This window comes from Mycobacterium europaeum (assembly GCF_002102155.1).
GTDB classification, from domain to species: domain Bacteria; phylum Actinomycetota; class Actinomycetes; order Mycobacteriales; family Mycobacteriaceae; genus Mycobacterium; species Mycobacterium europaeum.
Window position 1 is genome coordinate 1 of the sequence record NZ_LQOU01000002.1, and the last position, 57671, is coordinate 57671.

Here is a 57671-nt window from a genome sequence, read left to right on the forward strand (position 1 = left end):
CAAGGCCGGGGCGGCCTACCTGCCCATCGACCCCGCACTGCCGCCAACACGCATCGAATTCATGCTCACCGACGCCATACCGGTCGCCGCCGTCACCACCGCGGGCGTGCGGTCGCGGCTGGACGGGTCGGACATCGCCGTCATCGAATTCGACGACCCCGAACTGGCCACCCAATCCCGCTGCGCGCCAACGCTGCCCGACCCCGAGGACATCGCCTACGTCATCTACACCTCCGGAACCACCGGGGTCCCCAAGGGCGTGGCCGTCACCCACCACAACGTCACCCAGTTGCTGCAGTCAGCCGACGACGAATTGAGGCTCGGGCGGGTGTGGTCGCAATCCCACTCGCTGGCCTTCGACTTCTCGGTGTGGGAGATCTTCGGGGCGCTGCTGCGCGGCGCCCGGCTGGTGATCGTGCCCGACACCGTGGTCCGCTCACCAGAAGAACTGCACGCCACGCTGATTCGCGAACAGGTCGACGTCCTCAGCCACACCCCCTCGGCGGTTGCGGCTTTGCCGCCGCACGGCCTGGACTCGATCGCGACACTGGTGATGGGCGGGGAGGCCTGCCCGCACGAGGTGGTCGACCGGTGGGCGCCCGGGCGGGTGATGGTCAACCAGTACGGTCCGACCGAGACCACGATGTACGTGGCCATGACCGCGCCGCTGACCGCGGGAACCGGAGCACCGCCGATCGGGTCACCGGTGCCCGGCGCGGCGTTGTTCGTGCTGGACACCTGGCTGCGGCCGGTCCCGGTCGGTGTGGTCGGTGAGTTGTACGTGGCCGGACGGGGCGTCGCGTGCGGGTATGTCGGCCGGTCGGCGTTGACCTCTTCGCGTTTCGTGGCCTGCCCCTTCGGAGCGGCCGGGCAACGGATGTACCGCACCGGGGACCTGGTGCGCTGGGGAGCCGACGGACAGCTGCAGTACCTGGGGCGGGCCGACGACCAGGTCAAGATCCGCGGCTACCGCATCGAGCTCGGCGAAATCCGCACGGCCCTAGCCGGTTTGGCGGGCGCCGGACAGACGGCGGTGGTCGTCCGCGAGGACCGCCCCGGCGACAAGCGCCTCGTTGCCTACACCACCGGCACCGCCGCACCCGCCGACATCCGAAGCCGGCTCGCCGACCGGCTGCCCGCCTACATGGTCCCCGCCGCCGTCGTCGCGGTGGACGCGATCCCGTTGACGGTCAACGGCAAACTGGACACTCGCGCCCTGCCCGCACCCGACTACCACAGCGCCGAGCAGTACCGCGCCCCCGGCGACGCCGTCGAGGAGATCCTGGCCGGCATCTACGCCCAGGTGCTCGGTGTCGAGCGAGTGGGGATCGACGACTCCTTCTTCGACCTGGGCGGGGACAGCATCTTGTCGATGCAGGTGGTGGCCCGCGCGCGGGCGGCCGGTGTTCTGTTCCGCCCGCGTGACATCTTTGTCGAACAGACGGTGGCGCGGCTGGCCCGGGTGGCCGGCGTGGCCGCCGACGAGGACGTGGCCGACGATGGCACCGGCCCGGTGGTCGCGACACCGATCATGCACTGGCTGCAGCGGATTGACGGTCCGGTCGATCAGTTCAACCAGACGGTGGTGGTGCGGGCGCCCGCGGGCGTCACCCAGGACGACGTGGTGGTGCTGCTGCAGGCCCTGATCGACCGGCACCCCATGCTGCGGCTGTGCGTGGACGACGATGGCGCCGGCGGCTGGTCGCTGCGTGCGCCCGAGCCCGGCGCGGTTGACGCTCGCAGCTGCCTGCACGTCGTCGACGCGTTGTCCGAAGAGGCGGTGGTGGCCGCGCGATCGCGATTGGACCCGGCCGCGGGGGTGATGCTGCGCGCGGTCTGGGCGGAGCCCACCGGGCGGTTGGCGTTGATCGTCCACCACCTGGCCGTCGACGGGGTGTCGTGGCGAATCCTGTTGGAAGACGTCAACATCGCCTGGGCACAGCAGCGCACCGGGCAACCGGTGGCGCTGCCGCCCGGCGGGACGTCGTTCGCCCGCTGGTCGGCGATGCTGGCCGAGTACGCCCGGCGCCCCGAGGTCGTCGACCGGGCCGGCGCCTGGCGCGAAGTGGCGAGCGCCCCGGCCCCGCTGCCGGCGGTACGCCCGGGCGTCGACACGTACGAGACGGCCGAACAGTTGTCGGTGTCGCTGGACGCCGACACCACGCGCATGTTGTTGGGGGCAGTGCCGGCGGCGTTTCACGCCGGTGTCCAGGATATTTTGGTGGTCGCCCTCGGGTTGGCGATCAACGAATTCCTGGGCACCGGCGCGCCGCCTTATATCGACGTCGAGGCCCACGGCCGGCACGAAGACGTCGGCCCGCGCGTCGACCTGTCCCGCACCGTGGGCTGGTTCACCGCCAAATACCCGGTCGCGCTTCGGCTCGGCGCGCCGCACTGGCCGAAGGTCAAAGCGGGCGACCCCGAGCTGGGCGCGCTGATCAAGGACGCCAAGGAGCAGCTGCGTGCCCTGCCGGACGGGCTGACCTACGGGCTCTTGCGTTATCTCAATCCCGACGTCGGCCTGGACGATTCGGACCCGGTGATCGGATTCAACTACCTGGGACGGCTCGCGGGGACGGCCGAGCTGTCCGACGACTTGTGGCGCCTCGATCAGGACAGCCTGTCGTTGACCGCCGCGGCGGCGGCGCTGCCGATGCCGCTGGGGCACCCGCTGGAACTCAACGCCGGCGCCACGGACACGGCGAACGGGCCACGCCTGCAGGCGAATTGGACCTGGGCGCCCTCGGCGCTGACCCGCGAACAGGTCGGCGGGCTCAGCCGGCTGTGGTGCGAAGCGCTGGCCGGCATCTGCGCGCACGTGCGCAACGGCGGGGGCGGCCTGACCCCGTCGGACATCGCCCCCGCCCGGCTGAGCCAGCAGCAGATCGACGCGCTGTGCCGGCAACAGCCTGTCGCCGACGTGTTGCCGCTGACCCCGCTGCAGCGGGGACTGCTCTTCCACGCCGGCACCGGACGAGACCCCGGCGACGACGTGTACGCGGTGCAGCTCGACATCACGGTGTGCGGCCCGCTCGACCCCCAGCGCCTGCGCGAGGCGGTCCGCACCGTGCTCATCCGGCACCCCAACCTGATGGCCCGGTTCTGCGAAGCGTTCGAGGAGCCGGTGCAGATCATCCCCGCCGAGCCCGCCGTGGCGTGGCGCTACCTCCAGCTCGACGCCGACGACCCCGACCCGGACGAGCGGGTCGCGCAGCTGTGCGCAGCCGAACGGGCCGCGGTGTGCGACCTGGCCGCCCGCCGGGCGTTCCGGACCGCGTTGGTCCGCACCGCGAAAGACCGGCACCGCTTCGTGTTGACCGTCCACCACGTCGTGATGGACGGATGGTCGCTGCCGATCGTGCTCCAGGAGATCTTCGCCGGCTATTACCGAGAGCGGTTGCCGGCGGCGGCGCCGTACCGCAGCTACCTCACCTGGCTGGCCGACCGCGACCTGGCGGCCGCGCGAGCGGCGTGGCGCCGGGTGCTCGACGGCTTCGACACCCCGACGTTGGTCCGCCCCTCGGGCCGGGCGGGCCGGCGGGGCGTCGCCACCTTCGCAGTGCCGGCCGAAACCACGCGGGCCCTCGGCGGGCTGGCCCGCGCGTCGCACACCACCGTCAGCACCGTCCTGCAGGCCGCCTGGGCGCAGCTGCTGGCGTGGCTGACCGGCCAGGACGACGTGGTCTTCGGTGCCGTGGTCTCCGGCCGCCCCGCCGAGCTGCCCGGCGCCGAATCGATGGTGGGCTTGCTGATCAACACGGTCCCGGTGCGGGCCACGATCACCGCGGCGCAAACGGCCGCCGGTCTCCTCGACCAGTTGCGCCGCGCCCACAACCAGACGCTCGACCACGAGCACCTGGCGCTGCCCGAAATCCACCGCGCCACCGGCCACGACCAGTTGTTCGACACCCTGTTCGTGTACGAGAACTACCCGATCGACACCGCCGCGCTGGCCGGCGCCCACGAACTCACCGTCACCGAATTCACCAGCCGCGAGTTCAACCACTATCCGCTCTCGGTGCAGGCCGTGCCGGGCGACGAGCTGGGCCTGCGCGTCGAATTCGACACCGACGTCTTCGACGCGGCCGGCATCGAGACCCTGATCGCACGGTTCCGCCGGGTGTTGGTCGCGATGACCGCCGACCCCGACCGCCCGTTGTCGGCGATCGACGGCCTCGATGAGGCGGAGCACTCTCGCCTGGTCGCATGGGGCAACCGGGCGGCGCTCGCCGAGCCGGTGACCGGGCCGTCGATTCCGGAGCTGTTCGCCGCGCAGGTGGCCCGCGCCCCGGAGGCGGTGGCGCTGAGCTTCGAAGGCCGTTCCATGACGTATCGGGAGCTGGACGAGGCCGCGAACCGCGTGGCCCGCCTGCTCGCTGCCCACGGTGCCGCACCCGGAACCTTTGTGGCGCTGCTCTTTTCGCGGTCCGCCGATGCCGTCGTCGCGATCCTGGCGGCACTCAAGACGGGGGCCGCCTACCTGCCGATCGATCCCGGCCTGCCGGCGGCGCGGATCGGGTTCATGATCGCCGACGCCGCGCCGATCGTCGCCGTCACCACCGCCGACCTGCGTGGGCGGCTCGACGGCTCCGGCGTGCCGGTCATCGACGTGCACCACCTACCGGTGGACACCGGCCCCGCCGCGGACTTGACCGCGCCGGCCCCCGACGACATCGCCTACCTCATCTACACATCCGGCACCACGGGCGTCCCCAAGGGCGTCGCGGTCACGCACCACAACGTCACCCAGCTGATGACGTCGCTGCATGCGCCGCTGCCGGCCCCGGGCGTCTGGTCGCACTCGCATTCACTGGCCTTCGACGTCTCCGTCCAGGAGATCTTCGGCGCGCTGCTGGGCGGCGGGCGCCTCGTCGTGGTGCCCGAATCGGTGGTCCGCGCACCGGAAGAACTGCGCGCCTTGCTGATTCGTGAACGCGTCAGCGTCCTGAGTCAGACCCCGTCCGAGGCCGGCACCCTGTCGACCGAGGGCCTGGATGCCGTGGCCCTGGTGATCGGCGGTGAACCGTGCCCGCCCGAGCTGGTCGATCGGTGGGCGCCGGGCCGGGTGATGGTCAACGCCTACGGCCCCACCGAAACCACCGTGGACGCGGCGCTCAGCGCGCCGCTGACCGCGGGGGCCGGAGCGCCCATCGGATCGCCGGTGTCCGGCGCCGCGTTCGTGGTGTTGGACCGGTCGCTGCGGCCGGTGCCGGCCGGGGTGGTCGGGGAGTTGTATGTGGCCGGCCGCGGTGTGGCGTGCGGTTATCTGGGCCGGTCCGGCTTGACGGCGTCGCGGTTCGTGGCCTGCCCGTTCGGTGGGACAGGGACCCGCATGTACCGCACCGGCGACCTGGTGCGCTGGGGCGCCGACGGGCGGCTGCGGTACCTGCGGCGCGCCGACGATCAGGTCAAGATCCGCGGGCATCGCATCGAACTCGGCGAGATACGCGCCGCGCTGACCGCTTTCGAGGGCGTGCAGCAGGCGGCGGTGATCGCCCGCGAGGGCAGGCTGGTCGGCTACGTCACCGGAACCGTCGACCCGGCCGCGATCCGTACCGCGCTCGCCGAACGGTTGCCGGCCTACATGGTGCCCGCCGCGGTCGTCGTCTTGGACGCAATCCCGTTGACGCTCAACGGCAAACTCGACAAACGGGCGCTGCCGGCCCCGGAGTACCACGACGCCGAGTCCTACCGCGCCCCGGCGACGCCGATCGAGGGGATCCTCGCCGAGATCTACGCGCGCGTGCTGGGCTTGGCCCGGGTGGGGGTCGAGGAGTCGTTCTTCGACCTGGGCGGTGATTCGCTGGCGGCCATGCGCCTGATCGCCGCCGCCAACGCGGCCTTGGACACCCACCTGTCGGTGCGTGCGGTGTTCGAGGCGCCCACCGTTCGCCGACTGGCGCCGCTGGTGGGACCGGGCGGAGACGGACCGGCGCGCGTGGTGGCCGGCGCGCGGCCCGCGGTGCTGCCCCTGTCCTTCGCGCAATCCCGGCTGTGGTTCATCGAACAGCTGCACGGGCCGTCGCCGCTCTACAACATGGCGGCGGCACTGCGGCTGCGCGGCCAACTGGACCGCGCCGCGTTGGGCGCGGCGCTGGCCGATGTGCTGGCCCGCCACGAAAGCCTGCGCACGGTGTTCGTCGCGGCCGAGGGCACGCCGCACCAGGTGGTGCTGCCGCCGGAGCGCGCCGACGCCGACTGGGACGTGGTCGACGCCACCGAATGGTCCGCGGCGCGGCTGGCGGAGGCCGTCCAGGCGAGCGCGGGGCGCCCATTCGACCTGGCCACCGAGATTCCCTTGCGGGCAACGCTGTTCACGATCGCCGAGGACGAACACGTCCTGGTGGCCGTCGTGCACCACATCGCCGCCGATGGCTGGTCGCTCACCCCGCTGGTGCGCGACCTCGGCGGGGCCTACGCCGGCCGGTGCGCGGGCCGGGCGCCGGGGTGGGCGCCGCTGGCGGTGCAATACGCCGACTACACCCTGTGGCAGCGCGGCCGGCTCGGCGATCTGGACGACCCGGACAGCCCGATCGCCGGGCAGCTGCGCTACTGGCAGGACGCGTTGGCCGGGATGCCCGAGCGCCTCGAGTTGCCCACCGACCGGCCGTATCCGGTGGTCGCCGATCACCGCGGCGCCAGGGTGGACGTCGAGTGGCCCGCCGAGCTGCAGGACCGGGTGCGCGAGCTGGCGCGGGCGCACAACGCGACCAGTTTCATGGTGATCCAGGCCGCCCTGGCCGTGTTGCTCGCCAAGCTCACCGCGAGTTCCGATGTGGCCGTGGGCTTTCCGATCGCCGGGCGTCGCGATCCCGCGCTCGATGACGTGGTCGGCTTCTTCGTCAACACCGTGGTGTTGCGGGTCGAACTGGCCGGGGACCCGTGTATCGCCGAACTTCTGGCCCAGGTGCGCCGGCGCAGCCTGGCCGCCTACGAGCATCAGGACGTGCCCTTCGAGGTCCTCGTCGAACGGCTCAACCCCACCCGCAGCCTCGGGTACCACCCGCTGGTTCAGGTGATGCTGGCCTGGCAGAACACCGAGCCCGCCGACCTGGCGTTGGGCGATCTGCAGGTCACCGCGCTGCCGGTGGACACCCGCACGGCCCGCACCGATCTGTTGTTCTCGCTGGCCGAGCGCTGGACCGGTGACGGACGGCCCGCCGGGATCGGCGGGGCGGTGGAGTTCCGCACCGACGTCTTCGACACCGCCACCGTCGCAACGCTTGTCGCGCGGCTCCAGCGGGTGGTGGCGGCCATGACCGCCGACCCCGCCCGCCGGTTGTCGTCCATCGATGTGCTCGACGAGGCGGAGCACGCCCGCCTCGAGGTCATCGGCAACCACGCCGCGCTGAGCCGGCCCGAGCCGGCGGGCAGGTCGATCCCGGAAACGTTCGCCACCCAGGTGGAGCGCGCGCCGGACGCGGTGGCCATCACCTGCGGTGGCCGTTGCCTGACCTACCGGGAGGTCGACGACAAGGCGAATCGCCTGGCGCACCGGCTCCTCCAGCTCGGCGCGGGTCCGGGGGAGCGGGTCGCGCTGCTGATGCCCCGCTCGGCCGAGGCCGTCGTGGCGATCCTGGCGGTGCTGAAGACCGGGGCGGCGTACGTGCCGGTCGATCCGGGGCTGCCGGCCGCGCGGGTCGGCTTCGTCCTCGACGACGCCGCACCCGCCGCCGTGCTCACCACGGCCGGACTGCGGCCGCGCCTCGACGGCTGCGGCCTGCCCGTCGTCGACGCCCACGACGACGACGCCGCCCACCCCGCCGCGGCGCCACCGGCCCCGGCGCCCGACGACATCGCCTACGTCATCTACACGTCCGGCACCACCGGGACCCCCAAAGGCGTGGCGGTCACCCACCGCAACGTCATCCGGCTGCTGGAGTCCCTGGACGCCGAGTTGGAGCTGGGAACGGTGTGGACGCTGTGCCACTCCCTGGCCTTCGACTTCTCCGTGTGGGAGATGTTCGGCGCGCTGCTGCACGGGGGCCGCCTGGTGGTGGTGCCAGACTCCGTGGTCCGCTCACCGGACGACCTGCACGCCTTGCTGGTTCACGAACAGGTCAGCGTCCTCAGCCAGACGCCGTCGGCGTTCTACGCGCTGCAAACCGCCGATGCGCTGACGCCAGACCTCGGCCAACAACTCAAGCTGCAGACGCTGGTGTTCGGCGGCGAGGCGCTCGAAGCCGCGCGGCTGGCCACGTGGCTGGACAGCCATCCGGGACGGCCACGCATCATCAACATGTACGGAACCACCGAGACCACGGTGCACGCCTCGCTCCGCGAGATCGTCGTCGGTGACGTCGACGGCGACGCCAGCCCGATCGGAATTCCCCTGGCGCACCTCGCCTTCTTCGTGCTGGACGCCTGGTTGCGGCCGGTGCCGGCGGGGGTGGTCGGCGAGCTGTACGTGGCCGGCCGGGGGTTGGCGTGTGGCTACCTCGGACGGCCGGGCCTGACGGCGTCGCGGTTCGTGCCGTGCCCCTCGGGCGCGCCCGGGCTGCGCATGTACCGCACCGGCGACGTGGTGCGGTGGGGCGCCGACGGGCAGCTGCAATACCTCGGCCGCGCCGACGATCAGGTCAAGATCCGCGGCTATCGCATCGAGCTCGGCGAAATCCGTTCGGCGCTAACCGGTTTGGACGGGGTGCGGCAGGCCACGGTGATCGCCCGCGAGGACCGTCCCGGAGACAGGCGGCTGGTGGGGTATGTGACCGGGCGGGCTGACCCGGCCGGCATCCGTGCTGCGCTCGCCGAGCGACTGCCCGCCTACATGGTGCCCGCCGCCATCGTCGTCGTGGACGCGATCCCGTTGACCGTCAACGGCAAACTCGACACCCGGGCCCTGCCGGCGCCCGACTACGGCGACACCGGCCGCTACCGCGCCCCCGCCACCCCCACCGAGGAGATCCTGGCCGGCATCTACGCCCAGATCCTGGGCCTCGACCGGGTCGGCGTCGACGACTCGTTCTTCGATCTGGGCGGCGATTCGCTGGCGGCGATGCGCCTGATCGCGGCCGTCAACACCGGCCTCAACGCCCACCTGGGGGTGCGGTCGCTGTTCGAGGCGCCCACCATTCACCGGTTGGCATCGCGCCTCGGCAAGGACGGCACGGGCCGCACCCCGTTGGTGGCGATCGAGCGGCCCGCGGTGATCCCGTTGTCCTTCGCCCAATCCCGATTGTGGTTCCTCGACCAGTTGCAGGGGCCCTCGGCGGTGTACAACATGGCGGCGGCGCTGCGGCTGGACGGGCGCCTGGATGCGGACGCGTTCCGAGCCGCACTGGACGACGTGGTGGCCCGCCACGAAAGCCTGCGCACGGTCTTCGTCGCCGCCGAGGGGACACCGCTACAGGTCGTGAAGACACCAGAGGAGGCCGACGTCGGATGCGATGTGGTCGACGCCACCGGCTGGCCGCAGGACCGGTTGGCCGAGGCCGTCGAGGCGGTCGCCCACTACGCGTTCGACCTGAGAACTGAAATCCCTTTGCGGGCCTGGCTTTTCCGCACCGACGCGGAAGAGCACGTGCTGGTGACGGTGTTGCACCACATCGCCGCCGACGGCCTGTCGCTCACGCCGCTGGTGCGCGATCTCGGCGTGGCCTACGCCGGCCGGTGCGCGGGCAAAGCACCGAACTGGGCGCCGCCGGCCGTGCAGTACGCCGACTACGCGCTGTGGCAACGTTCCCATCTCGGCGACCCGGCCGACCCGGACAGTCCCATCGCCGGGCAGTTGCGGTTCTGGGAGCACACGCTGGCCGGGATGCCGGAGAGGCTGGCGCTGCCCACCGAGCGGCCCTATCCGCTGGTGGCCGATCACCGCGGGTCGACCGTGGGGGTGCGATGGTCGGCCGAGTTGCAGCAACGGGTGCGCGAGGCGGCGCGGGCGCACAACGCGACCAGTTTCATGGTCATCCAGGCGGCGCTGGCGGTGCTGTTGTCGACGCTGAGCGGAAGCAGCGAGGTCGCCGTCGGCTTCCCGATCGCCGGGCGCCGCGACCCGTGCCTCGACGACGTGGTGGGTTTCTTCGTCAACACCCTCGTGCTGCGGACGGATCTCGGCGGGGACCCGACCGTCGCGCAACTGCTGGCACAGGTCCGCGGGCGCAGCCTGGCCGCCTACGAACACCAGGACGTCCCCTTCGAGGTGCTGGTCGAGCGGCTGCACCCGACCCGCAGCCTGAGCCATCACCCGCTGGTGCAGGTGATGCTGGCCTGGCAGAACAACGACCAGACCGAGCTGAGTCTGGGTGACCTGCACGTCGCCCCGCTCCCGGTGGACAGCCACACCGCCCGCATGGACCTGACGTTCTCACTGGCCGAGCACTTCGACGGCACCGGTGAGCCCGCCGGGATCGGTGGGCAGGTCGAGTTCCGCACCGACGTGTTCGACGCGGGCACCATCGAAAAGCTGGTCCAACGCCTGCACCAGGTGGTGCTGGCCATCACCGCCGACCCCGGACGTCCGTTGTCGTCGATCGACGTGCTCGATGACGACGAGCGCGCCCGCCTCGACGAGTGGGGCAACCGCGCGGTCTCCAGCCGCCCGGTGACCTGGCCGTCGATCCTGGAGGTGTTCGCCACGCACGTCGCCCGCGCCCCGGAGGCGGTGGCCGTCAGCTGCGGGGACCGCTCGATGACCTACCGGGAGCTCGACCTGGCCGCAAACCGGTTGGCGCACTTGCTCGTTGACCGCGGGGCCGGACCGGGCGAATGCGTGGCACTGCTCGCGGACCGCTCGGCCGAGGCCGTAGTGGCGATCCTGGCGGTGCTCAAGACCGGGGCGGCCTACCTGCCGATCGACCCGGGGCTGCCCGAGGCGCGGATCGACTTCCTGCTCGCCGACGCCGCACCGGTCGCCGCGCTGACGACCGCCGGTCTGCGGGCGCGGCTGGACGGTTTCGAACGCCCGGTCGTCGACGTCGACGATCCCGCCCTGCCCGCCCAGCCCGGCGGCGCGCCGCCGGCGGCGCCGGCGGCCGACGACCTCGCCTACATCATCTACACGTCCGGGACCACCGGGACTCCGAAAGGCGTTGCAGTCACGCACCGTAACGTCACGCAGTTGTTCGCCCCGCTCGACGCGCCCCTGCCGGCGGGCGGGGTGTGGTCGCAGAGCCATTCGCTGGTCTTCGACGTGTCGGTCTGGGAGATCTTCGGGGCGCTGTTGCACGGCGGGCGGGTGCTGGTGGTGCCCGACGCCACGGCCCGCTCCCCGCAAGACCTGCACGCCCTGCTGACCGCCGAAAACGTCGGCGTGCTCACCCAGACGCCGTCGGAGGCGGGAATGCTGTCTCCCGAGGGTCTGGACTCGGCCGCCTTGGTGGTGGCCGGCGAGGCCTGTCCGGAAGAAGTGGTGGACCGGTGGGCGCCGGGGCGGACCATGCTCAACGTCTATGGCCCCACCGAGACCACGATGTGTGTGGCGATCAGCGCGCCGCTGGTGCCCGAGTCGGGAACCCCGCCCATCGGTTCACCCGTGCCGGGGGCCGCGCTGTTCGTGCTCGACGGGCGGCTGCGGCCGGCGCCGACCGGCGTGATCGGTGAGCTCTATGTGACCGGGGCGGGCCTGACGTACGGATACGTGCGCCGAGGCGGTCTGACCGCGTCGCGGTTCGTCGCGTGCCCGTTCGGGGTGCCCGGACAGCGCATGTATCGCACCGGGGATCTGGTCTGCTGGGGCGCCGACGGGCAACTGAAGTACGTGGGCCGCGCCGACGACCAGGTCAAAATCCGTGGGCACCGCGTCGAACTCGGGGAGGTCCGCGCCGCCCTGGCCGCCCTGGACGGCGTCGGGCAGGCGGCGGTGATCGCCCGCGAAGACCGTCCCGGCGACAGGCGGCTGGTGGGATACGTGACCGGGCCCGCCGACCCGGCCGGGCTGCGCGCGGCGCTGGCCGACCGGCTACCCGCCTACCTGGTCCCCGCCGCGGTGGTGGCGGTCGACGCGCTGCCGTTGACGGTCAACGGCAAACTCGACACCCGGGCGTTGCCCGCCCCGCAATACACCGATCGTGACCGCTACCGGCCGCCGGCCACACCGATCGAGGAGACTCTGGCCGACATCTATGCCCAGGTCCTGGGCGTGGAGCGGGTGGGCGTCGAGGAGTCGTTCTTCGACCTCGGCGGCGATTCACTGTCGGCCATGCGCCTGATTGCGGCGATCCACACCACCCTGGGCATCCAGCTGCCCGTGCGCGCAGTCTTCGACGCCCCGTCGGTGCGCAGCCTGAGCCAGCAATTGGACCGGCACGCACAGGATTTCGGGGCCGAACGCACGCCCGGCCCCGGCTTCGCGTCGGTGCACGGTCGCGACGCCACCGAGATCTACGCGAGTGATCTGAAGCTGGAGAAGTTCATCGATGCCGCGACGCTGGGGACCGCGCCGGCGTTGCCGGGGCCGAGTTCGCAGGTGCGCACGGTGTTGTTGACCGGGGCGACCGGTTTCCTGGGGCGTTATCTGGTGTTGCAGTGGCTCGAGCAGCTGGAGTTGGTGGACGGCAGGCTGATCTGTCTGGTGCGGGCGGGCTCGGACGAGGAGGCCCGTCAGCGGCTGGAGAAGACCTTCGACAGCGGTGATCCGAAGTTGTTGCGGTATTTCCAGGATCTGGCCGCCGATCACTTGGAGGTGATCGCGGGGGACAAGGGCGCGGCGAATCTTGGCCTGGACGAGCGGACGTGGCAGCGGTTGGCCGACACTGTCGACCTGATCGTGGACTCGGCGGCTCTGGTCAACGGTGTGTTGCCCTACAGCGAGCTGTTCGGGCCGAACGTCGCGGGCACCGCCGAGCTGATCCGGGTGGCGTTGACCACCAAACTCAAGCCCTACACGTACGTTTCGACCGCCAACGTCGGGGACGGGGTGGAGCCGGCGGCGTTCACCGAGGACGCCGACATCCGGGTCATCAGCCCCACCCGGACCCTCGACGGCGGGTATTCCAACGGCTACGGCAACAGCAAGTGGGCCGGCGAGGTGCTGCTGCGCGAGGCGCACGACCTGTGCGGCCTGCCGGTCTCGGTGTTCCGCTGCGACCTTCTGCTGGCCGGTGTCAGCTATGCGGGGCAGCTCAACCTGTCGGACGTGTTCACCCGGATGGTGTTGAGCCTGGCGGCGACCGGTGTGGCGCCGCGCTCGTTCTACCAGCTGGACGCCGAGGGCAATCGACAGCGTGCGCATTTCGATGCGCTGCCGGTGGAGTTCGTCGCCGAGGCGGTTACCACGCTGGGTGCCCAGGTGATGGACGGGTTCGAGACCTATCACGTGATGAACCCGCACGACGACGGTGTCGGCATCGACGAGTACGTGGACTGGCTGATCGAGGCGGGCTATCCGATCGAACGGATCGACGACTTCGGCGAGTGGCTGCAGCGGTTCGAGGCCGCCCTGCGCGAACTGCCGGAACAGCAGCGCCAGCACTCGGTGTTCCCGCTGTTGCAGTCGGCCGGCACCGAGCTGGTCGAGCCCGGTGCGCCGGCGCGCGGGTCGCTCGCCCCGACCGACCGGTTCCGCGCCGCGGTGCAGGAAGCCAAGATCGGCGCCGACGGCGACGATCCGGACATCCCGCACGTCACGGCGCCGGTGATCGTCAAGTACGTCACCGACCTGCAACTGCTCGGCCTGCTGTAAAGCACTGAGCGGCAGCAGGTTTCACGCGGACCGAACGCAATGCCCGGCATTTCGGCCACGTCGGCGCAAACCCTGACTACCATGACCGGTGATCGTGACGGTGTCCCGCCAGCACACGAAAGCGCTCACCATGACAACAGCCCGCGTGCCGAAATTGCCGCTCGACGAGGCCACCGCCGCCGCCGACGAGGCGGCGGTGCCCAACTACATGGCCGAACTGAGCATCTTTCAGGTGCTGCTCAACCACCCGCCGCTGGCGCGCGCGATCAACGATCTGCTCGCCACCATGCTCTGGCACGGTGCCCTCGACCCGCGGCTGCGCGAGTTGGTGATCATGCGGATCGGCTGGCTCACGGCATGCGACTACGAGTGGACGCAGCACTGGCGGGTCGCGTCGCGGCTGGGCGTCGCGCCCGAGGATCTGCTCGGCGTGCGTGACTGGCAAACGTACGCCGGATTCGGCGCCGTGGAGCGCGCCGTGCTGGCCGCCACCGACGACGTGGTCCGCGACGGCGCGGTGAGCGACGCCAGCTGGGCGGCCTGCGAGCGTGAATTGGGCGGTGAACCAACGGTTCTCATCGAGCTCGTCACCGCGATCGGTGCGTGGCGGATGGTCGCGTCGCTGCTGCACAGCCTGCGGGTCCCGCTCGAAGAGGGCGTGTCCAGCTGGCCGCCGGACGGCCGGTCGCCCGCGCCGGCCATCGTCGATTGACATATCGATCGATGGCTCTTTAGCGTCGGGCAATGCGTACCAGAGTCGCCGAAATGCTCGGCGTCGAGTTTCCCATCTGCGCGTTCAGCCACTGCCGCGACGTGGTGGCCGCGGTGACCAATGCGGGCGGGTTCGGCATCCTCGGCGCGGTGGCGCACAGTCCCCAGCGGCTGCAGAACGAGCTGACCTGGATCGAGGAGCAGACGGGCGGCAAACCGTTCGGGGTGGACCTGCTGCTGCCGCCCAAGTACGTCGGGTCGGACGAGGGCGGCATCGACGCCAAGCAGGCGCGGGCGCTGCTGCCCGAGGAGCACCGCGCGTTCGTCGACGACATCCTCGCCCGCTACGGGATCACCGCGCCGGCCCAGGAGGCGCGCGCCTCCGCCGGCGGCCTGAACATCTCGCCCAAGGGCTACCAGCCGCTGCTGGACGTGGCGTTCGAGCACGACATCCGGCTGATCGCCAGCGCGCTCGGCCCGCCGCCGGCGGACCTCGTCGAACACGCCCACGACCGCGGCGTGCTGGTGGCCGCCTTGGCCGGCACCACACGCCACGCGCAACGGCACGCCGCCGCCGGCGTTGACCTGATCGTGGCCCAGGGCACCGAGGCCGGCGGCCACACCGGCGAGGTCGCCACCATGGTCCTGGTCCCCGAGGTCGTCGACGCCGTGGCGCCGGTGCCCGTTCTCGCCGCGGGCGGCATCGCCCGCGGCCGCCAGATCGCGGCCGCCCTGGCCCTGGGCGCCGAAGGCGTGTGGTGCGGGTCGGTGTGGCTGACCACCGAAGAAGCCGAGACGCCGCCGGTGGTCAAGGACAAGTTCCTGGCCGCCACCTCCTCGGACACGGTGCGCTCGCGCTCGATGACGGGCAAGCCGGCGCGGATGCTGCGCACGGCCTGGACCGACGAATGGGACCGGCCGGACAAGCCCGACCCGCTCGGCATGCCCCTGCAGACCGCGCTGGTCACCGAGCCGCAGGTGCGCATCAATTCCGCGGCCGCGCACCCCGGGGCCAAGGCGCGCGAGCTGGCCACCTACTTCGTCGGCCAGGTGGTGGGCTCGCTCGACCGCGTTCGCCCTACGCGAACGGTGGTGCTCGACATGGTCGAGGAGTTCATCGACACCGTCGGGCGGCTCGACGGACTCGTCGAGAGCTGATCGGCGGTCAAGGGCGGCCGTTCACCGGCTTTTCACAGCGGCCCGGCAAACACGAGGTGAACAAGCGGCACCGCCTCGGGGTTGGCTATCCGCCCAGCTCATGGCCGCAACCTGACCGAACCCTGTGTGCTCGCCCCGGAAAGCCGTAAAGATCGGGAAACGCGGCGGCGCGGAGTTTGACCCCGTCGGACCCGTCGTGCATTATCGGTCGCGTAAGCACCTCGTTAGGTGAGGCGTCTACACGAATACAGGCCACTGACCCCGAACGTCGAAAGACGCCCCGGGTCAGGACAGCTCCTCCCGGCTTAAGGGTTGAGCCCAGGTGGCTTCCGGAGTACCGGACACGTCGTGTGGTGCCGAAGCTCTGACGAGAGGGGTGCGGATCGCCGGCGAGTGCCGGATTTCTGCTCCTCATGCTGCGCGCAAAAATCGCGTGCGGATCACCGCATGCGTCGTGACCGCGAGGAGGTGAGGGACACATGAGTTCCAGCGACAGTCCGGATCGAAGTCCGAACTCCGTCTCGTCCCGAGCCGATCTCCGGCACGACGTTCTCGGTTGAGTCGTCGCAACGCTAATGGCTTGCCGGCCAAGCGTTCTCCGGATCGGAACCGCGACGGGATGGGACGCGTCAGTCCAGTTAGTCCCGTTTTCACGAACCCCGCCTAGGAGGCGATCATGACCGTAGCTCTGCACGACGAAGTGGTGACCGCAGCGCCCGCCCGCAAGCTGAGGGTGGTGCGCGACGCCGACACGACGCAGGCCGCCGTTGCGGCCCCCGCGCCCAAGAAGGCCGCCCGCAAGGTCCAGAAGCGGCCCGTGCTCGCCGGCGACCCGCTGGTGGAGGGCGCCACCCGGCTGCTCAGCGTCCCGCTGCGCCACGTGTACGCGGCACTGTGGCGCGTCGGCGTGCTCGAAGTCCAGGCCTGATCCGATGTGCAGCGACCAACCATGGCTCCAAGGGGCTACCCGGCCGCAGGTGTTTCCTGAGGCCAGGTAGCCACTTGGGGCGCTTCGCCTGAGTAGAATCGAGCCACTGGCGTCGATCCGGCATCACCGGGGAGCCTTCGGAAGAACAGCCGGCTTCTCCAGCGGAACCAGCTCAGTAGAACCGAACGGGTGGGCCCGTCACAGCCTTCAACGAGCGGCCACGCGCAGCGTGGCAAGCGGGGTGGTACCGCGGCGCTCGCGCAGTCAGCGCGTCGTCGTCCCCGGCCTCACCATAGGCACGCAGGAGACGACGCGCACCGTGACCGAGAACGCTGACGCCAAGGCCTACCCGAAGCTGGCCGGTGGCGCCCCGGACTTCCCGGCCCTCGAACTCGAGGTCCTCGACTACTGGGCCGCCGACGACACCTTCCGGGCCAGCATCGCCCGCCGCGACGGCGCCCCGGAGTACGTCTTCTACGACGGACCGCCGTTCGCCAACGGGCTGCCGCACTACGGGCACCTGCTCACCGGCTATGTGAAGGACATCGTCCCGCGGTATCGCACCATGCGCGGCTACAAGGTGGAGCGCCGTTTCGGCTGGGACACGCACGGGTTGCCCGCCGAACTCGAGGTCGAGCGGCAGCTGGGCATCAGCGACAAGTCGCAGATCGACGACATGGGGATCGCCGCGTTCAACGACGCGTGCCGCGACTCGGTGCTGCGCTACACCGACGAGTGGCGGGCGTACGTCACCCGTCAGGCCCGCTGGGTCGACTTCGACAACGACTACAAGACGCTCGACCTGTCCTACATGGAGTCGGTGATCTGGGCGTTCAAGCAACTCTGGGACAAGGGCCTGGCCTACGAGGGCTACCGCGTCCTGCCGTACTGCTGGCGCGACGAAACCCCGTTGTCCAACCACGAACTGCGGATGGACGACGACGTCTACCAGAGTCGCCAGGACCCGGCGCTGACCGTCGGATTCAAGGTAATCGGCGGTGGCCCCCAGAACGGGTTAGCCGGCGCGCACCTGCTGGTGTGGACGACCACGCCGTGGACCCTGCCGTCGAACCTGGCCGTCGCGGTCAACCCCGAGGTGACCTACGTCGAGGTGCGGGCCGGCGAGCACCGGTTCGTGCTCGCCCAACCGAGGCTGGCCGCCCACGCCCGGGAACTGGGCGAAGAACCCGAAGTGCTGGCCACCTACCGCGGCGCCGACCTGCTCGGCACCCGCTACCTGCCGCCGTTCCCGTATTTCATGGACAGCCCCAAGGCTTTTCAGGTGCTGCCCGGGGAGTTCGTCACCACCGAGGACGGCACCGGCATCGTGCACATGGCGCCGGCCTACGGCGAGGACGACATGGCCACCACCGACAAGGTGGGCATCGTGCCGGTCACGCCGGTCGATGCCAGGGGCCGCTTCGACGCCACGGTGCCCGATTACCAGGGGCAGCGCGTCTTCGACGCCAACCCGCACATCATCCGCGACCTGAAGAACGGCAGCGGCCCGGCGGCGGCCAACGGCGCGGTGCTGCTGCGCCACGAGACCTACGAGCACCCCTACCCGCACTGCTGGCGCTGCCGCAACCCGCTGATCTACCGGGCGGTGTCGTCCTGGTTCGTCACGGTCACCGCGTTCCGGGACCGCATGGTGGAACTCAACCAGCAGATCACCTGGTATCCCGAACACGTCAAGGACGGCCAGTTCGGCAAGTGGCTGCAGGGCGCCCGCGACTGGTCGATCTCGCGAAACCGCTACTGGGGCAGCCCCATTCCGGTGTGGAAGTCCGACGACCCGGCCTACCCGCGCATCGACGTCTACGGCAGCCTCGACGAGCTGGAACGCGACTTCGGGGTGCGACCGACCAACCTGCACCGGCCCTACATCGACGAGCTGACCCGGCCCAATCCCGACGACCCGACCGGCCGCAGCACCATGCGGCGCATCCCCGACGTGCTCGACGTGTGGTTCGACTCGGGGTCGATGCCGTACGCCCAGGTGCACTACCCGTTCGAGAACGCGGAGTGGTTCGACACGCATTATCCGGGCGACTTCATCGTCGAATACATCGGGCAGACCCGCGGCTGGTTCTACACGCTGCACGTGCTGGCCACCGCGCTGTTCGACCGACCCGCGTTCAAAACCTGTGTCGCGCATGGGATCGTGCTGGGTTCGGACGGGCAGAAGATGAGCAAGTCGCTGCGCAACTACCCCGACGTCTCCGAGGTGTTCGACCGCGACGGCTCCGACGCCATGCGGTGGTTCTTGATGGCCTCGCCGATCCTGCGCGGCGGCAACCTCATCGTCACCGAGCAGGGCATCCGGGAAGGCGTGCGCCAGGTTCAGCTGCCGCTGTGGAACGCCTACAGCTTCCTGGCGCTCTACGCGCCGAAAGTGGGCACCTGGCGCACCGATTCGCCGCATGTACTCGACCGGTACATCCTGGCCAAGCTGGCCGTGCTGCGCGACGACCTCACCCGTGAGATGGACTCCTGCGACATCTCGAGGGCGTGCGAGCACCTGCGGCAGTTCACCGAGGCGCTGACGAATTGGTATGTGCGCCGGTCGCGTTCGCGGTTCTGGGAGGAGGACGCCGACGCGATCGACACCCTGCACACCGTGCTCGAGGTGACGGCGAGGCTCGCGGCGCCGCTGCTCCCGTCGGTCACCGAGATCATCTGGCGTGGCCTGACCGGGGGGCGGTCGGTCCATCTCACGGATTGGCCCGACGCCGAACCGCTGCCGGCCGACCCCGATCTGGTCGCCGCGATGGACCAGGTCCGCGACGTGTGCTCGGCGGCGTCGTCGCTGCGCAAAGCCAAGAAGCTGCGGGTGCGCCTGCCGCTGCCGAAATTGACCGTGGCGGTGGACGATCCGCGGCGGCTGGAGCCGTTCGCCGCCCTGATCGCCGACGAGCTCAACGTCAAGAGCGTCGAGCTGACCGACGCCATCGACACCTACGGCCGGTTCGAGCTGACCGTCAACGCCCGCGTCGCCGGGCCGCGGCTGGGCAAGGACGTGCAGGCCGCCATCAAGGCGGTCAAGGCGGGGGAGGGCGTCGTCAACCCCGACGGCACCCTGACCGCGGGACCCGCGGTGCTGCAGCCCGAGGAGTACAGCTCGCGGCTGGTCGCCGCCGACCCGGAATTCACCGCGGCGCTGCCCGACGGGGCGGGCCTGGTGGTGCTGGACGGCACGGTGACGCCGGAGCTGGAGGCCGAGGGCTGGGCCAAGGACCGCATCCGCGAACTGCAGGAGCTGCGCAAATCCACGGGTCTCGACGTGTCGGACCGGATCTGTGTGGTGATGTCGGTGCCGGCCGAGCGGGCCGACTGGGCGCGCACGCATCGCGACCTGATCGCCGGTGAGATCCTGGCCACCGATTTCGAATTCGGCACGCCCGCCGACGGTGTCGACATCGGCGACGGCGTGCGGGTGAGCATCGCCAAAGCCTGACCCGCGAAACTGTATTCCGCGACGCATTTCCCGAGACGAGCGGTCGCTAGTTGCAGTCTCGCGGGCATGTCGGCGTGGCGTGACACCCTGCCGTCGTGAGCACAGAGCCATTCGTCGGTACCGACGCCATCCGCGCGGGGGCGTGGACGCAACGTGAGCTCCGGCGCTCGTGCACCCGGATCTACCGCAACGTGTACCAGCGGCGCGGCGGCGAACTGACCGCGCGGGACCGCGCGATCGCCGCGTGGCTGTGGTCCGGTAAGCAAGCCGTCGTTGCGGGCACCTCGGCGGCGGCCCTGCACGGCGCCGAGTGGATCGATCCGCACTCCCCGGCCGAACTGGTCTGCGACCGCACTCGTCCGCCGCCATTGATCGTCACCCGCAACGAGACGCTTGCCGCCGCAGAGGTGACGATGGTCGACGGCATACCCGTCACCTCGGCGGCCCGCACTGCCTTCGACCTGGGACGGCGACCGGGGTCGACTGTCGCGGTGATCCGCATGGACGCCCTGGCCCGAGCGACGGGCCTTGCCGCCGAAGACGTGTGGCCGCTGGTGGACGACCACCGCGGCGCCCGCGGCACGAGGCAGTTGCGACGCGTGTTGCCCCTCGTCGACGCCGGCGCCGAATCTCCGCAGGAGACCAGGACACGGCTGGCGCTGATCCGCGGGGGCCTACCCAGGCCGCAGACCCAGATCGTCGTGCGCAACGTCTGGGGCGCCGTGCTGGCCAGGATCGACATGGGCTGGGAGGAGTGGCTGGTCGGGGTGGAGTACGACGGCCCGCAACACTGGACGGACCCGCGCATCCGCGCCAACGACATCGAACGCACCGCGGAATTGGAGCGACGCGGATGGCGCTTGATTCGCGTCAGCGCCGACCTGCTCAGACACCGGCCGGATGTCCTCGTGGAGCGGGCTCGGAGTGCCCTCACCGCGAGGGGCTGTAAGTGCTGACCGCGAGACTGCAACTGGGAACGTGTTTCTCGAGAGGACTCGTCGCTGGTTACAGTTTCGCGGAGGGGCGGGAGCGCAGCGCCCGGTGGGCGTGCGGCCAGAACGGCATTCCCGCCACGACGGTCGCGCCGGTGGCGATGAGTCCGACCGCCACGTCGACGCTCTCGCGGCCGTCGCGTGCCCAGTAGACGTCCTTGAGGTCCAAGAGCAGCGCGAGCTCGTCGACGATCATGGCGTTCGCGGCCCCGTAGGCCATGGCCGCCGCGGGATGCCGTCGTTGCCTGTCGGTTCCGCGCAGGCCCACGCCGCCCACCGTCGCCAACATCCCGATGCCGATGTTGTAGTGGTGAAAGTGCTTGCCGCCCAATGACACACCGCCCCCGGACGGGCCGTGGCCCGCCCGGATCCAATGCGTCAGCGCCCGCAGCCCGGCGAACGTGAGGGTGAACGACGTCCAGGCCAGGACCGTGGCCTGCTCACCGGGCTGCAGCCGCTGGTCCCACTGGTGACGCAATCGCTCCCACCGAGACTTCGGTGCTTCGGCGTCCATACCAAATGACGCTAGACCCATAGCATCAATTGCGTGGAGTCCCGTTGGGTGCTGCACCTGGACATGGATGCGTTCTTCGCCTCGGTGGAACAACTCACCCGGCCGACCCTGCGGGGGCGGCCGGTGCTGGTCGGCGGCCTCGGCGGGCGCGGCGTGGTGGCCGGCGCCAGCTACGAAGCCCGCGTGTACGGCGCCCGGTCGGCCATGCCGATGCATCAGGCCCGCCGCCTGATCGGGGTGACCGCCGTGGTGTTGCCGCCGCGCGGCGTCGTCTATGGCGTGGCCAGCCGGCGGGTCTTCGACGCCGTGCGCAGCCTGGTGCCGGTCGTCGAGCAGCTGTCCTTCGACGAGGGCTTCGGTGAGCCGCCGCAGCTCGCGGGCGCGTCCGCCGAGGACGTCGAGGCGTTCTGCGAGGACCTGCGGGGACGGGTGCGCGACGAGACCGGCCTGATCGCCTCGGTCGGCGCCGGCTCGGGCAAGCAGATCGCCAAGATCGCCTCCGGTCTGGCGAAGCCCGACGGCATCCGGGTCGTCCGGCGCGCCGAAGAGCGGTCGCTGCTGGGCGGGCTGCCGGTGCGGCGGTTGTGGGGCATCGGGCCGGTCGCCGAGGAGAAGCTCAATCGGCTCGGCATCGAGACGATCGGCAACCTGGCCGCGCTGACCGACGCCGAGGCCGCCAACATCCTGGGCGCGACGATCGGGCCGGCGCTGCACCGCCTGGCCCGGGGCGTCGACGACCGCCCCGTCGCCGAGCGCGCCGAAGCCAAGCAGATCAGCTCCGAGTCCACCTTCGCCGTCGACCTGACCAGCCTGGAACAGCTGCGCGAGGCGATCGACCCGATCGCCGAGCACGCCCATCAACGTCTGCTGCGCGACGGCCGCGGCGCCCGCACCGTCACGGTGAAGCTGAAGAAGTCCGACATGAGCACGCTGACCCGCTCGGCCACGCTGCCCTACGCCACCACCGAGCCCGGCGCGCTGGTCGCGGTGGCGCGGCGGCTGCTGCTCGACCCGCGCGAGATCGGCCCGATCCGCCTGCTGGGCGTGGGCTTTTCGGGTCTGAGCGACGTGCGCCAGGAGTCGCTGTTTCCGGATCTGGACCTGGCGGGGGAGACGTCGGAGGAACACGCCGTCCAGACCGCTGCCGAGGCCATGTTCGCGCCGGGGCCGGAGGCGGTCCCGGGGTGGCGGATCGGTGACGACGTCGCGCACCGCGAACTCGGGCACGGCTGGGTGCAGGGCGCGGGCCACGGCGTGGTCACCGCGCGGTTCGAGACCCGCAGCTCGGGCCCGGGCCCGGCCCGGACCTTTCCCGCCGACACCGCCGAGCTGACCAAGGCCAACCCGGTCGACTCGCTGGACTGGCCGGACTACCTGGGCGCGATGCAGGACCTGGAAGCGAATGCGGCGTCAGCCCCACCGGGCGATGACATCGCCGACCGGTAGCCCCGCGGCCAGCGCGGCCATCATCAGCACGCGGGCCTGCGGCGGCCGCAAGCTGGGCACCATCACCGCGCCCGCGGCCGCCATCTCGTGCCCGGGCCCGTAGCTGGCCCCGACCCGGCCGCCCGGGACGCGGGTGGACACCGCGACCGCGACGCCGGCCCGGCAGTGGCGACGCACCGCGTCGACCACCGCGTCGCCGGCGTTGCCCGAACCCAGCGCCTCGAGCACCACGCCGCGCGCCCCGGCGGCCACGCACGCGTCCAGGGCCACCCCGTCGCTGCCCAGGTAGGCGGCGACGATGTCCACCCGCGGCGCCTCCGCCGCGCTCAGGGCGCCGAGCTGGGGCCGCGTCTTGGTGCCGGCCAGCGTGACGCCGCCGTCGGCGGTGCCGATCAGCCGGCCCGCGAAACCGCTCAGGTCGTTGGTCGCCACCTTGCTCATCCCCAGCGGCTGCAGCACCCGGCCGGCGAAACACACCAGCACGCCCAGGTCGCGAGCGGCGGGGCTGCCCGCCACCGCAAGGGCGGCCCGCAGGTTGGCCGGACCGTCGGCGTCGGGGGCGTCGGCGCCGCGCATGGCCCCGGTGAGCACCACCGGAACGTCGCCGTCATGGGTGAGCTCGAGCCACAGCGCGGTCTCCTCCATGGTGTCGGTGCCGTGCGTGATCACCACACCGTCGGCGCCGCCTGCGATCGCGGCCCGCACCGCGCCGCGCATCCGGTCCCAGTCGGCCGGCACCAGCTGCGAGCTGTCCACGGCCAGGAGGTCGACCCCGTCGACGTCGAGTCCGGCCGCCAGATCGGCCGCGCCATAGGCGGGCCGGTGCACGCCGTCCGCGCCGGTGCCGGTCGATATGGTGCCTCCGGTGGCGATGACGGTGAGCCGGCCCATGGGGAGATCATCGCGCACGCCAACCGCGAACATCGGCCGGCCCGCGTCCGCATTGGGGGATGATGTGAGAGTGCCCGAGGAACCCGCAGGATCCACTGAGCCCGTGACCTCAACCGACGAGGCCGAGAACGCGGCCACCGACCCGCAGCGTCCGCCCAGGCGGCTGCGCCTGCTGCTGTCGGTCGCCGCGATCGTCCTGGCCCTCGACATCGTCACCAAGGTGCTCGCCGTCAAACTGCTGCCGCCCGGTCAGCCGGTGCCCATCATCGGCGACACGGTGACCTGGACGCTGGTGCGCAACTCCGGCGCCGCGTTCTCCATGGCGACCGGGTACACCTGGGTGCTGACGCTCATCGCGACCGGTGTGGTGGTCGGCATCTTCTGGATGGGACGGCGGCTGGTGTCGCCGTGGTGGGCGGTCGGGCTGGGGATGATCCTCGGCGGCGCCATGGGCAACCTGGTCGACCGCTTCTTCCGGGCGCCCGGCCCGCTGCGCGGCCATGTCGTGGACTTCCTGTCGGTCGGCTGGTGGCCGGTGTTCAACGTCGCCGACCCGTCGGTGGTCGGCGGCGCCATCCTCTTGGTGGTGCTGTCGGTCTTCGGCTACGACTTCGACACCGTGGGCCGGCGGAGCAAGGCCGACCGAAGCTGATGACCGACCGTTCCATGCCGGTCCCCGAGGGACTGGCGGGCATGCGCGTGGACGCGGGCCTGGCCCGGCTGCTGGGATTGTCCCGCAGCGCCGCGGCGGCCCTGGCCGAAGACGGAGGCGTCGAACTGGACGGCGTGCGGGCCGGGAAGTCCGACCGGCTGACCGGCGGCGCGTGGCTGCAGGTGCGCCTGCCCGAAGCCCCGGCGCCGGTGGAGAACACGCCCGTCGACATCGAGGGCATGACGATCCTGTACTCCGACGACGACATCGTCGCGGTCGACAAGCCGGCGGCGGTGGCCGCCCACGCCTCGGTGGGCTGGACCGGGCCGACCGTGCTCGGCGGCCTGGCCGCCGCCGGCTACCGGATCACCACGTCCGGGGTGCCCGAGCGGCAGGGCATCGTGCACCGCCTCGACGTGGGCACCTCCGGGGTGATGGTGGTGGCGCTCTCCGAGCGCGCCTACACCGCGCTCAAGCGGGCGTTCAAGCAGCGCACGGTGGACAAGCGCTATCACGCGCTGGTGCAAGGGCACCCGGACCCGTCCAGCGGGACGATCGACGCGCCGATCGGGCGGCACCGCGGCGGTGAGTGGAAGTTCGCGGTCACGACGAACGGACGGCACAGCCTCACCCACTACGACACCATCGAAGCCTTTCAGGCCGCCAGCCTGCTCGACGTGCACCTGGAAACCGGTCGCACCCACCAGATCCGGGTGCACTTCTCCGCGCTGCACCACCCGTGCTGCGGTGACCTTGTCTACGGAGCGGACCCGAAGCTCGCGAAAAGGCTTGGGCTGGAACGGCAATGGCTGCATGCCCGCTCGCTGTCGTTCGCCCATCCGGCGGACGGCAGGCGGATGGAGATCGTCAGCCCGTACCCGGCCGATCTGCAGCACGCGCTGGACGTGCTGCGCGCCGAGGGCTGATCACCCGGGTTTGCGCGCCTCGACGAGCAGTCGCACCGAGTGCGCGACGAAGGGCCCGTCGGCCTCGATCCGCTCGTGCAGCTCGCGCAGCCGCCCGCGATAGGCGTCGACCGTGAAGTCGGGCACCGTCCAAACCACCTTGCGCAGGAAGTAGATGACGGCGCCGATGTCGAAGAACTCGGCCCGCATCCGCTCCATGCGCATGTCGACCACGTCCATCCCGGCGGCTTGGGCCTCGGCGCCCTGGACGTCGGGGTGCAACTCGGCCCACTTCTCCGGCTGCGGGCCGATGAAGTACTCGACCAGCTCGGCCATCGTCGCGGGCCCGATCTGCTGGGCGAAGTAGGTGCCGTCCGGCCGCAGCACGCGGGCGATCTCGGGCCACCGCACCGCGATCGGGTGGCGGCTGGTCACCAGGTCGAAGGCCGCATCGGCGAACGGCAGCCGCGGCTCGTTCCCGGTCACCACGACCACCACGCCGCGCGGATGCAGGCGTCGCGTCGCCAGGGCCGCGTTGGGCGGCCAGGATTCCGTCGCGGCCATCGTCGGCGGAAACGCCTCGGCGCCGGCGAGCACCTCGCCGCCGCCGGTGTCGAGGTCGCAGGCGGCTGACACGTTCGCCAGCCGCTGGCTCATCTGCCGCTGGTAACCCCACGACGGGCGTTCCTCGGTGGCCCGCCCGTCCAGCCAGGAGAAATCCCAGCCGTCGACGGGGGCCGCGTCGGCCTCCGCCACGAGGTCGTCGAATGTGCGGCCCATGCCGAGCATGCTAGGCACCGTGCGCGGCTGCCGGGCGTACCTTGGGCGCGTCCCGCCGAGATTGCCGCCACGGCCGTGGCGGCGCCCGCGACCGCAGCCCTCACCGCAATCTCGGCGAACGGGCTAGACCGTGGCCTTGTTGGCCTCGCCCGTCGCGATCTCCGGGGCCAGCGGCGCGATCGCGCCGATGATCTCCGTGACCGTCTCGGAGGGGACCCCGGCCGCCGCGAGCGCGTCGGACAGGTGCCGGGCCACCAGGCTGAAGTGGTGCATGGTGATGCCGCGCCCCTGGTGCACCTGTTTCATCGGCGCGCCGGTGTAAGGCTCGGGGCCGCCGAGGGCGGCGGCGAAGAACTCCACCTGCCTGCCTTTGAGGCGGTTCATGTTGGTGCCGGTGAAGAAACCCGCGAGCTGGTCGTCGGCGAGTACACGAACGTAGAAGTCCTCCACCACGACTTCGATCGCCTCGTGCCCGCCGATCCGGTCGTAGATGGCGACCGGCTCGGGTTTGCGGAACCGTGCCAGAATTTTCATAATTCCGATTGGAACATCTCGGCATTGCTCGCCAGTTAGTTCGGGATCACACGCGGATGTCTTTGCGTAACAAGCGGATTGCCCCCTTTTGACGGTTGCCTGCGCCGGGCCGTGAGGCGTGCGGCCCGCGTTACGTGCCCGAAATCTGCACCGAGCCGGGGGATTGATGCCATAGGTTGGCTTGATGACGCACGTCACATCATTCACTCAGCCCCGCCAGGCGATCGTGGTCAACGGGCAGGCCAGTTGCGGTCGGGGGGCCGACATCATCAGGAGCCAAAGCCGATGAATCTTGGTGACTTAACGAACCTGGTCGAAAAGCCGCTCGCGAGCCTGGTGGAGAAGCCGATCGCGGCGGTGTCCCACATCGTCAACACGCCCAACTCCGCGGGGCGCTACCGACCGTTCTATCTGCGGAACCTGCTGGACGCCGTCCAGGGCCGCACGCTGGACGAGGCCGTCGGGGGCAAGACCGTCCTGATCACCGGGGGATCGTCGGGCATCGGCGAGGCCGCCGCGAAGCGGATCGCCGAAGCGGGCGGCAAGGTCGTGCTGGTCGCGCGGACCCGGGAAAACCTGGAGAAGGTGGCCGCTGAGATCGAAGGCAACGGCGGCACCGCCCACGTCTACCCGTGCGACCTGTCCGACATGGACGCGATCGCCGCGATGGCCGATCAGGTGCTCAGGGATCTCGGGGGCGTGGACATCCTGATCAACAACGCGGGGCGCTCGATCCGGCGTTCGCTGGAGCTGTCCTACGACCGGATCCACGACTACCAGCGGACCATGCAGCTGAACTACCTGGGCGCGGTCCAGCTCATCCTCAAGTTCATCCCCGGGATGCGCGAACGCGGCTTCGGGCACATCATCAACGTCTCCTCGGTGGGCGTGCAGACGCGCGCGCCGCGCTTCGGCGCCTACATCGCCAGCAAGGCCGCGCTGGACAGCCTGTGCGATTCCCTGCAGGCCGAGACCGTCAACGACGGCGTGAAGTTCACCACCGTGCACATGGCCCTGGTGCGCACGCCGATGATCAGCCCGACCACGCTCTACGACAAGTTCCCGGCGCTGACGCCGGATCAGGCGGCCGGGGTGATCGCCGACGCGATCGTGCACCGGCCCCGCCGGGCCAGCTCGCCGTTCGGGCAATTCGCCGCCGTCGCCGACGCCGTGAACCCGGCGGTGATGGACCGGGTGCGCAACCGGGCGTTCGCCATGTTCGGCGACTCCGATGCCGCCCGAGGTGACGAATCGCCAAGCGATTCACCGCAATTCGACAAACGCAGCGAGACGTTTGTGCGGGCGACGCGCGGGATACATTGGTGACATCATGAGCCTTCCCAAACCCGACATTGCGACCACCGTCGTCATCACCGGCGCCTCCTCCGGAATCGGCGCCGAACTGGCCCGCGGGCTGGCGCGCCGCGGCTTCCCGCTGTTGCTGGTCGCGCGGCGCCGCGAACGCCTCGACGAGCTGGCCAACGAGGTGGGCCAGGAGTACTCCGTGGCGGTCGAGGTGCTGCCGCTGGACCTCGGCGACCCCAAGGGCCGCGCGAAGTTGGCGGACCGGCTGCGCGCCGAGCCGATCGCCGGGCTGTGCAACAGCGCCGGGTTTGGCACCAGCGGCGTCTTCTACGAGCTGCCGCTCGAGCGCGAAAGCGAGGAGGTGACCCTCAACGCGCTGGCGTTGATGGAACTCACCCACGCGGCCCTGCCCGGCATGGTCGAGCGCGGGGCCGGCGCGGTGATGAACATCGCGTCGATCGCGGGCTTTCAGCCGGTGCCGTACATGGCGGTCTATTCGGCCACCAAGGCGTTCGTGCAGACGTTCTCCGAGGCCGTGCACGAGGAGCTGCACGGAACGGGCGTGTCGGTCACGTGCCTGTGTCCGGGGCCGGTGCCGACCGAGTGGGCCGAGATCGCCAACGCCGAGCGGTTCAGCATTCCCATCGCGCAGGTCTCGCCGCGCGACGTCGCCGAGGCGGCGATCGCCGGGATGTTGGCCGGCCGGCGCACCGTCGTACCCGGTGTGGTGCCGAAGGTCGTGAGCACCGGCGGCAGGTTCGCGCCGCGCGGCCTGTTGCTGCCCGGGATCCGGATCGGTAGCCGCTTCCGCGGGGGACCCAGCCGCTGACGGTTCTGGCATCGGTCGCGGACAGTGTGCGTCTGTGGCGGCGAGTGTGCGTCCTGGGTGGTTCCGCGCCCAGCAACACCGCCCTGAGCGCACACCGAAAGCCGTCCGTGCACACCGAGAGCCCTCACCGCACGGGTGGCCCCTCGCGCTAGGCTCCGGTCATGGCCGCTGTTGACCTGACCGCCGACGTACCGATGAGCCCGCAGGACATGTGGGACCACGTCTCCGATCTGTCGGACCTGGGCGACTGGCTGGTGATGCACGAGGGCTGGCGCAGCGACCTGCCCGAGGAGCTCGGCGAGGGTGCCCAAGTCGTGGGCGTCGCCCGGGCCAAGGGCTTCCGCAACCGGGTGACGTGGACGGTGACCACGTGGGACCCGCCGCGCCAGGTGGCGCTGTCGGGGTCCGGCAAGGGCGGCGCCAAGTACGCGGTGACGCTCACCGTGCGGGCCGCCGAAGAGGGGTCGACGCTGGGCCTGCGCCTCGAGCTGGGCGGGCGCCCGCTGTTCGGCCCGGTGGGCGCGGCGGCGGCCCGGGCCGTCAAGGGGGATGTGCAGAAGTCGCTGGAGCAGTTCGTCGAGTTGTACGGATAAAAACCAAACACACTTGCGCGACACGCCGAGGATGCGTCGGTAGTCGGTCATAGACTGGCGTCCCTATGACAGGTTCGATTCCTCCTCACGCAAGCGTTCGTCGCGAGTCGTCGTTCGTGCACCTGCATAACCACACCGAGTATTCGATGCTGGACGGGGCTGCGAAGATCACGCCGATGCTGGCCGAGGTGGAGCGGCTGGGAATGCCCGCCGTCGGGATGACCGACCACGGAAACATGTTCGGCGCCAGCGAGTTCTACAACGCGGCGGCCAAAGCGGGGATCAAGCCGATCATCGGGGTCGAGGCGTACATCGCACCCGGCTCGCGCTTCGACACCCGGCGCATCCAATGGGGTGACCCCGGCCAGAAGTCCGACGACGTCTCGGGCAGCGGTTCCTACACGCACCTGACCATGGTCGCCGAGAACGCCACCGGCCTGCGCAACCTGTTCAAGCTGTCGTCGTTGGCCTCCTTCGAGGGCCAGCTCGGCAAGTGGTCGCGGATGGACGCCGAGCTCATCGCCGAGCACGCCGAGGGCATCATCGCCACCACGGGCTGCCCGTCGGGCGAGGTACAGACCCGTCTGCGGCTCGGGCACGACCGCGAGGCGCTGGAGTCGGCCGCCAAGTGGCGCGAGATCTTCGGCGCCGACAACTACTTCCTCGAGCTGATGGACCACGGGCTGTCCATCGAGCAGCGGGTCCGCGAGGGGCTGCTCGAGATCGGACGCAAGCTCGGCATCCCGCCCCTGGCCACCAACGACTGCCACTACGTCACCCGCGACGCCGCCCACAACCACGAGGCGCTGTTGTGCGTGCAGACCGGCAAGACGCTGTCGGACCCGAACCGGTTCAAGTTCGACGGCGACGGCTACTACCTCAAGTCCGCCGCCGAGATGCGCCAGATCTGGGACGCCGAGGTGCCCGGCGCCTGCGACTCGACCCTGTTGATCGCCGAGCGGGTGCAGCCCTACGACGACGTGTGGGCGCCGCGCGACCGGATGCCGATCTTCCCGGTGCCCGAGGGACACGACCAGGCGTCCTGGCTGCACCACGAGGTGATGGCCGGGCTGCGGCGGCGTTTCCCGTCGGGCGTCGGCCAGGACTACATCGACCGGGCCGAGTACGAGATCAAGGTCATCTGCGACAAGGGCTTCCCGTCGTACTTCCTGATCGTCGCGGACCTGATCAACTACGCGCGGTCGGTCGACATCCGGGTGGGGCCCGGGCGTGGTTCGGCGGCGGGATCGCTGGTGGCCTACGCGCTGGGCATCACCAACATCGACCCGATCCCGCACGGGCTGCTCTTCGAGCGCTTCCTCAACCCCGAGCGTCCGTCTGCCCCCGACATCGACATCGACTTCGACGACCGTCGTCGCGGTGAGATGGTGCGCTACGCCGCCGACAAGTGGGGCTCCGACCGCGTCGCCCAGGTCATCACCTTCGGCACCATCAAAACCAAGGCGGCGCTGAAGGATTCGGCGCGTATCCACTACGGCCAACCCGGCTTTGCCATCGCCGACCGGATCACCAAGGCGCTGCCGCCGCCGATCATGGCCAAGGACATCCCGCTGTCGGGCATCACCGACCCGGCGCACGAGCGGTACAAGGAGGCCGCCGAGGTGCGCGGCCTGATCGAGACCGACCCCGACGTCCGCACCATCTACCAGACCGCGCGCGGCCTGGAGGGCCTGATCCGCAACGCCGGTGTGCACGCCTGCGCGGTGATCATGAGCAGCGAGCCGCTCACCGAGGCCATCCCGCTGTGGAAGCGGCCGCAGGACGGCGCCATCATCACCGGCTGGGACTATCCGTCGTGTGAGGCCATCGGCCTGTTGAAGATGGACTTCCTGGGCCTGCGCAACCTGACGATCATCGGCGACGCGCTGGAAAACATCAAGGCCAACAGGGGGATCGACCTCGACCTGGAATCGGTGCCGCTCGACGACAAGCCCACCTATGAGCTGCTGGGCCGCGGCGACACCCTGGGCGTGTTCCAGCTCGACGGCGGGCCGATGCGCGACCTGCTGCGCCGCATGCAGCCGACCGAGTTCAACGACATCGTCGCCGTGCTCGCGCTGTACCGCCCCGGCCCGATGGGCATGAACGCCCACAACGACTACGCCGACCGCAAGAACAACCGTCAGGCGATCAAGCCGATCCACCCCGAGCTCGAGGAGCCGCTGCGCGAAATCCTCTCGGAGACCTACGGTCTGATCGTCTATCAAGAGCAGATCATGTTCATCGCCCAGAAGGTCGCCTCCTACACGATGGGCAAGGCCGACGCGCTGCGCAAGGCGATGGGCAAGAAGAAGCTCGAGGTGCTCGAGGCCGAGTACAAGGGCTTCTACGAGGGCATGACCACCAACGGCTTCTCGGAGAAGGCCGTCAAAGCGTTGTGGGACACCATCCTTCCGTTCGCCGGGTATGCGTTCAACAAGTCGCACGCCGCGGGCTACGGTCTGGTCTCCTATTGGACGGCCTACCTGAAGGCCAACTACCCGGCCGAATACATGGCCGGCCTGTTGACCTCGGTGGGCGACGACAAGGACAAGGCCGCGGTCTACCTGGCCGACTGCCGCAAGCTGGGCATCACCGTGCTGCCGCCGGACGTCAACGAATCCCTGGTGAACTTCGCGTCGGTCGGCCAGGACATCCGGTTCGGGCTGGGCGCGGTGCGCAACGTCGGCGCCAACGTGGTCGGGTCGCTGATCAAGACCCGCAACGAGAAGGGGAAGTTCACCGACTTCTCGGACTACCTGAACAAGATCGACATCTCGGCCTGCAACAAGAAGGTCACCGAGTCGCTGATCAAGGCGGGCGCGTTCGACTCGCTGAACCACGCCCGCAAGGGCCTGTTCCTGGTGCACACCGACGCCGTCGACTCGGTGCTGGGCACCAAAAAGGCCGAGGCGATGGGGCAATTCGACCTCTTCGGCGGCGATGACGGGTGCACCGAGGCGGTGTTCACCATCAAGGTGCCCGAAGACGAGTGGGAGGACAAGCACAAGCTGGCCCTGGAGCGGGAGATGCTGGGCCTGTACGTGTCGGGGCACCCGCTCAACGGCGTGGCGCACCTGCTGGCGGCGCAGGTGGACACCCAGATCCCGGCCATCCTCGACGGCGACGTCCCCAACGACACCCAGGTTCGGGTGGGCGGCATCCTGGCGTCGGTCAACCGGCGGGTCAACAAGAACGGAATGCCCTGGGCCTCAGCCCAACTGGAAGACCTCACCGGTGGCATCGAGGTGATGTTCTTCCCGCACGCCTATTCCACCTACGGCGCCGACATCGCCGACGACGCGGTGGTGCTGATCAACGCCAAGGTCGCCATTCGCGACGACCGGATCAGCCTCATCGCCAACGACCTTGTGGTGCCGGACTTTTCCAACGCCCAGCCGAACCGGCCGATCGCGGTCAGCCTGCCCACCCGGCAGTGCACCGTCGACAAGGTCAGCGCGCTCAAGCAGGTGCTGGCGCGTCACCCCGGCACCGCGCAGGTGCATCTGCGGCTGATCAGCGGGGACCGCATCACCACCCTGGAGCTGGACGCCTCGCTGCGGGTGACGCCCTCGCCGGCGCTGATGGGTGACCTCAAGGAGCTGCTCGGCCCGGGGTGCCTCGGCAGCTAGCCTGGCGCGGCCTGGCCCCTTCGCCGGAGCCGAGTGTGAAGCTGGTTTCACACTCGCGGCCGAGCGTGAAACCAGCTTCACACTCGCGGGCTGGCCGTCACCCCCGAACGTCAGGCGTCGCCGGCCTGCAACCGCGCACGGACGGCATCTATGCGTTGGGCCAGCGCCGCCTCGTCGAGGACATTGCGGGCAATGAGGGAGTGCGCCAGCGCGACGAGCTGGCTCTCCGGATACGGCAGGGCTGCGTACACCCCTTCGCCGAGGCGATCCTCGTCGCTCCGACGCATCAAGAGTTCCAGTGCCGTTCCCTGCCTGTCGAGGGCTTCACACATCCCGTCGAGGCTGGACTTCCAGGGCGGCACCGGATTGCTCACGCCGTACTTCTCCGCCATCCGTGCCCACACCTGGTCGCGTTCGGCGACCTGCTCCAGCGTCGGCACTCGGACGGCGGTGACGTCGATCTCGGCGGGCATCGGTAGGTCTTCAATAGTTCTCGGCGGGGCGGACCGCGGGGTGCACGGGGCGTTCGATGTCAGAGGTCACACCCGGCCGGGGAAGGGCAACGCCGATCATGCAGTCGCGCGTCACGATCTCGGCGAGTTGCTCCTCGCTCCACCCGTCGGTTCCTGCCGGCCGGAGCGGCAGGACGAGGAACCTGTGTTTGGAATTCGAGTCTTCGACCCGGATTTCGACTTCCTCGGGGAGATACAGGCCGAACTCGGCGAGGACCTGGCGGGGCCATCGCACGATGCGGCGTCGGTAGTTCGGCGTCCGGTACCACTCGGGGGAGTTCCCCAGCAGCGGACGTGGATAGCACGAGCACAGCGTGCACACGATCACGTGGTGCAGCGTTTCGGTGTCTTCGAGTATGTGCAGTGCGGTGAAGTCGCTGGGTGTGCCGAAGCCGGTCGGATGGAGCCAGTCGATGCCCACCTCGCGGCTGGCGGCGATGCCATCCTGCAGCGCCAGCCGTTTGAAGTCCGGGTCCACCCAGGCCTTCGCAACGAGCCGGGCGCCCGGCGCCGGCCCCATCTGCTCGACGAACTCGGTGTAGCGCCGATGGTCCTCGGCGGTGAACAGCCCCTTCTCGATTGCCAGCTCGCGCAGGGCGATTTCCAGCACTTCGAAGTCGGTGACCTCCTCGACCATCGGTGCCGCGTGGCGTTCAGGTTCGTGGGCCGCCTCGGTGTGCTCAGTCATCTCGCCATCCTGGTTGGTGATAAGTGGCGGCTCGGGCTAGGAAGCCGGTTGCAGCCACCGTTCCGATATCTCCGCCTGCAGTGTGTCGTTCGGGGGGCCCGCGTAGGGCGTCCACAGGTCGGTCATCTTGAAGCGAACGATGTAGAACCACTCCGGCCGCTGATCTTCGCGGTCGAACGCCTCGTCTTCGGAGGCCAGGCTCTCGTACGAAACCCGGACGACCGTGCCCGGCTTGCCCCGCAGGTATTCCTGGGTGCGGGTGTAGAAGATGGTGGGCAGGTCCCGCACCACCACCGCGTCGCCGACCGCGAATCGCGCGTCACCGGCGAGGCCGTCGAAGCACTGCGGGTCGCCCTTGCCCACCGCCTCGACGTGATGGCGGTTCCTGGGCACCGCCGCCGCGTCGCCGACGGTGCGAGGCTCAGGTTCCAACGGGGTCGCGCCGGCCGCCGCGCGCCCGCGTACTTCGGCCGCCCGGTCGATCAGTTCACCGAGGGTGATGTGGCGCTTGTCGACGAGGCACCGGGCAACCGCCAAAACCCAACGGCCGTAGTAGGGGAAGCCCTGATAGAGCATCCGTCCGACATCGACGTTGCCGAGCCGTCTGCGCTCCTCCGATGTCCAGATGCCTCGCCAGCCGAGAACCTCACATGTGACAAACGTGTTGAGTTCCCACTGCTCTTCCTCTTTCTCCTCGAAGACCGCCGGGGCGTCCGGCTCGCCGCCCACGTCGTGGGGCGTCTTCATGAAGGCGCGGAAGCGATCGTGATGGATCTCGTCCGGGTAAGCCCAGTCCTGCAACCGGTGAAAGGCGACGCGCAGTTGGCTGACCAAGTCGCCCATGACAGAATTCGCCACGATCGCTACCTCAAAGTAGAAGCGAGAGTGCATAACCCAAAGACAACCGTAACACCGCTCGAGTCATCTGCGTTCGGCAAATCTTGTGCCCGGCCGATCCCGAATCTGCGGCCGGCCGCACCCTCGGCGGGCGGCTACGCGGACAGCCCGAGCGCCGCCTGGTGGTCGTGGGTGGGGATGATCGTCACCGCATGCCGCGCCAGGTGCAGTCGCTGCAGTGTCCGGAAGGCTTCGTCACGATCCTCGTCCACCAGAACACCTGGGTAGCTCGACTTTTGGCGAACCTTCTCGATCTGCAACGCGTGCCAGGCGGCGTCGCCGGCGATCAAGACCCACCCGCGGCCCGTGTGGGCGAGTACCCCGACGCTGCCCGGAGTGTGTCCGGCGAGGTCGACGAGAAGCACGGAGTCGTCGCCGAACACATCGTGGCTGCGGGTGAAGGTGAGCACCGGCGGCCCGTCGAGCTCGTAGTCGACGACGGGCCGGCCGCGCAGTGAATCGCGAACACCGCCGACTGGCGCCACCGGACCGGAACCGATCCAGTCCCGCTCGGTGCGGTGCAGATGGACGGGCAGATCCGGCAGGTCCAGCAGACCCGACACGTGGTCCCAGTGCGCGTGAGTCGGCAGCGCGAAGTCCAACGCCGGCGTCTCGGGCAGCCGGTTCAGGGCCGTGATGGTGGGAATGGTGTCGGCGGGAGGGCGGACCGCGACCCGCAGCACCGCGGGTAGTTGGGCGATCGCGCGGTGCCCGACGTCACGGCACACGGCCGGGTCGACGATGAAGGTGGCTTGCGGGTGGCTGACGACGAACGAGGTCATCGCGTTCTCGCCGCGGGCCGGCGCGAACGTGCCCTCGACGATCGCCGCGGTCGGGACCGAGCGCGGCACCTGGGGCAGCGCGGTCACCGTGACGGTGCGCCGGGGCGTCGGTAACCCCGCGTCGGTGACGCTGCCGAGGAACCTTTTGTCGGGCTGCCTCGGGCGTACCGCGCCCCACACCAATCCGGTTGCCGCGGCGCAGCATTGGCGCAGGGTGGGGGAGTGGACCGGGTCGGGCGTCATGGCATGTCCACCCGGACGATGACGCTGTCGGGCCACACGCCGCGGTCGCGCGCGTGGGCCAGCTTCTCGCGCACGCACAGGTCTTGGTGGACGTTGGTGACACCCGGGACCTTGATCAACGGCACGATGTTCCACTGCCAGCCATACCGGGTGCGCAGGACGCGGTTGGCCCGCTCGGCCTCGGCGCCGGAAAGGATTGTGGCGCGGCCCGCCACCGCCGGGGCGCCCGGCCGAACCCGCCCGCGATAGTCGCACGCGGTGAGCTCGACGCCGGGGTGTGCGGTCAGCCGCCTGGTCTTCGGCCCCACCTTGGTGCGGAACACCAGCGCGTCGCCGTCCAGCCCGAACCAGACCGGGGTGTCGACCGGCGTGCCGTCGCGGCGGAACGACCGCAGCAGCGCGTAGCGCGCCGCACGCAGCCCGTCGAGTGAATGTGTGTGCATCGCCCCAGTCAACGACTTAGAGTTGGCTCTAAGTCAAGCGCCGAAGGAGGCCCGATGCTGACGATCGGCGAGGTGGCGCGCCGGGCCGGGGTGGCGGCGACCACGTTGCGGTACTACGAACAGATCGGGCTGGTGCCGCCGCCGGGACGGCGGGGCGGTCAGCGCCGCTACGACGACTCGGTGCTGGCCCGGCTCGAGGTGATCCGGCTCTGCAAGTCGGCCGGCTTCGCGCTGGAGGAGATCCAGCTGCTGTTCGCCGATGACGCGCCGGGTCGTCCGGCCAGCCGTGCGCTGGCCGAGGCCAAGCTCGCCGAGATCGATGCGCAGATGGAGTCGCTGGCCCGGGCGCGCGCCGTCATCGAGTGGGGGATGCGCTGCACGTGTCCGTCGATCGACTCGTGCACGTGTGGAATTCATACCGCTGTGCCCGCCTGAGCAAAGGAGCTTCCATGAGCCGGCCACCCACCATCGCCGTGCAGAACTTCTCCCACGTGTGCATCGGCGTCTCCGACATCGAGGCCGCCCTGGCCTTCTACACCGCGGTGCTGGGCATGGACGTCGTGTTCGACGTCGAACTCGAGGGGGCCGGCCTGGATTCGGTGACCGGCGGGGCGGCGCAGCGAGGCCGCATGGTCGGGGGCCTGATCGGCGCCGCCATGGTCGAGCTGCTGTCGTTGGGACAGGTGCCCGAATGCCCGAGCGGGCCGCACCTGGGGTACACCAACGTCTCGTTCCGGGTCGACGACCTCGACGCCACCTTCGACGCCGTCCGGCGCGAGCACCCCGACGTGCGGGCCGAACCGCCCGTCGATATCGGCGGCGTGCGCATGTTCTTCATCTACGACCCCGACGGCACCCCCATCGAACTACTGGAACTGCCCGCCGGTATCTCGAGCACGCTGCAGCTGTGGCGCCCCGATACCGCGTGATGTGTTCCGCGCCACAACCCGCGCACGTACGCTCACACACATGACGACAGCCGAGCGTCCGGTCACCTTGTGCGAGGCGTTCCAGCGCAGCGCGTCGATCGAGCCGGATGCCGTCGCGCTGCGGACCCCCGGTGACACGGCGACGCTGACGTGGAGCGAGCTTGCCGTGCAGGTGGAGAAGGTCACCGCCGGCCTGGCCGGCCTGGGGGTCGGCCGGGGTGACACGGTGTCGCTGATGATGGCCAACAGGATCGAGTTCTACCCCTTCGAGATCGCCGCCCAACACCTGGGCGCCACTTCGTTTTCGGTGTACAACACGCTGCCCGCCGAGCAGTTGACCTACCTGTTCGACAACGCCGGCACCAAGGTCGCGATCTGCGAGGAGCAGTACGTCGACCGCATCCGTGCCAGCGGCGCACCCATCGAGCACATCGTCTGCATCGACGGTTCGCCGCCCGGCACCATCTCGGTCGACGACGTGTATGCCGCCGCCCCGCCCGATTTCGACTTCGAGGCGACCTGGCGGGCCGTGCAGCCCGACGACGTCGTCACGCTCATCTACACCTCGGGGACCACCGGAAACCCCAAGGGCGTGGAGATGACCCACGAGCATCTGCTGTTCGAGGCCTATGCGCTCAACAGCGTCCTGCCGTCCGAGTTCGGTGACCGGGTCACGTCTTATCTGCCGACGGCACACATCGCCGACCGGGTGATGGGGTTGTACGGCCTGGAGGTGTTCGGCGCCCAGGTTACGGTCGTCTCCGACGTCCGCGCCATCGCCGCCGCCCTGCCCGACGTGCGGCCCACGGTGTGGGGCGGGGTGCCCCGCGTGTGGGAAAAACTCAAGGCCGGAATCGAATTCGCCGTCAGCACCGAAACGGACGAGGTCAAGCACCAGGCCCTGCAGTGGGCGATGTCGGTGGCCGGCAAGCGGGCCGCCACCCTGTTGGCCGGTGACGCGGAGTCCGCCGAGTTGTCCGCCGAATGGGCCCAGGCCGACGAGCTGGTCCTGTCCAAGCTGCGCGAGCGGCTCGGCTTCGGGGAACTGCGGTGGGCGGTGTCGGGTGCGGCCCCGATCCCCAGGGAGACGCTGGCCTTCTTCCTCGGGATCGGCATTCCGATTGCCGAAGTGTGGGGAATGTCGGAACTGAGCTGCGTCGCCTCGGTGAGCCATCCCCGCGACGCGCGCCTGGGCACCGTCGGCAAGCTGCTCCCCGGGATGGAGGGCAGGGTCGCCGACGACGGCGAATTCCTGGTCCGCGGTCCTCTGGTGATGAGGGGCTACCGCAAGGAACCCGCCAAGACCGCCGGGGCCATCGACGCCGACGGGTGGCTGCACACCGGAGACATCATCGAGGTCGACGACCAGGGGTACCTCAGGATCATCGACCGCAAGAAGGAGTTGATCATCAACGCCGCCGGAAAGAACATGTCGCCGGCCAACATCGAGAACACCGTGCTGGCCGCGTGCCCGATGGTGGGGGTGATGATCACGATCGGCGACGGGCGACCGTACAACGCCGCGCTGATGGTCTTCGATGCCGAATCGGTCGGTCCCTACGCGGCCCAGCTGGGACTGGCCGACACCTCGCCGGCCGCCCTGGCGGCGCACCCGGAGGTCATCGCCCGGATCGCCGCGGGTGTGGCCGAGGGCAACGCCAAACTCTCACGGGTGGAACAGATCAAGCGCTTCCGGGTATTGCCGTCACTCTGGGAGCCGGGGGGAGACGAGATCACGTTGACCATGAAACTCAAGCGCAAGCCCATCATGGCGAAGTACGCCAGCGAGATCGAGGAACTCTACGCGCCCGAGTTGCACCCGGACGTGCACGAGCCTTCGGCGGCCGCGACGGTGCAGCCGGCATGAGCCGGGGACCGGGGGCGACGGCCCGTGAGTTCGGCCGGGTGGGGGCGCGAAAGCTGCTGCAGCGCACCGGCATTGTCGAGGAGTCGACGACACCGCTGACGACCGACCCGGTGGAGGTTGTCCAGCTGCTCGCCGCCCCCTGGTACGACGAGCGGCTGAGCGCGCTGGCCGACGAGCTCGGGCGCGACCTGCCCGGCGTGCGCGCCGAGGCCGCGTCCTACCTGAGGGAGATGGCCCCCTCGCTGGACGAGCGGGCCGTGCGGGCCTGGCGCAGCTTCAGTTGCTGGCTGATGCGGGCCTACGACGTGCTGGTCGACGAGGATCAGATAGCGCAGCTGCGCAAGCTGGACCGCAAAGCGACGCTGGCCTTCGCCTTTTCGCATCGCTCCTATCTGGACGGCTTGCTGCTGCCGGAGGTGATCCAGGCCAACCGGCTCTCGCCCGCCCTCACCTTCGGCGGAGCCAATTTGAACTTCTTCCCGATGGGGGCGTGGGCCAAGCGCACCGGGACGATCTTCATCCGGCGCCAGACCAAGGACATCCCCGTCTACCGCTTCGTGTTGCGCGCCTACGCCGCGCAGCTGGTGCAAAACCACGCCAACCTCACCTGGTCGATCGAAGGGGGCCGCACCCGGACCGGCAAGCTGCGGCCCCCGGTATACGGGATCCTGCGCTACATCAGCGACGCCGTCGACGAAATCGACGGCCCCGAGGTGTATTTGGTGCCCACGTCGATCGTCTACGACCAGCTGCACGAGGTCGAGGCGATGACCACCGAGGCCTACGGAGCGACCAAGCGGCCCGAGGACTTCCGTTTCCTGGTCCGGTTGGCGCGCCAGCAGGGGGAGCGGCTGGGGCGCGCCTACCTGGACTTCGGCGAACCGCTCCCGCTGCGCAAGCGCCTCGAGGAGCTGCGTGCCGAGGAGACCGGAACGGGCACCGAGATCGAACGCATCGCGCTCGACGTCGAGCACCGGATCAACCGCGCGACCCCGGTCACCCCCACCGCGGTGGTGAGCCTCGCGCTGCTGGGTGCCGACCGTTCGTTGTCCATCAGCGAGGTGCTGGCCACCGTGCGGCCGCTGGCCAGCTACATCGCGGCGCGGAACTGGTCGGTGGCCGGCGCCGCCGACCTGACGAATCGCTCGACCATCCGCTGGACGCTGCACCAACTCGTCGCCTCCGGTGTGGTCAGCGTCTACGACGCCGGCACCGAACCGGTCTGGGGGATCGGGGCCGAGCAGCACCTGGTCGCCGCGTTCTACCGCAACACCGCCATCCACATCGTGGTCGATCGCGCCATCGCCGAGACGGCCCTGCTGGCCGCCATCGAAGAGGCCGAAAACTCCGTCGACGGCTTGGTTTTACCGGCGACCGTGCGCGACGAGGCGTTGAGCCTGCGGGAGTTGCTGAAATTCGAGTTCCTGTTCTCGGGGCGGGCGCAGTTCGAGAAAGAGCTCGCCGACGAGGTGCGCCTGATCGGGCGGGTGGAGGACACCAGCAAGGCGGCCAGCGCGGCCGACGTCCGCGGACTGCTGGAGAAGGCCGACCTGCTGCTGGCGCACCTCGTGCTGCGCCCGTTCCTGGACGCCTACCACATCGTCGCCGACCGGTTGGCCGCCTACGACGACGAATCCTTCGACGAGGACGCGTTTCTCACCGAGTGCCTCGAGGTCGGCAAGCAGTGGGAGCTGCAGCGCAGGATGGCCAGCGCCGAGTCCAGGTCGATGGAGCTGTTCAAGACCGCGCTGCGGCTGGCCCGGCACCGCGAACTGGTGGACGGCTTCGAGGACCTCGATATCGCGCGGCGACGCCGCGAGTTCGCCGACGAGATCGCCACGGCCGTGCGGCGGGTCAACGCCATCGCCGCGCTGGCCGGGGCGCGGTAAACCCCATCTCCCCAACGGACCCGCGCTGTCGTCAGCGCACGGGGGCGTCACGTCCCCAGGGGGCGGTGCTGCCCGCCGTCGGAATCGGGAGCCGTGCACAATTTGTGCCGCAGTCGCCTGGTCGCGGCGGCGTCGGGAGACATAGGGTCAATGGGTGGGCCTGGTAATCGATGCGATGCCCGAGCTTGGTGTCACCAGGATTTCGCGGTGGGTGTTCAACTGCTATGTCATCCACAACGAGGGAAACGCTATCGTTGTTGACGCCGGAATGCCCTCTGCCGCAGCTGATCTGGCGCCGATTCTGGACCGGCTCGGCGGACATGTCGGCGCGATCGTGGCCACCCACGGCCACAGTGATCACGTCGCCGGCGCCGCCGCGCTCGCGACGAAGTATGGGGCACCGATTCATCTGCCCGCGGTGACGATGCGGTATCTCGGGGGCGAGCGGCCGCGCACTCCCGGCGCGGCGCGGGTCGCCCGCATCTGGCCCACGCTGATCGACCAGCCGCTGGACGGGGTCGGGGTGGCGGGGCTGATTTCGGGTGCCCGCACTGCCGGCTATGGGACCGCTGCGGGTATGCGATGGTCCGGTCCAGCACCGGCCGGCCCGCTCGCCGACGCGGAATCGTTGCCCGGTGCCCCCGAATGGCGGATCCTGGCGACCGCGGGCCACACGGACGACAGCATCGCGTTCTGGAACCCGCTGAGCCGCAGCCTGATAGCGGGCGACGCCGTTCTGAGCGCGCGGGGGCGGGCATGGCACACGCCGGAAACGGTCGACGGCGCCGCCGCCGCGCGCACCCGCGAGCGTCTGGAGAAGCTCCCCGTCGCCCACCTGCTACCCGGGCACGGCCGGGTGGTGCACGCCGACACAACGGTGTGGGAGCACCAACGCCGTTGACGTCCCGCCTCGTCCAATCAACCGGCCACCGAACGGGAGCCCACCATGACCACCGTCGACAATCCCATTCCGCCGCAGGACTTGTCGGGGATCGTGGGGCACCGGTTCATCTACACCTACGCCAACGGCTGGCGCTACGAGATGTACGTGAAGAACGACCGCACCATCGACTATCGGATCCATTCCGGCCATGTCGGTGGCCGCTGGGTCAAGGGCCAGGAGGTGGACCTGGTGCAGCTCGACGACGACAGCTACAAGATCTCGTGGACCGAACCGACGGGCACGTCGGTGGCCGTCAACGTGATGCCCGGCAAGCGGCGACTCCATGGCGTGATCTTCTTTCCGCAATGGATTCGGCAGCACGGCGAACGCACGGTGTGCTTCCAGAACGATCATCTCGACGAGATGCGCGCCTACCGCGACGCCGGGCCGACCTACCCGATCTATGCCGTGCCCGAATTCGCCTACATCACGCTGTTCGAGCGTGTCGGCGCCGACGACGAATCGGTCATCGACGTAGCCCCCGGCGAGCTTCCACCGGGCTGGGCCGACCGCAGCAATTGACGCGGTCGGCGAGCGCGGCAGATGGCAGGTACGCACAGCAATGGAGGCGCGCATGTGGGGTCGGGTCCGAAGATCGAACGTGGTGGGCAATGGCCAACGCGCCATCATGAGCGGTGCTTCCGGGCCCGCCGAAGACGCCGACCGAGAACTGTTTCTCTCATGATCCGAATGGCGACGCCGGACGACGCCGGCGCTATCGCTGACATCTACGCGCCGTATGTGCGCGACACCGTGATCTCCTTCGAATCGGTGCCGCCAACCGTCGACGAGATGCGGTCGAGGCTGACCGCCACGCTGGGCCAGCTGCCCTGGCTGGTGGTCAGCGAGGGAGACGCGGTGCGGGGATTCGCCTACGCGAGCCCGCACGGCGAGCGGGCCGCCTACCGCTGGTCTGTGGACGTGTCCTTGTACGTGGCCAGGCCACTCCACCGGCAGGGCCACGGTCGGCGCGTCTACGCGGCATTGTTCAATCTGCTTGCCGCACAGGGATACGTGAACGCCTACGCCGCCATTGCGCTGCCCAATCCCGCAAGCGTGGGCCTACATGAGTCGATGGAGTTCGCGCGTGTCGGCGTGTTCGGCGGCGTGGGCTTCAAGAACGGAGAGTGGTGGGACGTCGGCTGGTGGCATCGCCCATTGACTGACCGGCCCGCGGAGCCTAGCGACCCGCGGCCATGGTCGGAGCTACCGGCTAGCGCAATTGAGGGTGCGCTGGCCGGTCACGCCGGGTAGAACTACAGTCCGTCGATAGCGCCCCGCAACCCTGTCCGCCGCCACGCCAGGCCGGGCGACTTGCCGGATCGCCCGACCACCAGGCCCGGATCCCCCTCCGGCGGTTCGTGGCGTCCCAGCTAGGGACGCATCGGTAGGCGATCTGGCCGTGCGCGCTGCCTGACGGGCCCGGCGCCCCCGGGATCCCCGGCATAGAGTTGGCGGTATGCCACTTTCAGGAGAATACGCGCCGAGTCCGTGGGATTGGGCCCGCATCGTGTGGGGGTGCGAAATATTGGGCGGATATCCGGAAGTAGCCGCCGATCCCGCAAAGGTGTCACGACGACTTCAACCGGTACGTACGGCGAAGGCCACGACCGCGCGGGCAACACAAAGGCAGTCAGGCACAGGTTGTACCGAAAAACGACCACGCAGAAAGTCCTGCTCCTTATGGGATTAGCCCGCTCGCAAACGAGCTATCCAAGGAGTCCGATTGACTTACCGTACAGTTCAAGCTTTTTTCAGCACATAATTCGAAATGTCAGCGGATCCGGTTGAGGTCCTCCACATGAACTCAAGCCGAATCGCATCTCCCGAAAGGCGATTTATGTAGAGGTCGCTGAAATACCTTCGGTCAGAACCAAATTGCTTCTCTACTTCGCACTCGGAGATGATGCCCGCGCTCTTTAGCGCCCTCCCGATGGCTGCGTTGATTGCAGTATCATTAGATGACGCAATCGCGGTCAGGTTGGTAAAGGCTGCGAGAGTATTCCCTTTCGGCTTTGCACCGCGCCGCCCAGTCCCGAGCGTGGCGCCCGATAGCAGCTTGGCTAGGGTTGAATCCTTAATGCGGTCAATCGCTTTCGGGTCCGTGCTCGTTGACATACCGCGCGCGGCCATGAGTTCTTTGAGGTTGTCGTCCGAGAAGGTGCGTGCTACGGCGAGGGCCGTGAAGACATCCAAGTACACGATCCTTGCGTCCAACACGGTCCCGAGGATTCCCAGCCGATCCGGAAACTGCTGCAGATCTGCCACGATGTTCGCGTTCGTGGATGTCATCATCCGATCTATGTCGGCATACGCGTCGCGTCCGCGCGTTACGGCGTTCACGGCACTCTCGGCGCTTGCGTCTGACACGACTACGGTCCAGACCCGCAGGGGTTCCTGAGGCAGCAATCCTTGGACGTGCTGCATGTTCCTCTGCAGTTCGATGCGAACTTTCCCGAGGTAGTGGCCGATGGTGTCACTTTCACGGGCAAGATCTTCGGCCCGACTGGAGCTAAGGCCTAGGTTGTAGAGCGAAGCACCTTGGTTGAGTGCTCCGACGGTCTGGTCCGCGATCCGCACAAAGTCATCCTTCGGCGGGCCGCCAAAGAGATGAAACTTTTCTCCGATGCCGAGAAGTGCGTTGGCGCCAATATTTGTTGCGACGCGTACGAGCAGGTCAAGCATGTCATCGGTGTTTATGGGCCAGACAAACAACGTGGTGTTTCCAGCCGAAGATCTCACATAGTTGTTGATGGCGTGGAGGTAAGCCTCGATCGATTCGGCTGCTACCTCGCCCAGGGCTTCTCGCCCCTCGATGATGGTGAGTCGCGGGCCAGTATTCCGGCCTAGTGTCTGGAGGCCTTGCACGAGGTCTTGCTGGCTGTCGATGGATGTGACGACCACGTCGCGGAAGAGATTGGCGGTTTTTGCGAATGTCGACTTCCCGGCTCCGGAGACGCCTTTTACCACCATCAAACCTCCCCGGCCAGCGGACTTGATCTCGAGGAAGCGTTGATCAAGCTCTCGAAGGCTGTGGTCGACCGGAGTAACGACGCTGCGAAGCGTTGACGCGTTCTCCATGGCTAGGGCTTCGAATCGATCAGGCACCCGAAGAACTTCTCGCTGGGCCGTTGTCACGCGAGCATTTTGACATGGTTATCTGACACGACGACGGTCGACGCGTTGGTCGGGTTAGGTAGAGGACTTGGGAGGTCGTTTCGGGGCATCGGACCTCATGGTTGATCGGTCTCAAGTCTCACGTTTGAGGTGCATGCCCCTAGATGCCCCCTGCTCCGGCTCCGATGGGCGTGGACTGAAGCGGCGCTTCAAGTTGAGTGGATCAAAGGTTTCGCTTGACGTGGGAAGGACAAACCCGCGTCGCTTTGAGGGTACAAACGGTTCACGCCCGCAAAGGGCTTGACCTGCAACGGGAGTAGAGTTTTCGGCATGCCACTTACCGGAGAGTATGAGCCGTCGCCTTGGGATTGGGCGCGGGAGCAGGCCGAGAAGTACGAGCAGTCGGGCGGGACCGAAGCCACCGACATGAAGGGGAAACCCATCATCGTGCTGACCACGGTCGGGGCCAAAACGGGCAAGCTTCGCAAGACGCCCCTGATGCGGGTCGAGCACGACGGCGAGTACGCGATCGTGGCCTCGCTCGGCGGCGCCCCGAAGCACCCCGTCTGGTACCACAACGTCGTCAAGAACCCCCGGGTCGAGCTGCAGGACGGTGCCGTCACCCGTGAGTACGACGCCCGTGAGGTGTTCGGCGACGAGAAGGCGGTCTGGTGGGAGCGCGCCGTGCAGGCCTGGCCGGACTACGCCGAATACCAGAAGAAGACCGACCGGCAAATCCCGGTGTTCGTGCTGACTCCGGTCGGCTGAATTCCGGAGTTGGCCGGCTGCCATGGCACCATTGATCAGTGTCCGCCCAACTGAGCCATCACCCGAGCGTCTCGCCGCTGTCCGCGGCTGACATCGACGGCGCGGCCAAGCGGATCGCCGCGGTGGTCACGCCGACGCCGCTGCAATTGAGCGACCGGCTGTCGGCCATCACGGGTGCGAACGTCTACCTGAAGCGCGAAGACCTGCAGGTGGTGCGCTCCTACAAGCTGCGCGGGGCCTACAACCTGCTGGTGCAGTTGTCCGACGAGGAGCTGGCCGCCGGCGTGGTGTGCTCGTCGGCGGGCAACCACGCCCAGGGCTTCGCCTACGCGTGCCGGATGCTGGGGGTGCACGGCCGCGTCTATGTGCCCGCCAAGACGCCGCAGCAAAAGCGGGACCGCATCCGTTACCACGGCGGGGACTCCATCGAACTGATCGTCGGTGGAACGACCTATGACCTGGCCGCCGAGGCCGCGCTGGCCGACGTCGAACGCACCGGCGCCACGCTGGTTCCGCCGTACGACGACCTGCGGACCATCGCGGGACAGGGGACCATCGCCGTCGAACTGCTGGATCAACTCGACAAGCTTGGTATCGGGGAGCCGGACCTGGTGGTGGTCCCGGTGGGCGGTGGCGGCTGCATCGCCGGCATCACCACCTACCTGGCAGAGCGGACGACGAACACCTCGGTGCTGGGCATCGAACCGGCCGGGGCAGCGGCGATGATGGCCGCGCTGGCCGCCGGCGAGCCGGTGACGCTGGACCACGTCGACCAGTTCGTCGACGGTGCCGCGGTGCGGCGCGCGGGCACGCTGACCTACGCCGCGCTGGCGGCCGCCGGCGACATGGTGTCGATCACCACGATCGACGAGGGGGCGGTGTGCACTGCGATGCTGGACCTCTATCAGAACGAGGGCATCATCGCCGAGCCCGCTGGCGCGCTGTCGGTCGCGGGGCTGCTGGAGGCCGACGTCGAGCCCGGCTCCACGGTGGTGTGCCTGATCTCGGGCGGCAACAACGACGTGTCCCGCTATGGCGAGGTGCTGGAGCGCTCGCTGGTCCACCTCGGCCTCAAGCACTACTTCTTGGTGGACTTCCCCCAGGAACCCGGTGCGCTGCGCCGGTTCCTCGACGAGGTGCTGGGGCCCGACGACGACATCACCTTGTTCGAGTACATCAAGCGCAACAACCGCGAGACCGGTGAGGCGCTGGTCGGTATCCAGCTGGGATCGTCGGCCGATCTCGATGGCCTGCTGGCGCGGATGCGGGCGACGGAGATGCACATCGAACGCCTCGAGCCGGGCTCACCGGCCTACCGCTACCTGCTGTTGTAAACCCCGGGCCGCGGTGCATGGACCAGCAGTATGGACCCGGTACTGGCGGTTTCAGCCTGGTCAGCGCCGGCACCATAGGTTCGCTCGTACTCCTCGCGTGTGCGGCGATTTGGGTTGCTCGGCACGGACCCCGGCTACGGAGGACCTGGCAGAGGTTGTTCGAGTTCGCCGCGATCGGCAAAACGCTGACGTGGGTGCACGACCGTATCGGAGACAGGGGGCGGTCGCTGGCCCGCCGGTGGCCCGCGAGCGAGATCGCTGGTGTCGCATTGCTTCTCGGGCTGGCCGTGGTGGTGGCGCTGGCGGTCGGCTTCACCGAAGTGCTCGACGACGTGCTCGAGGGCGACGGCATCGCGGGAATCGACCAACCGGTGACCCGGTGGCTCACGGCCCACCGTGATCTATGGCTGACCAACATTCTGCGGGCGGTCACTATCGCGGGCGGGCCCCTTTTCCTAGCTGCGCTCGCCTTCCCGGTTTCTGTTGCCGCCGGCTTCCGGTGCAGGTCATGGCGACCCGTGGTGCTTGCTCTGGTTGGTGGCGGTGCGGTTCCACTGCTGCTCTTCGCGGCCAAGGCCTTGGTAGGCCGAAAGCGTCCGCCGTTGCCGTTCGCCCTCATCGACGCGGACGGGTATTCGTTTCCCTCCGGGCACGCAACCGGCACCGCCGCGATCATGGTCATCTCTGCGTGGATGCTGACCCGCTGGCTGATCCCCTGGTGGACCGGGCGCGTGATGGTGTGGACGATCGCGGTCGGCGCGGCGTTGCTGATCGGGTTCTCGCGGGTCTACCTGGGAGTCCATTACGTCAGTGACGTGCTCTCCGGATGGATGCTGGGCACGGCGTGGGCCGGCACCGTCATGCTCGTCGGAACCTGGTGGGACAACACCGGGCTTGCACGCGACCGGGCGGGTGATCAACAACCGGCGGCCTGAGCGCCCCGCAGCTCAGGGTCGACGCTTCTGTAGATACCCCGGCACCGGCGTCGCGGGATCCAGATCGCCGACCGGGATCGGCGCCCCGGCCGTCAGGCTCAGCGGCACCACCCCCGCCCAGTGCGGCAGCGCGCAATCCTCCGGGTCGTCCACCGGCCCTCCAGTGCGCACCTTGGCCGACACCTCCACGAGGTCGAGCGCGAGAACGCCGGTGGCGGCCAGTTCGCGGGGGTTCGCGGCGCGGCAGTCAGCGGCGCGCCCGGGCGCGCCGTGATCGAGCAGGCCGGCGAGGGCCCGCCGCTTCTCCGCCGCCTCGTCGACCACGCGGGCATCGCCCAGTACCACCACCGAGCGGAAGTTCACCGAATGGTGCATGGCGGAGCGCGCCAGCACCAGCCCGTCGACCAGGGTGACGGTGACGCACACCGGCAGCCCCGACGGCGCGGCGCGGGCCGCGAGCAGGGGGCCGCCGCCCGTGGAGCCGTGCAGGTAGAGCGTCTCGCCGAGCCGGGCGTGCGTCGTCGGCAGCACCACCGGTCGGCCGGCGTTGAGATAACCCAGGTGGCAGATCAGCGACTCGTCCAGGATCTGGTGGACCGTCGCGCGGTCGTAGTGCATCCGCTCGCGGTAACGCGTGGGCGTGGTGCGCGGCGTCGGCTCGTATCCGGTCTGCATGGCCTTGACTTTCGTACTAGTACATAATGTTATGTGTGACAGTACAAAGGAGCATAACCGGGACGGGCGCGGAGTCCATAGCCGCCAGCATCGAAGAGGCGATCTCGGCGGGCTCCCTGGCGCCCGGTGAGGCGCTGCCACCCGTCCGTGAGCTGGCCGCCCGCCTCGGCGTGAACACCAACACCGCCGCCGCGGCCTACCGGCTGCTGCGTCATCGCGGGGCCGTCGAGACCGCGGGCCGGCGCGGCACCCGGGTGCGCCACCGCCCGGCGACCACGCCGCGATCCCTCCTGGCGCTCGACGTCCCCGCCGGGGTGCGCGACCTGTCGACCGGCAATCCGGACCCCGCCCTGCTGCCCCTCGCGGGCGCCACGCTGCCCGGACCCGTCGCGGGCCGCCCGGTGCTGTACGGGGAGCCGGCGATGTCGGCGGCATTGGTCGAGTTCTCCCGGGCGGCGCTGCGCGCCGATGGTGTGCCGGCCGAGCACCTCGCGGTGACCAGCGGCGCGCTCGACGGCATCGAGCGCGTCCTGACCGCGCACCTGCGTCCCGGCGACCGGGTCGCCGTCGAGGACCCTGGCTGGGCCAACCTCCTCGATTTGCTTGCCGCCCTGGGGCTTTCGGCCGAGCCCGTTGAGGTCGACGACAACGGGCCACTGCCCGCCAGCCTGGCGCGGGCGCTGGACCGCGGGGTGCGCGGGCTCATCATCACCAATCGCGCCCAAAACCCAACCGGGGCGGCACTGTCCGCGGACCGCGCCGACGCGCTGCGGCAACTGTTGGCGCACCGCGCCGGCGATCTGCTGCTCGTCGAAGACGATCACTGCGCCGGCATTTCCGGTGCGCCGTTGCATACCTTGGCCGGCGTGACCGAGCATTGGGCGTTCGTGCGGTCCGCGTCCAAGGCTTACGGCCCCGACCTGCGCGTGGCCGTCCTCGGCGGCGACCGCCGCACCATCGAGCGCGTGCACGGCCGCCTGCGGCTGGGGCCCGGCTGGGTGAGTCACCTGCTGCAGGACCTGGCCGTCAGCCTGTGGTCGGATCAGGCGGCCGCGCGGCTGGTCGCGGCGGCCGAGCGGCAATACGGCGAAACCCGACGGCGACTATGCGCCGCCCTGGCCGAGCGAGGCGTTGTGGCGCACGCGCGTTCCGGGCTCAACGTATGGGTCCCCGTGCCCGACGAGACCGTCGCGATCACCCGGCTGCTCGGTGCGGGCTGGGCGGCCGCCCCCGGCACTCGGTTTCGGATCGCCACCCCGCCGGGCATCCGCGTCACGGTCGCGGACCTGACGGCCGACGAGATCGACCCGCTGGCGGACGCGATCGCCGAGGCGGTGCACGGCGCGGGCCGGCCCAGCGTCTAGGGGAGCGTCAACGGCCTTCGCCGCGCACGGATCCCAGGCCCGGGCCCGTCCACAGCAGCTCCACGCTGGGCTCAGGCGGCGTCTCGCCGGGCGTGACGGGTGAAACCGGCGCCGGCCTCTTCTTCCTCAGCAAGCCGATACACCGGCCGAATGCGGATCGATTCATGGGCGAATCATCGACGGTTGCCCGCGCGGCTGCTCACCGTTATCCACAGGCCGGCGCGAGGCTACGTCCGCTGGTGGGCCGCCAGGATGGCGAACGAGTGGCCTTCGAGCACCGTGTGCTCGCCGTCGACCCGCGGGTCGCCCCAGGCCAGGACCACGTCACCGGTGACGGGCACCTTCGCCGCCTCGGGTCCCAGGTTGCACACGATGCGTAACCGGCCGCGTGACACGCTGATCCAGCGCTGGTCCTCGTCGTAGTCGACCGTGAGGTGGTCCAGCCACGGGTCGGCCAGGTCGGGGTCGCAGCGCCGCAAGGCGATGAGCTCGCGGTAGAGCCGGTGCACCCGTCCGTGCTCGCCCGAGTCGACCTCGTCCCAGTTGAGCTTCGAGCGCTGGAACGTCTGCGGGTCCTGCGGGTCGGGGATCTCGTCGGCATCCCAGCCGTGTTCGGCGAACTCGGCCTTGCGCCCTTCGGCGGTGGCCTTGGCCAGTTCAGGCTCGGGATGCGAGCTGAAGAACTGGAACGGGGTCGACGCCGCATACTCCTCACCCATGAAAAGCATTGCGGTGAAAGGCGTCGCGAGCGCGAGCGCGGCCTTGATCGCCAGCTGGCCGCCGGTCAGGTTCTGTGACGGCCTGTCCCCGAGGGCCCGGTTGCCGACCTGGTCATGGGTGCAGGTGTACGCGACCAGCCGGGTGCCGGGGATCCCCGACTTCTCCGCGGTGTCCAGCGGCCGGCCATGGCGGCGGTGCCGGAACGACGAATACGTGCCCGCGTGAAAGTAACCGTGGCGCAGCGTTTGTGCCAGGCTGGCCAGCGACCCGAAATCCGCGTAGTAACCCTGGCGCTCGCCGGACACCGCGGTGTGGATGGCATGGTGGATGTCGTCGGCCCATTGCGCGGTCAGGCCGTAGCCACCACGGTCACGCGGGGTGATCAGCCGCGGGTCGTTGAGATCGCTCTCGGCGATCAGCGACAGCGGGCGGCCCAGCTGCTGTGCCAGCCAATCGGTTTCGGCCGCGAGCTCCTCGAGGATGTGGATGGCGGTGGTGTCCACCAGGGCATGCACGGCGTCCAGGCGCAGCCCGTCGGCGTGGAAGTCGCGCATCCAGCGCAGCGCGCACCCGATGATGTAGCGGCGTACCTCGTCGGAGTCGGCGTCGGCGATGTTGATGCCCTCGCCCCACGGATTGCTCGCCGACGACAGGTAGGGTCCGAACTTCGGCAGGTAGTTCCCCGACGGGCCGAGGTGGTTGAACACCGCGTCGATCAGCACGCCCAGCCCCCGCGCGTGGCAGGCGTCGACGAACCGGACCAGGCCGTCGGGGCCGCCGTAGGGTTCGTGCACGCTGTACCACAGCACCCCGTCGTATCCCCAGCCATGCGTTCCGGCAAAGGAATTCACGGGCATCAGCTCGACGAAGTCGACGCCGAGGTCCACCAGGTATTCCAGCTTCTCGATCGCGGAGTCGAAGGTGCCGGCCTCGGTGAAGGTGCCCAGGTGCAGTTCGTAGATCACCGCGCCCTCGACCGCCCGGCCCTGCCAGTCGCCGTCGGTCCACGCCGCGCCGGCCGGGTCCCACAGCTGCGAGCGGGCGTGCACGCCGTCGGGCTGCCGGGGCGAGCGCGGGTCGGGCAGCACGGTCGGATCGTCGTCGAGCAGGAACCCGTACCTGGCGTCCGGCGCCGCGTCGACGGTGGTGTGCCACCAGCCGTCATCGGAACGCGTCATCGCGTGCACCCGGCCCTCGACGTCGAGCCGGACCGACTCCGGTTTGGGCGCCCAGACGCGGAATTCAGTCATGGTGGCGCTCCAGCAGCACGACGGGCAGGTCGGCGAACAACTGCGCGGCCGACGTCGCGCCTTCCGCCACGGCCCCGGTGAGGGCGTCCTTCCAGGTCCCCTCGGGCAGCGGCACCACCGTGTTGCCCCAGCCGGTTTCGGCCAGCCGCACGGTCCAGCGGGTGGCCGCGACCACCACGTCGTCGCCCCGGCGGAAGGCCAGCACGTGCTCGCTGGCGTCGCCGTCGGCCAGCACCGGCACGTAGTCGCCGTGCAGGAACGTATCCGGGTGCGCGCGACGCACCCGAAGCGCCGTCGTCACGACCCGAATCTTGGGGTGCTCCAACGCCTTGAGCGCGGCGCGGCGAGCGGCATAGTCGACGGCCCTGCGGTTGTCCGGGTCGACCAGGCTGTCGTCCCACAGCTCGGTGCCCTGGTACACGTCGGGTATGCCCGGCACGGTAAGCGCCAGCAGCTTCTGCCCCAGTGCGTCGCTGGAGGCGTGCGGGTTGAGCTGGGCGACCAGTTCGGTCAGCTGGCCCGCCACCGGGCCGTCGAACACCTGGTCCAGCCAACGGTGGACCGCGTCCTCGAACTCGGTGTCCGGATCGTTCCACGAGGTACGCCAGGCGGCTTCCCGGATGGCCTTCTCCGCGTAGGCGTGCAGCCGCTCGCGCAGCTCGGCGCTGACCTCGCCGCTGACGGGCCACACGCCGAAGATGTTCTGCCACAGGAACTGTCCGGTCGCCGGATCCGGTGAGGGCGCGGCGACCTCCCAGCGGGCGACGAACTCGGCCCACAGCGACGGGACCTGCGACAGCACCCCGATGCGGGCCCGCACGTCCTCGCCGCGTTTAGTGTCGTGGGTGGTCAGCGTCGTCATCGTCTGCGGCCACAGCCGGGCGCGGGCGGCGGCGCTGTGATGGAACTCCGCGGCGCCGACACCGAACCGGTGCGGTTCGCCGCCCACCTCGTTGAGCGACACCAGCCGGGCGTCGCGGTAGAAGTAGCAGTCCTCGCTTGCCTTGGCGGTGACCGCGCCGCACAGCTGCTGCAGCCGGGTCGCCGGCTCGCCGCCGCGGGCCAGCGCCGCGGCGAGCACCTGCAGCGCGGGCCCCAATTCCGGTGACTGCGCCTGCGTTGCGGCCAGCGCCGTCGGCATGATCGCCGACAGCCCCGGGTAATCGCAGCGGTAGACGCCGATATGAGTGAGCAGCGCGGCCACCGCCTCGGGCAACCGCGGGTGATCGGCGCCGGCCGCGGCCACGACGGCCCGGCGCAACCGGCGCAGTTCACTGGCGAGTGTGTCGGTGGCCGCGCGGATCTTGAGCTCCGCCAACATCTCGGGCGTCGCGCCGTAGTCGAGGCCCGCCGACTGCACGAGCTCGGTGAGCGCGGGCGCGCCGCTGGGGTCGACGAACACGCCGCCGACCTCGCGCAGCACGTCGTAGCCGGTGGTGCCGCCGATGGGCAGAGTGGGTTCGAGGGCTTCGTCGACCGCGAGGATCTTCTCGATCACGATCCAGGTTTGCGGGCCGACGGATTCGCGCAGCCACGCCAAGTAGCCGCACGGGTCGGACAGCCCGTCGGGGTGGTCGATGCGCACTCCGTCGACGAGTCCCTCGGCGGCCCAGCGGGCGACCTCGGCGTGGGTCGCGTCGAACACCGCGCGGTCTTCCTGGCGCAGCCCGGCCAGGGAGGTGATCGAGAAGAAACGCCGGTAGCCGCACACGCCGTTGCGCCACCCCACCAGCCGGTAGTGCTGGCGGTCGTGCACCTCGGGTCCGGTGCCCTCGGCGGTGCCGGGCGCGATGGGCAGGGCCAGGTCGCCCAGCCGCAGCAACTCACCGTCGACGTGCAAGTCGGCGGCGTCGTCGTCGGAACCGAGAATGGGCAGCACGATGCGGCCGTCCTCGTCGAGGTCCCAGTCGATGTCGAAATACGTTGCGTAGTCCGAGGACCGGCCGTGTGTCAACACGTCCCACCACCACGCGTTCTGCTGGGGCTGGTCGATCCCCACGTGGTTGGGGACGATGTCGACGATCAGGCCGATGCCACGCTCCCGCGCAGCCGCCGACAGCCGCGCCAGCCCGTCGCGGCCGCCGAGCTCGGCGGAGACGGTCGTCGGGTCGGTGACGTCGTAGCCGTGGTTGGACCCGGTGGCCGCGGTCATGATCGGGGACAGGTAGATGTGCGACACCCCGAGTTCGTGCAAATAGTCCAGCAGGTTTTCCGCGTCGGCGAAGGTGAACGCGTACCCGCTGGCCTCACCCCGCAGCTGCAGCCGGTAGGTCGACAGTATGGGAAAAACCATGCGTCACATGGTCTTACGTAATACCAGAAGCGAACGTGAACCCACCACGATCTGCTGCCCGGCGTTCATCACCTGATCGGCATCGTCCTTGACGCCCACCGGGTCGTTGGTGTCCAGTTCCACGGTCCACTCCTGCGCATATTCGTTGTTCGGCAGCACGAACTCCACCGGGTCTTCACCGGCGTTGAAGCACAACAGGAATGAGTCGTCGACCACCCGTTCACCGCGTGCATTGGGTGCGGTGATGGCCTCGCCGTTGAGGAACACCGCCACACACTTGTGAATGCTTTCGCCCCAGTCCTCGTGCGTCATCTCGCGGCTACTCGGATTCATCCAGGCGATGTCGCGCACTTCGTCGCCGCTGCGGAGCGGCTCACCCTCGAAGAACCGGCGCCGCCGGAACACCGGGTGGTTCTTGCGCAGCGAGCTCACCTTGCGCGCGAACGCCAGCAGGTCCGAATTCTTGTCCACCAATGACCAATCCATCCAAGACAATTCGGAGTCCTGGCAGTACACGTTGTTGTTGCCGTTCTGGGTGCGGCCCAGCTCGTCGCCGTGCGCGATCATCGGCGTGCCCTGACTGAGCATCAGGGTCGCCCAGAAGTTGCGCATCTGGCGACGGCGCAGCGCCAGGATCTCCGGGTCGTCGGTCGGCCCCTCGACGCCGCAGTTCCACGAACGGTTGTGGCTTTCGCCGTCCCGGTTGTCTTCGCCGTTGGCCAGGTTGTGCTTTTCGTTGTAGGAGACCAGGTCGTTGAGCGTGAACCCGTCGTGGGCGATGACGAAGTTGATGCTGGCGCTCGGGCGCCGGCCGGTCGCCTCATACAGGTCCGACGACCCGGTCAGCCGGGAAGCGAACTCGCCCAGGGTTGCGGGCTCGCCCCGCCAGTAGTCGCGCACAGTATCGCGATACTTCCCATTCCACTCCGTCCACAAACCCGGGAAATTTCCGACCTGGTAGCCGCCCTCGCCGACGTCCCACGGCTCGGCGATCAATTTGACCTGGCTGACGATCGGATCCTGCTGCACCAGATCGAAGAACGCGCTCAATCGATCGACGTCGTGCAGCTCGCGCGCGAGCGTGGCGGCCAGATCGAAGCGGAACCCGTCGACGTGCATCTCGGTGACCCAGTAGCGCAGCGAGTCCATGATCAACTGCAGGACGTGCGGGTGGCGGGCGTTGAGGCTGTTGCCCGTGCCGGTGTAGTCCTTGTACAGGCGCAGGTCCTCGTCGACGAGCCGGTAGTAGGCGGCGTTGTCGATGCCGCGAAAGTTGATCGTCGGGCCGAGGTGATTGCCCTCGGCGGTGTGGTTGTACACCACGTCGAGGATGACCTCGATGCCAGCTTCGTGGAGGGCGCGCACCATGGACTTGAACTCGGCGACGCTGGCGTTGCGGTTGGCCGCGTACTGATTGTGCGGTGCGAAGAACCCGAAAGTGTTGTAGCCCCAATAGTTTCGCAGTCCGAGATCCAGCAGCCGCGAGTCGTGCATGAACTGGTGCACCGGCATCAGCTCCAGCGCGGTGACGTTCAGCGACTTGAGGTAATCGATGATGACCGGGTGGGCCAGGCCGGCATAGGTGCCGCGCAGCTCGGCGGGGATGCCCGGGTGGGTCTGGGTCATGCCCTTCACGTGTGCCTCGTAGATCACCGTTTCGTGATACGGAGTGAGCGGCGAACGGTCCGAGCCCCAGTCGAAGAAGGGATTGCTCACCACGCTGGTCATGGTGTGCCCCAGCGAGTCGACCATCGGGGGAGTCCCGGGGTCGGCGTCATCCCCGTTGGGGTGGACCGCCTTCATGTCGTAGGAGAACAACGCCTGGCCGAAGGTGAAATCGCCGTGGAAGGCCTTGCCATACGGGTCCAGCAGCAGCTTGCTCGGGTCGCAGCGGTGGCCGGTGGTCGGATCGAAGGGCCCGTACACCCGGAAGCCGTAGCGCTGACCCGGAGTGATGTTCGGCAGATACGCATGCCAGACAAAGCCGTCCACTTCGTCGAGCGGGATCCGTGACTCCGCCCCGGCGTCGTCGATCAGACACAACTCGACCCTCTCGGCGATCTCGGAGAACAACGAGAAGTTGGTTCCCGCCCCGTCATAGGACGCGCCGAGCGGATAGGGGTTCCCCGGCCACACGGTGGCCAGTTTCGGCTGCTGGTTACCAGATACGCCTGCTTCTGAAGCGTGATAGTCGGTCGGCACCTCTCGACCTTAGTCGCGGTCGTGGGTGCCGGGCGCGTTCACCACCAACCGGTGTTGGCGGCGATCTGGCGGCCCAATTCGCCCGCCATGGTCCGCACGTACGTGGGGGTCAGGTGATGGGCGCCGTGGTAGATCAGCACGTTGCCCTCGACCGGGCGGCACACGTCGGCGCGGCAGATGGCGTCGGACATGTCGAGCACCTTCAGCAGCGGGAACTGCGCGACGAAGTCGAGGGTCTGGTTGCGGTCGGACAACATGTCGGAGCGCTTGACCGAGCACGTTTGGGGGGTGCCGCCCTTCTTGGCCAGGCAATCCGCCGGATCGAACGGCTGGCCGTTCTTCACCAACCACGGGGTGTCCCGCATGCCCAGGATCGGAATGTTGTTGTCGGAGAACTGCTGCCAGATTCCGATGTACGTCGCCGGCATCACGTCACCGGGCTTGATGTTCCACGGCCGGGTGGTCGTGGTGAACACGTAGTCGGGGCGATCGGCGATCACCTTGGCCATCGTCTGTTCCACCCACTCCCGGCACTGCGGGTAGGCGAGGTTGTTGCCCATGATCAACGGGACTTCCTCGGTGGACAGCGGGCAACCCATCTTGAGATAGGTCGTCACCTTGAAGTGGTGCATCTGGCCGAGCAGGCTCAGCGCGGGCAGCCAGTGCTCGGCGTGGGAACCGCCCGCCAGCGCGATCGTGCGGTCGGCGGTCGGGTCGCCGTAGGTGCATACCACCACCGCGGGGTTGACGAAGTCGCTGATGCAGCCGTCGCGGGTGGAGGCCGGCAGGTCGTCCTTGACCTCCAGGACGCTGGGCCGCATCGGCAGTGCGGGCACCCGCACATGCTCGGTCAGGGCGCGGGACCCCGG

39 protein-coding genes and 1 riboswitch (1 of these 40 running past the window's edge) are annotated in these 57671 nt (G+C 69.3%); of the genes, 24 read left to right on the plus strand and 15 right to left on the minus strand.

The window, feature by feature from the left end; translation table 11 throughout:
- From AWC03_RS00115 to AWC03_RS00140, 6 genes are all read left to right on the plus strand, one after another.
- The coding region (locus AWC03_RS00115; protein ID WP_142278280.1) for a non-ribosomal peptide synthetase at positions 1–13624 on the plus strand (13624 nt) is incomplete at its 5' end.
- Positions 13625–13754: 130 nt separating this feature from the next.
- Entirely contained in the window at positions 13755–14336 is a 582-nt protein-coding gene (locus AWC03_RS00120) for a carboxymuconolactone decarboxylase family protein (RefSeq protein ID WP_085238679.1), read from the plus strand.
- Positions 14337–14368: 32 nt separating this feature from the next.
- Positions 14369–15493 carry an NAD(P)H-dependent flavin oxidoreductase gene (locus tag AWC03_RS00125; protein WP_085238500.1) on the plus strand — a complete coding sequence of 375 codons (1125 nt, stop codon included), beginning with the start codon at positions 14369–14371 and terminating at the stop codon, positions 15491–15493.
- Positions 15494–15706: 213 nt separating this feature from the next.
- A riboswitch (M-box (ykoK) riboswitch) is annotated at positions 15707–15876 on the plus strand.
- A gap of 293 nt (positions 15877–16169) precedes the next feature.
- Positions 16170–16421 (plus strand): Rv1535 family protein, encoded by a 252-nt coding sequence (locus AWC03_RS00130; RefSeq protein ID WP_085238501.1) that lies wholly within the window; start codon positions 16170–16172, stop codon positions 16419–16421.
- 319 nt (positions 16422–16740) lie between these two features.
- Positions 16741–19878: an isoleucine--tRNA ligase gene (gene ileS, locus AWC03_RS00135; protein WP_085238680.1), complete on the plus strand. Its 3138-nt coding sequence runs from the start codon at positions 16741–16743 to the stop codon at positions 19876–19878.
- A gap of 95 nt (positions 19879–19973) precedes the next feature.
- Positions 19974–20834, plus strand: coding sequence for a DUF559 domain-containing protein (locus AWC03_RS00140; protein ID WP_085238502.1), 861 nt, complete (start codon positions 19974–19976; stop codon positions 20832–20834).
- Positions 20835–20883: 49 nt separating this feature from the next.
- Here the strand turns inward: AWC03_RS00140 and AWC03_RS00145 are convergent, their stop codons facing one another.
- Positions 20884–21384, minus strand: coding sequence for a hypothetical protein (locus AWC03_RS00145; protein WP_085238503.1), 501 nt, complete (start codon positions 21382–21384; stop codon positions 20884–20886).
- 33 nt (positions 21385–21417) lie between these two features.
- On the opposite strand from AWC03_RS00145, the gene AWC03_RS00150 reads away from it, so the two are divergent.
- Complete coding sequence (locus tag AWC03_RS00150) at positions 21418–22830, plus strand: DNA polymerase IV (RefSeq protein WP_085238504.1); 1413 nt, start codon at positions 21418–21420, stop codon at positions 22828–22830.
- On the opposite strand, the gene AWC03_RS00155 is transcribed toward AWC03_RS00150, so the two are convergent.
- Positions 22795–23721 carry an asparaginase gene (locus AWC03_RS00155; protein WP_085238681.1) on the minus strand — a complete coding sequence of 309 codons (927 nt, stop codon included), beginning with the start codon at positions 23719–23721 and terminating at the stop codon, positions 22795–22797. The genes AWC03_RS00150 and AWC03_RS00155 overlap by 36 nt on opposite strands.
- Positions 23722–23791: 70 nt before the next feature.
- On the opposite strand from AWC03_RS00155, the gene lspA reads away from it, so the two are divergent.
- Together lspA and AWC03_RS00165 are read left to right on the plus strand one after the other, a co-directional pair.
- Entirely contained in the window at positions 23792–24373 is a 582-nt protein-coding gene (lspA, locus tag AWC03_RS00160) for a signal peptidase II (protein WP_085238505.1), read from the plus strand.
- Complete coding sequence (locus AWC03_RS00165; RefSeq protein WP_085238506.1) at positions 24373–25299, plus strand: RluA family pseudouridine synthase; 927 nt, start codon at positions 24373–24375, stop codon at positions 25297–25299. The genes lspA and AWC03_RS00165 overlap by 1 nt, the downstream gene beginning before the upstream one ends.
- Here AWC03_RS00165 and AWC03_RS00170 read toward each other — a convergent pair whose 3' ends face one another.
- Together AWC03_RS00170 and AWC03_RS00175 are read right to left on the minus strand one after the other, a co-directional pair.
- The gene (locus tag AWC03_RS00170) at positions 25300–26058 is read right to left on the minus strand and encodes a methyltransferase domain-containing protein (protein WP_085238682.1); all 759 of its coding nucleotides are present in this window, start codon (positions 26056–26058) and stop codon (positions 25300–25302) included.
- A 123-nt stretch (positions 26059–26181) separates the two neighbouring features.
- Positions 26182–26592 (minus strand): group I truncated hemoglobin, encoded by a 411-nt coding sequence (locus AWC03_RS00175; protein ID WP_085238507.1) that lies wholly within the window; start codon positions 26590–26592, stop codon positions 26182–26184.
- A gap of 285 nt (positions 26593–26877) precedes the next feature.
- Here AWC03_RS00175 and AWC03_RS00180 point away from each other — a divergent pair, with 285 nt between their 5' ends.
- The 4 genes from AWC03_RS00180 (at position 26878) to dnaE (ending at position 32951) form a co-directional block, all read left to right on the plus strand.
- Positions 26878–27918 (plus strand): SDR family NAD(P)-dependent oxidoreductase, encoded by a 1041-nt coding sequence (locus tag AWC03_RS00180; RefSeq protein WP_085238508.1) that lies wholly within the window; start codon positions 26878–26880, stop codon positions 27916–27918.
- A gap of 4 nt (positions 27919–27922) precedes the next feature.
- Positions 27923–28726, plus strand: a complete 804-nt coding sequence (locus tag AWC03_RS00185; protein ID WP_085238509.1) for an SDR family NAD(P)-dependent oxidoreductase — start codon at positions 27923–27925, stop codon at positions 28724–28726.
- A 161-nt stretch (positions 28727–28887) separates the two neighbouring features.
- Entirely contained in the window at positions 28888–29319 is a 432-nt protein-coding gene (locus tag AWC03_RS00190) for a type II toxin-antitoxin system Rv0910 family toxin (protein WP_085238510.1), read from the plus strand.
- Positions 29320–29384: 65 nt separating this feature from the next.
- Positions 29385–32951, plus strand: a complete 3567-nt coding sequence (gene dnaE, locus AWC03_RS00195; RefSeq protein ID WP_085238511.1) for a DNA polymerase III subunit alpha — start codon at positions 29385–29387, stop codon at positions 32949–32951.
- 110 nt (positions 32952–33061) lie between these two features.
- Here dnaE and AWC03_RS00200 read toward each other — a convergent pair whose 3' ends face one another.
- The 5 genes from AWC03_RS00200 to AWC03_RS00220 form a co-directional block, all read right to left on the minus strand.
- A complete protein-coding gene (locus tag AWC03_RS00200) occupies positions 33062–33424 on the minus strand; it encodes a thiocyanate hydrolase (protein WP_085238512.1) in 363 nt (120 codons plus the stop codon).
- Positions 33425–33434: 10 nt separating this feature from the next.
- A complete protein-coding gene (gene scnC / locus AWC03_RS00205) occupies positions 33435–34151 on the minus strand; it encodes a thiocyanate hydrolase subunit gamma (RefSeq protein ID WP_085238513.1) in 717 nt (238 codons plus the stop codon).
- A gap of 36 nt (positions 34152–34187) precedes the next feature.
- Positions 34188–34994: an SH3-like domain-containing protein gene (locus tag AWC03_RS00210; protein ID WP_085238514.1), complete on the minus strand. Its 807-nt coding sequence runs from the start codon at positions 34992–34994 to the stop codon at positions 34188–34190.
- Positions 34995–35143: 149 nt separating this feature from the next.
- Positions 35144–36073, minus strand: coding sequence for an MBL fold metallo-hydrolase (locus tag AWC03_RS00215; RefSeq protein ID WP_085238515.1), 930 nt, complete (start codon positions 36071–36073; stop codon positions 35144–35146).
- Positions 36070–36516: a PPOX class F420-dependent oxidoreductase gene (locus AWC03_RS00220; RefSeq protein ID WP_085238516.1), complete on the minus strand. Its 447-nt coding sequence runs from the start codon at positions 36514–36516 to the stop codon at positions 36070–36072. Before AWC03_RS00220 ends, AWC03_RS00215 begins: the two co-directional genes overlap by 4 nt.
- 54 nt (positions 36517–36570) lie before the next feature.
- Between AWC03_RS00220 and AWC03_RS00225 the strand changes: the two genes are divergently transcribed.
- The 7 genes from AWC03_RS00225 (at position 36571) to AWC03_RS00255 (ending at position 43398) form a co-directional block, all read left to right on the plus strand.
- The gene (locus tag AWC03_RS00225) at positions 36571–36951 is read left to right on the plus strand and encodes a helix-turn-helix domain-containing protein (protein ID WP_085238517.1); all 381 of its coding nucleotides are present in this window, start codon (positions 36571–36573) and stop codon (positions 36949–36951) included.
- 14 nt (positions 36952–36965) lie between these two features.
- On the plus strand, positions 36966–37445 hold the full coding sequence (locus tag AWC03_RS00230) for a VOC family protein (protein ID WP_085238518.1): 480 nt from the start codon (positions 36966–36968) through the stop codon (positions 37443–37445).
- A 40-nt stretch (positions 37446–37485) separates the two neighbouring features.
- The gene (gene fadD11, locus AWC03_RS00235; RefSeq protein WP_085238519.1) at positions 37486–39312 is read left to right on the plus strand and encodes a fatty acid--CoA ligase FadD11; all 1827 of its coding nucleotides are present in this window, start codon (positions 37486–37488) and stop codon (positions 39310–39312) included.
- Positions 39309–41201 (plus strand): lysophospholipid acyltransferase, encoded by a 1893-nt coding sequence (locus tag AWC03_RS00240; RefSeq protein ID WP_085238520.1) that lies wholly within the window; start codon positions 39309–39311, stop codon positions 41199–41201. The genes fadD11 and AWC03_RS00240 overlap by 4 nt, the downstream gene beginning before the upstream one ends.
- 154 nt (positions 41202–41355) lie before the next feature.
- Positions 41356–42102 carry an MBL fold metallo-hydrolase gene (locus AWC03_RS00245; RefSeq protein WP_244275270.1) on the plus strand — a complete coding sequence of 249 codons (747 nt, stop codon included), beginning with the start codon at positions 41356–41358 and terminating at the stop codon, positions 42100–42102.
- 45 nt (positions 42103–42147) lie between these two features.
- Positions 42148–42666, plus strand: a complete 519-nt coding sequence (locus AWC03_RS00250; protein WP_085238522.1) for a phenolic acid decarboxylase — start codon at positions 42148–42150, stop codon at positions 42664–42666.
- Positions 42667–42834: 168 nt separating this feature from the next.
- Positions 42835–43398 (plus strand): arsinothricin resistance N-acetyltransferase ArsN1 family B, encoded by a 564-nt coding sequence (locus AWC03_RS00255; protein WP_085238683.1) that lies wholly within the window; start codon positions 42835–42837, stop codon positions 43396–43398.
- A 489-nt stretch (positions 43399–43887) separates the two neighbouring features.
- On the opposite strand, the gene AWC03_RS00260 is transcribed toward AWC03_RS00255, so the two are convergent.
- Positions 43888–45282: a hypothetical protein gene (locus AWC03_RS00260; protein WP_142278281.1), complete on the minus strand. Its 1395-nt coding sequence runs from the start codon at positions 45280–45282 to the stop codon at positions 43888–43890.
- 309 nt (positions 45283–45591) lie between these two features.
- Between AWC03_RS00260 and AWC03_RS00265 the strand changes: the two genes are divergently transcribed.
- Genes AWC03_RS00265 through AWC03_RS00275 form a run of 3 tightly spaced genes read left to right on the plus strand, consistent with a single transcriptional unit; the run spans position 45592 to position 48298 of the window.
- Positions 45592–46029, plus strand: coding sequence for a nitroreductase family deazaflavin-dependent oxidoreductase (locus AWC03_RS00265; protein WP_085238524.1), 438 nt, complete (start codon positions 45592–45594; stop codon positions 46027–46029).
- Positions 46030–46067: 38 nt separating this feature from the next.
- The gene (gene ilvA, locus AWC03_RS00270; protein ID WP_085238525.1) at positions 46068–47363 is read left to right on the plus strand and encodes a threonine ammonia-lyase; all 1296 of its coding nucleotides are present in this window, start codon (positions 46068–46070) and stop codon (positions 47361–47363) included.
- Between the two features lie 17 nt (positions 47364–47380).
- Positions 47381–48298 carry a phosphatase PAP2 family protein gene (locus AWC03_RS00275; protein ID WP_085238526.1) on the plus strand — a complete coding sequence of 306 codons (918 nt, stop codon included), beginning with the start codon at positions 47381–47383 and terminating at the stop codon, positions 48296–48298.
- Positions 48299–48310: 12 nt separating this feature from the next.
- Here AWC03_RS00275 and AWC03_RS00280 read toward each other — a convergent pair whose 3' ends face one another.
- Complete coding sequence (locus AWC03_RS00280) at positions 48311–48973, minus strand: pyridoxamine 5'-phosphate oxidase family protein (protein ID WP_085238527.1); 663 nt, start codon at positions 48971–48973, stop codon at positions 48311–48313.
- 35 nt (positions 48974–49008) lie between these two features.
- Here AWC03_RS00280 and AWC03_RS00285 point away from each other — a divergent pair, with 35 nt between their 5' ends.
- Positions 49009–50337 (plus strand): aminotransferase class I/II-fold pyridoxal phosphate-dependent enzyme, encoded by a 1329-nt coding sequence (locus tag AWC03_RS00285; protein ID WP_085238528.1) that lies wholly within the window; start codon positions 49009–49011, stop codon positions 50335–50337.
- 227 nt (positions 50338–50564) lie between these two features.
- Here the strand turns inward: AWC03_RS00285 and treZ are convergent, their stop codons facing one another.
- The 4 genes in view from treZ to AWC03_RS00305 are tightly spaced (at most 38 nt apart) and all read right to left on the minus strand, a layout consistent with a single transcriptional unit that may run on beyond the window.
- A complete protein-coding gene (gene treZ / locus AWC03_RS00290; protein WP_085238529.1) occupies positions 50565–52307 on the minus strand; it encodes a malto-oligosyltrehalose trehalohydrolase in 1743 nt (580 codons plus the stop codon).
- Positions 52300–54600 carry a malto-oligosyltrehalose synthase gene (gene treY / locus AWC03_RS00295; RefSeq protein ID WP_085238530.1) on the minus strand — a complete coding sequence of 767 codons (2301 nt, stop codon included), beginning with the start codon at positions 54598–54600 and terminating at the stop codon, positions 52300–52302. The genes treZ and treY overlap by 8 nt, the downstream gene beginning before the upstream one ends.
- 3 nt (positions 54601–54603) lie before the next feature.
- On the minus strand, positions 54604–56802 hold the full coding sequence (glgX, locus tag AWC03_RS00300) for a glycogen debranching protein GlgX (protein WP_085238531.1): 2199 nt from the start codon (positions 56800–56802) through the stop codon (positions 54604–54606).
- A gap of 38 nt (positions 56803–56840) precedes the next feature.
- Positions 56841–57671: the 3' end of an acyltransferase family protein gene (locus tag AWC03_RS00305; protein WP_085238532.1), read on the minus strand. Its footprint extends 1326 nt past the window's final position; 831 of the gene's 2157 nt are visible here — the last part of the coding sequence; its start codon lies off the right edge, out of view; its stop codon occupies positions 56841–56843.

What these genes read in the sequence shown, in the direction of transcription:
- AWC03_RS00275 (WP_085238526.1), top strand. Translation starts at nt 47,381, where the DNA reads ATGGACCAGCAGTATGGACCCGGTACTGGCGGTTTCAGCCTGGTCAGC.
- AWC03_RS00175 (WP_085238507.1), bottom strand. Translation starts at nt 26,592, where the DNA reads ATGAAAATTCTGGCACGGTTCCGCAAACCCGAGCCGGTCGCCATCTAC.
- AWC03_RS00120 (WP_085238679.1), top strand. Translation starts at nt 13,755, where the DNA reads ATGACAACAGCCCGCGTGCCGAAATTGCCGCTCGACGAGGCCACCGCC.
- AWC03_RS00220 (WP_085238516.1), bottom strand. Translation starts at nt 36,516, where the DNA reads ATGCACACACATTCACTCGACGGGCTGCGTGCGGCGCGCTACGCGCTG.
- AWC03_RS00255 (WP_085238683.1), top strand. Translation starts at nt 42,835, where the DNA reads ATGGCGACGCCGGACGACGCCGGCGCTATCGCTGACATCTACGCGCCG.
- fadD11 (WP_085238519.1), top strand. Translation starts at nt 37,486, where the DNA reads ATGACGACAGCCGAGCGTCCGGTCACCTTGTGCGAGGCGTTCCAGCGC.
- AWC03_RS00215 (WP_085238515.1), bottom strand. Translation starts at nt 36,073, where the DNA reads ATGACGCCCGACCCGGTCCACTCCCCCACCCTGCGCCAATGCTGCGCC.
- AWC03_RS00145 (WP_085238503.1), bottom strand. Translation starts at nt 21,384, where the DNA reads ATGGACGCCGAAGCACCGAAGTCTCGGTGGGAGCGATTGCGTCACCAG.
- dnaE (WP_085238511.1), top strand. Translation starts at nt 29,385, where the DNA reads ATGACAGGTTCGATTCCTCCTCACGCAAGCGTTCGTCGCGAGTCGTCG.
- AWC03_RS00225 (WP_085238517.1), top strand. Translation starts at nt 36,571, where the DNA reads ATGCTGACGATCGGCGAGGTGGCGCGCCGGGCCGGGGTGGCGGCGACC.
- treY (WP_085238530.1), bottom strand. Translation starts at nt 54,600, where the DNA reads ATGGTTTTTCCCATACTGTCGACCTACCGGCTGCAGCTGCGGGGTGAG.
- AWC03_RS00240 (WP_085238520.1), top strand. Translation starts at nt 39,309, where the DNA reads ATGAGCCGGGGACCGGGGGCGACGGCCCGTGAGTTCGGCCGGGTGGGG.
- AWC03_RS00200 (WP_085238512.1), bottom strand. Translation starts at nt 33,424, where the DNA reads ATGCCCGCCGAGATCGACGTCACCGCCGTCCGAGTGCCGACGCTGGAG.
- AWC03_RS00265 (WP_085238524.1), top strand. Translation starts at nt 45,592, where the DNA reads ATGCCACTTACCGGAGAGTATGAGCCGTCGCCTTGGGATTGGGCGCGG.
- AWC03_RS00230 (WP_085238518.1), top strand. Translation starts at nt 36,966, where the DNA reads ATGAGCCGGCCACCCACCATCGCCGTGCAGAACTTCTCCCACGTGTGC.
- AWC03_RS00190 (WP_085238510.1), top strand. Translation starts at nt 28,888, where the DNA reads ATGGCCGCTGTTGACCTGACCGCCGACGTACCGATGAGCCCGCAGGAC.
- treZ (WP_085238529.1), bottom strand. Translation starts at nt 52,307, where the DNA reads ATGACTGAATTCCGCGTCTGGGCGCCCAAACCGGAGTCGGTCCGGCTC.
- AWC03_RS00170 (WP_085238682.1), bottom strand. Translation starts at nt 26,058, where the DNA reads ATGGGCCGCACATTCGACGACCTCGTGGCGGAGGCCGACGCGGCCCCC.
- AWC03_RS00130 (WP_085238501.1), top strand. Translation starts at nt 16,170, where the DNA reads ATGACCGTAGCTCTGCACGACGAAGTGGTGACCGCAGCGCCCGCCCGC.
- scnC (WP_085238513.1), bottom strand. Translation starts at nt 34,151, where the DNA reads ATGACTGAGCACACCGAGGCGGCCCACGAACCTGAACGCCACGCGGCA.
- AWC03_RS00280 (WP_085238527.1), bottom strand. Translation starts at nt 48,973, where the DNA reads ATGCAGACCGGATACGAGCCGACGCCGCGCACCACGCCCACGCGTTAC.
- AWC03_RS00165 (WP_085238506.1), top strand. Translation starts at nt 24,373, where the DNA reads ATGACCGACCGTTCCATGCCGGTCCCCGAGGGACTGGCGGGCATGCGC.
- AWC03_RS00250 (WP_085238522.1), top strand. Translation starts at nt 42,148, where the DNA reads ATGACCACCGTCGACAATCCCATTCCGCCGCAGGACTTGTCGGGGATC.
- AWC03_RS00125 (WP_085238500.1), top strand. Translation starts at nt 14,369, where the DNA reads ATGCGTACCAGAGTCGCCGAAATGCTCGGCGTCGAGTTTCCCATCTGC.
- AWC03_RS00180 (WP_085238508.1), top strand. Translation starts at nt 26,878, where the DNA reads ATGAATCTTGGTGACTTAACGAACCTGGTCGAAAAGCCGCTCGCGAGC.
- AWC03_RS00210 (WP_085238514.1), bottom strand. Translation starts at nt 34,994, where the DNA reads ATGGGCGACTTGGTCAGCCAACTGCGCGTCGCCTTTCACCGGTTGCAG.
- AWC03_RS00155 (WP_085238681.1), bottom strand. Translation starts at nt 23,721, where the DNA reads ATGGGCCGGCTCACCGTCATCGCCACCGGAGGCACCATATCGACCGGC.
- AWC03_RS00185 (WP_085238509.1), top strand. Translation starts at nt 27,923, where the DNA reads ATGAGCCTTCCCAAACCCGACATTGCGACCACCGTCGTCATCACCGGC.